General features: G+C 68.0%; 44 protein-coding genes and 18 pseudogenes (2 of these 62 running past the window's edge). 35 read left to right on the top strand and 27 right to left on the bottom strand.

Annotated elements, in window-relative coordinates; translation table 11 throughout:
- Both dnaE and ACIBCU_RS33500 read right to left on the bottom strand, forming a co-directional pair.
- On the bottom strand, positions 1 to 919 hold the 5' portion of the coding sequence (dnaE, locus tag ACIBCU_RS33505; RefSeq protein WP_399236057.1) for a DNA polymerase III subunit alpha. The gene continues 2672 nt to the left of window position 1, outside the view; the window shows 919 of its 3591 coding nt (coding positions 1-919); its start codon is at positions 917 to 919; the stop codon falls past the left edge of the window.
- A gap of 516 nt (positions 920 to 1435) precedes the next feature.
- Positions 1436 to 1614 (bottom strand): annotated as a pseudogene (locus ACIBCU_RS33500) (transposase); the annotation flags it as partial.
- Positions 1615 to 1674: 60 nt separating this feature from the next.
- Here ACIBCU_RS33500 and ACIBCU_RS33495 point away from each other — a divergent pair.
- A complete protein-coding gene (locus tag ACIBCU_RS33495) occupies positions 1675 to 1812 on the top strand; it encodes a hypothetical protein (RefSeq protein WP_362943349.1) in 138 nt (45 codons plus the stop codon).
- Between the two features lie 239 nt (positions 1813 to 2051).
- Here ACIBCU_RS33495 and ACIBCU_RS33490 read toward each other — a convergent pair whose 3' ends face one another.
- Together ACIBCU_RS33490 and ACIBCU_RS33485 are read right to left on the bottom strand one after the other, a co-directional pair.
- Complete coding sequence (locus ACIBCU_RS33490; protein ID WP_399236153.1) at positions 2052 to 2411, bottom strand: phospholipase domain-containing protein; 360 nt, start codon at positions 2409 to 2411, stop codon at positions 2052 to 2054.
- A gap of 18 nt (positions 2412 to 2429) precedes the next feature.
- Positions 2430 to 3140: pseudogene (locus tag ACIBCU_RS33485) on the bottom strand (alkaline phosphatase family protein); the annotation flags it as partial.
- On the opposite strand from ACIBCU_RS33485, the gene ACIBCU_RS33480 reads away from it, so the two are divergent.
- On the top strand, positions 3051 to 3431 hold the full coding sequence (locus tag ACIBCU_RS33480) for a VOC family protein (protein WP_399236055.1): 381 nt from the start codon (positions 3051 to 3053) through the stop codon (positions 3429 to 3431). The pseudogene ACIBCU_RS33485 and the gene ACIBCU_RS33480 sit on opposite strands and share 90 nt — an antisense overlap.
- Before the next feature lie 51 nt (positions 3432 to 3482).
- Here the strand turns inward: ACIBCU_RS33480 and ACIBCU_RS33475 are convergent, their stop codons facing one another.
- A complete protein-coding gene (locus ACIBCU_RS33475) occupies positions 3483 to 3626 on the bottom strand; it encodes a hypothetical protein (RefSeq protein WP_362943340.1) in 144 nt (47 codons plus the stop codon).
- Positions 3627 to 3918: 292 nt separating this feature from the next.
- Here ACIBCU_RS33475 and ACIBCU_RS33470 point away from each other — a divergent pair, with 292 nt between their 5' ends.
- The 3 genes and pseudogenes from ACIBCU_RS33470 to ACIBCU_RS33460 all read left to right on the top strand — a co-directional run.
- Complete coding sequence (locus ACIBCU_RS33470; protein ID WP_399236052.1) at positions 3919 to 4053, top strand: hypothetical protein; 135 nt, start codon at positions 3919 to 3921, stop codon at positions 4051 to 4053.
- A gap of 12 nt (positions 4054 to 4065) precedes the next feature.
- Positions 4066 to 4275 (top strand): annotated as a pseudogene (locus tag ACIBCU_RS33465) (ROK family protein); the annotation flags it as partial.
- Positions 4211 to 4624 (top strand): annotated as a pseudogene (locus ACIBCU_RS33460) (ROK family protein); the annotation flags it as partial. The pseudogenes ACIBCU_RS33465 and ACIBCU_RS33460, both read left to right, overlap by 65 nt.
- A 213-nt stretch (positions 4625 to 4837) precedes the next feature.
- Here ACIBCU_RS33460 and ACIBCU_RS33455 read toward each other — a convergent pair.
- The 4 genes and pseudogenes from ACIBCU_RS33455 to ACIBCU_RS33440 form a co-directional block, all read right to left on the bottom strand.
- Positions 4838 to 6235, bottom strand: coding sequence for an APC family permease (locus ACIBCU_RS33455; RefSeq protein WP_399236050.1), 1398 nt, complete (start codon positions 6233 to 6235; stop codon positions 4838 to 4840).
- A 511-nt stretch (positions 6236 to 6746) separates the two neighbouring features.
- Positions 6747 to 7025, bottom strand: a pseudogene (locus ACIBCU_RS33450) (IS5/IS1182 family transposase); the annotation flags it as partial.
- Between the two features lie 42 nt (positions 7026 to 7067).
- Complete coding sequence (locus ACIBCU_RS33445; protein ID WP_362928531.1) at positions 7068 to 7214, bottom strand: hypothetical protein; 147 nt, start codon at positions 7212 to 7214, stop codon at positions 7068 to 7070.
- Entirely contained in the window at positions 7211 to 7825 is a 615-nt protein-coding gene (locus ACIBCU_RS33440; RefSeq protein WP_362928529.1) for a hypothetical protein, read from the bottom strand. Before ACIBCU_RS33440 ends, ACIBCU_RS33445 begins: the two co-directional genes overlap by 4 nt.
- A 250-nt stretch (positions 7826 to 8075) precedes the next feature.
- Here ACIBCU_RS33440 and ACIBCU_RS33435 point away from each other — a divergent pair.
- Positions 8076 to 9292 (top strand): annotated as a pseudogene (locus ACIBCU_RS33435) (IS701 family transposase).
- A gap of 67 nt (positions 9293 to 9359) precedes the next feature.
- Here the strand turns inward: ACIBCU_RS33435 and ACIBCU_RS33430 are convergent.
- Positions 9360 to 9629: pseudogene (locus ACIBCU_RS33430) on the bottom strand (IS5/IS1182 family transposase); the annotation flags it as partial.
- On the opposite strand from ACIBCU_RS33430, the pseudogene ACIBCU_RS33425 reads away from it, so the two are divergent.
- The 3 genes and pseudogenes from ACIBCU_RS33425 to ACIBCU_RS33415 form a co-directional block, all read left to right on the top strand.
- Positions 9617 to 9971: pseudogene (locus ACIBCU_RS33425) on the top strand (transposase); the annotation flags it as partial. The pseudogenes ACIBCU_RS33430 and ACIBCU_RS33425 overlap by 13 nt on opposite strands.
- 82 nt (positions 9972 to 10053) lie before the next feature.
- Complete coding sequence (locus ACIBCU_RS33420; protein WP_362928527.1) at positions 10054 to 10857, top strand: hypothetical protein; 804 nt, start codon at positions 10054 to 10056, stop codon at positions 10855 to 10857.
- 296 nt (positions 10858 to 11153) lie between these two features.
- Positions 11154 to 11765 (top strand): hypothetical protein, encoded by a 612-nt coding sequence (locus ACIBCU_RS33415; protein WP_399236047.1) that lies wholly within the window; start codon positions 11154 to 11156, stop codon positions 11763 to 11765.
- A 411-nt stretch (positions 11766 to 12176) separates the two neighbouring features.
- Here the strand turns inward: ACIBCU_RS33415 and ACIBCU_RS33410 are convergent, their stop codons facing one another.
- On the bottom strand, positions 12177 to 12467 hold the full coding sequence (locus ACIBCU_RS33410; RefSeq protein WP_362928561.1) for an antibiotic biosynthesis monooxygenase family protein: 291 nt from the start codon (positions 12465 to 12467) through the stop codon (positions 12177 to 12179).
- 86 nt (positions 12468 to 12553) lie between these two features.
- On the opposite strand from ACIBCU_RS33410, the gene ACIBCU_RS33405 reads away from it, so the two are divergent.
- A complete protein-coding gene (locus ACIBCU_RS33405; protein ID WP_399236161.1) occupies positions 12554 to 13351 on the top strand; it encodes a hypothetical protein in 798 nt (265 codons plus the stop codon).
- A gap of 96 nt (positions 13352 to 13447) precedes the next feature.
- On the opposite strand, the pseudogene ACIBCU_RS33400 reads toward ACIBCU_RS33405, so the two are convergent.
- Positions 13448 to 13771: pseudogene (locus ACIBCU_RS33400) on the bottom strand (transposase); the annotation flags it as partial.
- A 203-nt stretch (positions 13772 to 13974) separates the two neighbouring features.
- Here ACIBCU_RS33400 and ACIBCU_RS33395 point away from each other — a divergent pair.
- The gene (locus ACIBCU_RS33395) at positions 13975 to 14544 is read left to right on the top strand and encodes an SMI1/KNR4 family protein (RefSeq protein ID WP_362928523.1); all 570 of its coding nucleotides are present in this window, start codon (positions 13975 to 13977) and stop codon (positions 14542 to 14544) included.
- On the opposite strand, the gene ACIBCU_RS33390 is transcribed toward ACIBCU_RS33395, so the two are convergent.
- Complete coding sequence (locus ACIBCU_RS33390) at positions 14440 to 15051, bottom strand: hypothetical protein (protein WP_362928521.1); 612 nt, start codon at positions 15049 to 15051, stop codon at positions 14440 to 14442. The genes ACIBCU_RS33395 and ACIBCU_RS33390 overlap by 105 nt on opposite strands.
- A gap of 304 nt (positions 15052 to 15355) precedes the next feature.
- Between ACIBCU_RS33390 and ACIBCU_RS33385 the strand changes: the two genes are divergently transcribed.
- The 7 genes from ACIBCU_RS33385 to ACIBCU_RS33355 all read left to right on the top strand — a co-directional run bounded on the left by ACIBCU_RS33385 (position 15356) and on the right by ACIBCU_RS33355 (position 25722).
- Positions 15356 to 18148, top strand: coding sequence for an AAA family ATPase (locus ACIBCU_RS33385; protein ID WP_399236044.1), 2793 nt, complete (start codon positions 15356 to 15358; stop codon positions 18146 to 18148).
- A gap of 1519 nt (positions 18149 to 19667) precedes the next feature.
- Entirely contained in the window at positions 19668 to 20582 is a 915-nt protein-coding gene (locus tag ACIBCU_RS33380; RefSeq protein WP_399236042.1) for an MBL fold metallo-hydrolase, read from the top strand.
- Between the two features lie 21 nt (positions 20583 to 20603).
- Positions 20604 to 22097: a carboxylesterase/lipase family protein gene (locus tag ACIBCU_RS33375; RefSeq protein ID WP_399236041.1), complete on the top strand. Its 1494-nt coding sequence runs from the start codon at positions 20604 to 20606 to the stop codon at positions 22095 to 22097.
- Positions 22098 to 22144: 47 nt separating this feature from the next.
- A complete protein-coding gene (locus ACIBCU_RS33370) occupies positions 22145 to 22525 on the top strand; it encodes a Rid family hydrolase (protein WP_362928513.1) in 381 nt (126 codons plus the stop codon).
- An 84-nt stretch (positions 22526 to 22609) separates the two neighbouring features.
- Positions 22610 to 23530, top strand: coding sequence for a DUF6545 domain-containing protein (locus ACIBCU_RS33365; RefSeq protein ID WP_399236037.1), 921 nt, complete (start codon positions 22610 to 22612; stop codon positions 23528 to 23530).
- A gap of 4 nt (positions 23531 to 23534) precedes the next feature.
- Positions 23535 to 24713 (top strand): cytochrome P450, encoded by a 1179-nt coding sequence (locus tag ACIBCU_RS33360; RefSeq protein WP_399236035.1) that lies wholly within the window; start codon positions 23535 to 23537, stop codon positions 24711 to 24713.
- Positions 24714 to 24981: 268 nt separating this feature from the next.
- Positions 24982 to 25722, top strand: a complete 741-nt coding sequence (locus ACIBCU_RS33355) for an SDR family NAD(P)-dependent oxidoreductase (RefSeq protein ID WP_399236032.1) — start codon at positions 24982 to 24984, stop codon at positions 25720 to 25722.
- Between the two features lie 135 nt (positions 25723 to 25857).
- On the opposite strand, the gene ACIBCU_RS33350 is transcribed toward ACIBCU_RS33355, so the two are convergent.
- On the bottom strand, positions 25858 to 26223 hold the full coding sequence (locus tag ACIBCU_RS33350) for a hypothetical protein (protein WP_399236150.1): 366 nt from the start codon (positions 26221 to 26223) through the stop codon (positions 25858 to 25860).
- A 200-nt stretch (positions 26224 to 26423) separates the two neighbouring features.
- Here ACIBCU_RS33350 and ACIBCU_RS33345 point away from each other — a divergent pair, with 200 nt between their 5' ends.
- Positions 26424 to 27155: an IS6 family transposase gene (locus tag ACIBCU_RS33345; RefSeq protein WP_362928503.1), complete on the top strand. Its 732-nt coding sequence runs from the start codon at positions 26424 to 26426 to the stop codon at positions 27153 to 27155.
- A 506-nt stretch (positions 27156 to 27661) separates the two neighbouring features.
- Here ACIBCU_RS33345 and ACIBCU_RS33340 read toward each other — a convergent pair.
- Together ACIBCU_RS33340 and ACIBCU_RS33335 are read right to left on the bottom strand one after the other, a co-directional pair.
- Positions 27662 to 29110, bottom strand: a complete 1449-nt coding sequence (locus tag ACIBCU_RS33340) for a glycoside hydrolase family 43 protein (RefSeq protein ID WP_399236030.1) — start codon at positions 29108 to 29110, stop codon at positions 27662 to 27664.
- A pseudogene (locus tag ACIBCU_RS33335) lies at positions 29062 to 29745 on the bottom strand (hypothetical protein); the annotation flags it as partial. The gene ACIBCU_RS33340 and the pseudogene ACIBCU_RS33335, both read right to left, overlap by 49 nt.
- A gap of 299 nt (positions 29746 to 30044) precedes the next feature.
- Here ACIBCU_RS33335 and ACIBCU_RS33330 point away from each other — a divergent pair.
- Positions 30045 to 30602: pseudogene (locus ACIBCU_RS33330) on the top strand (IS21 family transposase); the annotation flags it as partial.
- Between the two features lie 240 nt (positions 30603 to 30842).
- On the opposite strand, the gene ACIBCU_RS33325 reads toward ACIBCU_RS33330, so the two are convergent.
- Entirely contained in the window at positions 30843 to 31130 is a 288-nt protein-coding gene (locus tag ACIBCU_RS33325) for a transposase (protein WP_399236028.1), read from the bottom strand.
- Positions 31131 to 31814: 684 nt separating this feature from the next.
- On the opposite strand from ACIBCU_RS33325, the gene ACIBCU_RS33320 reads away from it, so the two are divergent.
- Entirely contained in the window at positions 31815 to 33257 is a 1443-nt protein-coding gene (locus ACIBCU_RS33320; RefSeq protein ID WP_399236148.1) for a non-reducing end alpha-L-arabinofuranosidase family hydrolase, read from the top strand.
- 50 nt (positions 33258 to 33307) lie between these two features.
- Here ACIBCU_RS33320 and ACIBCU_RS33315 read toward each other — a convergent pair.
- A protein-coding gene (locus ACIBCU_RS33315) for an IS3 family transposase (RefSeq protein WP_399236146.1) occupies positions 33308 to 34425 on the bottom strand; the annotation gives its coding sequence in 2 pieces (ribosomal slippage) (positions 33308 to 34176 and positions 34176 to 34425; 1119 coding nt in all).
- Between the two features lie 585 nt (positions 34426 to 35010).
- Here ACIBCU_RS33315 and ACIBCU_RS33310 point away from each other — a divergent pair.
- The 7 genes and pseudogenes from ACIBCU_RS33310 to ACIBCU_RS33280 all read left to right on the top strand — a co-directional run bounded on the left by ACIBCU_RS33310 (position 35011) and on the right by ACIBCU_RS33280 (position 41869).
- Entirely contained in the window at positions 35011 to 36480 is a 1470-nt protein-coding gene (locus ACIBCU_RS33310) for a glycoside hydrolase family 43 protein (RefSeq protein WP_399236026.1), read from the top strand.
- Between the two features lie 348 nt (positions 36481 to 36828).
- The gene (locus tag ACIBCU_RS33305) at positions 36829 to 37377 is read left to right on the top strand and encodes a glycoside hydrolase family 5 protein (RefSeq protein ID WP_399236024.1); all 549 of its coding nucleotides are present in this window, start codon (positions 36829 to 36831) and stop codon (positions 37375 to 37377) included.
- Complete coding sequence (locus ACIBCU_RS33300) at positions 37295 to 37630, top strand: hypothetical protein (protein ID WP_362928493.1); 336 nt, start codon at positions 37295 to 37297, stop codon at positions 37628 to 37630. The genes ACIBCU_RS33305 and ACIBCU_RS33300 overlap by 83 nt, the downstream gene beginning before the upstream one ends.
- A 373-nt stretch (positions 37631 to 38003) precedes the next feature.
- The gene (locus ACIBCU_RS33295; protein ID WP_399236021.1) at positions 38004 to 39110 is read left to right on the top strand and encodes a ricin-type beta-trefoil lectin domain protein; all 1107 of its coding nucleotides are present in this window, start codon (positions 38004 to 38006) and stop codon (positions 39108 to 39110) included.
- A gap of 45 nt (positions 39111 to 39155) precedes the next feature.
- Positions 39156 to 39297 (top strand): annotated as a pseudogene (locus ACIBCU_RS33290) (IS701 family transposase); the annotation flags it as partial.
- A gap of 472 nt (positions 39298 to 39769) precedes the next feature.
- Positions 39770 to 41380, top strand: a pseudogene (locus ACIBCU_RS33285) (glycoside hydrolase 43 family protein); the annotation flags it as partial.
- Positions 41357 to 41869 (top strand): RICIN domain-containing protein, encoded by a 513-nt coding sequence (locus tag ACIBCU_RS33280; RefSeq protein ID WP_399236144.1) that lies wholly within the window; start codon positions 41357 to 41359, stop codon positions 41867 to 41869. The pseudogene ACIBCU_RS33285 and the gene ACIBCU_RS33280, both read left to right, overlap by 24 nt.
- A 185-nt stretch (positions 41870 to 42054) precedes the next feature.
- On the opposite strand, the pseudogene ACIBCU_RS33275 reads toward ACIBCU_RS33280, so the two are convergent.
- Positions 42055 to 42375, bottom strand: a pseudogene (locus ACIBCU_RS33275) (transposase family protein); the annotation flags it as partial.
- 478 nt (positions 42376 to 42853) lie between these two features.
- Between ACIBCU_RS33275 and ACIBCU_RS33270 the strand changes: the two are divergent.
- Positions 42854 to 43334, top strand: a pseudogene (locus ACIBCU_RS33270) (MarR family winged helix-turn-helix transcriptional regulator).
- Between the two features lie 123 nt (positions 43335 to 43457).
- Here ACIBCU_RS33270 and ACIBCU_RS33265 read toward each other — a convergent pair.
- Positions 43458 to 43724, bottom strand: a pseudogene (locus ACIBCU_RS33265) (DDE-type integrase/transposase/recombinase); the annotation flags it as partial.
- A gap of 1187 nt (positions 43725 to 44911) precedes the next feature.
- Here ACIBCU_RS33265 and ACIBCU_RS33260 point away from each other — a divergent pair.
- From ACIBCU_RS33260 to ACIBCU_RS33250, 3 genes and pseudogenes are all read left to right on the top strand, one after another.
- Positions 44912 to 45120 (top strand): annotated as a pseudogene (locus ACIBCU_RS33260) (integrase core domain-containing protein); the annotation flags it as partial.
- A gap of 303 nt (positions 45121 to 45423) precedes the next feature.
- Entirely contained in the window at positions 45424 to 45870 is a 447-nt protein-coding gene (locus ACIBCU_RS33255; protein WP_399236019.1) for a hypothetical protein, read from the top strand.
- A 1245-nt stretch (positions 45871 to 47115) separates the two neighbouring features.
- Positions 47116 to 47859, top strand: a complete 744-nt coding sequence (locus ACIBCU_RS33250) for an IS5 family transposase (protein WP_399236016.1) — start codon at positions 47116 to 47118, stop codon at positions 47857 to 47859.
- On the opposite strand, the gene ACIBCU_RS33245 is transcribed toward ACIBCU_RS33250, so the two are convergent.
- Entirely contained in the window at positions 47809 to 48537 is a 729-nt protein-coding gene (locus ACIBCU_RS33245; protein WP_399236014.1) for a DUF2625 domain-containing protein, read from the bottom strand. The two genes, ACIBCU_RS33250 and ACIBCU_RS33245, sit on opposite strands and share 51 nt — an antisense overlap.
- 71 nt (positions 48538 to 48608) lie before the next feature.
- Here ACIBCU_RS33245 and ACIBCU_RS33240 point away from each other — a divergent pair, with 71 nt between their 5' ends.
- Complete coding sequence (locus ACIBCU_RS33240; protein WP_399236012.1) at positions 48609 to 50858, top strand: glycosyl hydrolase; 2250 nt, start codon at positions 48609 to 48611, stop codon at positions 50856 to 50858.
- A gap of 321 nt (positions 50859 to 51179) precedes the next feature.
- Entirely contained in the window at positions 51180 to 51335 is a 156-nt protein-coding gene (locus ACIBCU_RS33235; protein WP_362928489.1) for a hypothetical protein, read from the top strand.
- Positions 51336 to 51988: 653 nt separating this feature from the next.
- Here the strand turns inward: ACIBCU_RS33235 and ACIBCU_RS33230 are convergent.
- From ACIBCU_RS33230 to ACIBCU_RS33215, 4 genes are read right to left on the bottom strand one after another with little or no spacing between them, the layout of a single operon-like run.
- Positions 51989 to 52399: a hypothetical protein gene (locus ACIBCU_RS33230; RefSeq protein WP_362928487.1), complete on the bottom strand. Its 411-nt coding sequence runs from the start codon at positions 52397 to 52399 to the stop codon at positions 51989 to 51991.
- 46 nt (positions 52400 to 52445) lie between these two features.
- Positions 52446 to 52976 (bottom strand): protease inhibitor I42 family protein, encoded by a 531-nt coding sequence (locus ACIBCU_RS33225; RefSeq protein WP_362928485.1) that lies wholly within the window; start codon positions 52974 to 52976, stop codon positions 52446 to 52448.
- Positions 52948 to 54531, bottom strand: coding sequence for a peptidoglycan-binding protein (locus ACIBCU_RS33220; protein ID WP_399236008.1), 1584 nt, complete (start codon positions 54529 to 54531; stop codon positions 52948 to 52950). Before ACIBCU_RS33220 ends, ACIBCU_RS33225 begins: the two co-directional genes overlap by 29 nt.
- Positions 54532 to 54542: 11 nt before the next feature.
- Positions 54543 to 54914, bottom strand: a complete 372-nt coding sequence (locus tag ACIBCU_RS33215) for a hypothetical protein (RefSeq protein WP_399236006.1) — start codon at positions 54912 to 54914, stop codon at positions 54543 to 54545.
- A gap of 119 nt (positions 54915 to 55033) precedes the next feature.
- On the opposite strand from ACIBCU_RS33215, the pseudogene ACIBCU_RS33210 reads away from it, so the two are divergent.
- Positions 55034 to 55216, top strand: a pseudogene (locus ACIBCU_RS33210) (RNA polymerase subunit sigma-24); the annotation flags it as partial.
- Positions 55217 to 55311: 95 nt separating this feature from the next.
- On the opposite strand, the gene ACIBCU_RS33205 reads toward ACIBCU_RS33210, so the two are convergent.
- Together ACIBCU_RS33205 and ACIBCU_RS33200 are read right to left on the bottom strand one after the other, a co-directional pair.
- A complete protein-coding gene (locus ACIBCU_RS33205; RefSeq protein WP_399236004.1) occupies positions 55312 to 56394 on the bottom strand; it encodes a tartrate dehydrogenase in 1083 nt (360 codons plus the stop codon).
- Positions 56395 to 56550: 156 nt separating this feature from the next.
- Positions 56551 to 57069, bottom strand: the 3' portion of a protein-coding gene (locus ACIBCU_RS33200) for a LysR family transcriptional regulator (protein WP_362928477.1). The gene runs 387 nt beyond the window's last position; only the last 519 of its 906 coding nucleotides appear in the window; its start codon lies beyond the right edge, outside the window; the stop codon is at positions 56551 to 56553.

The raw sequence follows: 57069 nt of genomic DNA, 5'->3' as shown, positions 1-57069 counted from the left end.
CAGGAGCGAACACCTGCTCGTAGGACTCGATGCGCTCGGCGATCAGCAGGGTGTTGTCACACGCCTCGGGGAGCTCCGAGAACAGCTCCCGCATCTCGGCGGCCGTCTTGAGGTAGTAGCCGGTGCCGTTGAACCGGAAGCGCCCAGGATCGGCCTTGTCTTTGCCGACGCCGATGCACAGCAGGTTGTCGTGCGCGTCCGCGTGCTCCTCGAGGACGTAGTGCGCATCGTTCGTGGCGAGCAGCGGAATGCTCAGGTCCTTCGCCAGCCGCAGCAGGTCCCCGCGGACATTGCGCTCCAGGTCCAGGCCGTGATCCATCAGTTCGAGGAAGTAGTTCTCCTTGCCCAGGATGTCCTGGTAAGCGGCCGCTACCTCACGAGCTTCGTCGTACTGGTTCAGCCTCAGCCGGGTCTGGATGGCACCCGAGGGGCACCCGGTCGTACCGATGATCCCCTCGGAGTGCTCAGAGATCAGCTCTATGTCCATGCGCGGCTTGCCGGCCGGGAACTGACCCGTGTAGCTGGCCTCCGTCGAAAGGTAGAACAGGTTCCGCAGGCCCTGCACGTTCTGCGCCCACATCGTCATGTGGGTGAAACGGCCACCGCCCGAGACGTCCTTGGACCCCTCGCCGTCATCCGACATCGCCCGGACACCGCCGGGGCCCCAGAACTCCTGCTTCCGATTCCGCCGACTGGACGGGGCTACGTACGCCTCGATCCCGATGATCGGCTTCACACCCTCGAAGCCCTTGGCCACCTGCTGGAACTCATATGCCCCGAACATGTTCCCGTGGTCGGACATCGCGATGGCCGGCATGCCCTGACGGTCCACCTCAGCGAACATGGGCTTCAGCCGCTGAGCCCCGTCCAGCATCGAGTACTCGGTGTGATTGTGCAGGTGAACGAAGGATCCAGGCACCGGGTACAGACCTCCACAGCTGGACTAAGGGGGCGCTCACCCTATGCCCGGAAGGGCCGCCAGACAGCGTATTGACCCCTCGTTGCGCCGGGTCGCGGACAGCCGAGGCTGTGGCCTCGGGCCTTCACAGAAAGTTCTCCCAGACGGCCAGTCGGTAGCCATCAGCAAGGCCCTCAGGAGCACGGCCAAGCCCTCCCGGAAAGCCTCTGACTCCCACCGACTACGGCCTTGGGGTAGCGCGGAACAGCGACTGGTAGGCCCGCCTGTTGAGGTGTCGCGTATCCTCCGGAGGTGTCCAGCATGGTCACCCTAAGTGGTCGTGGTGCCTGCTGATCACTGTGCGCCGTCGTGACCGGGCGCGTAGGGCGGGATCGTCCAGCGCATCGTTGTCTGGCCTGTGGGGCCAGACTGAAGAGTCACGGGATAGACCTGTCCGAAGCGGCGTTCGCCGTGATGTCTCATCGAATGGTTGCCGCTGTCCCAGCCCCAGAACGGGGCAGCCAGCGACCTCGATGCGGCGCGTCGTTCGTAGCGGGTACGGAGCCGTTTGAACTGGTGCAGCCAGGCGAAGGCGCCCTCGACCACCCCCAGCGCACCTTGCCCAGTCCGGAGCCGTGAGCGACGCCGCGTCGGGCGATCATGGGTGTGATGCCGCGCTTGCGCAGCAGGCGGCGGTACTTGTCGAAGTCGTAGGCGGCTCTGATGGACATCCTTCTGGAGCTGACCCGGCCCGGCTGCGGTTCGAGCGGGCCCGGGTGCTGGTGCGCAGGGGCGACTACCTGGCGGGGGCTCGGGCGATAGAGGAGTACGCGGACGTGGTGGCGGGCGTGAAGCCGGCGTCCGGCGAACAGATCCGCGGCGAAGCCCGCGCGGCCCGCTCCCCGCACAACTGACGCCGTACCCCCTCCCGTCGGCTCCGCCCCTCCCCCGCCCGGTCCGCTCCTCCCGCTGACGCCCCGCTCGTCCTATGCGTCCGCGCCGCCTCCCCACCCGCTCAGCCGAAGCGCCCGCTCAGCCAGAAGCGCCCGGTGACGTGGTCCGCCGTACGGGCGTTGCGGGGCGCGGGGAACACGGCGCGCCGGTGTCGCCGGTGTTCCCCGCCAAGACGAGGTGCGCAATGTGCCCCCGGGCGTCAGCCACTGACGCTGGCCGCGCCGGTCTCCAGATGTCCGGTGAACCGGCGTGACCAGGTGGCGTCGGAGTCCACTGTGACGGTGAAGTCGTACCATCCGTTCTGGAGGGCAACCGCGTTGAAGAAGTCCTCCGTCGACGAGCCGGCCGCGACGGTGTAGCTCCACGGGCCGTCGGCGCGGTACTGCTGGGAGGCGATGGTGAACTTCACCGGGACCGAGCCGGAGTTGCCCAGCTTGAGGTATAGGGCGAGCTTGCCGGTGCCGGGTTCCGTGGCGTACCGGCTGCTCACCTCGACCGATTTGCCGGCCTTGGTACCGTCACCCCGGAAACGACGCAGGAAACGGTTGGGTCCGGTCATGGTGAAGTCGTACTTGCCGTCACCGGATCCCGGGCCGATGTTGAAGAATTCGGCGGCGGTGGAGCCGGCGTCCACCGTGTACTGCCACGGCGCGGTGTCGCGGTAGGCGTTGGGGTGGATGGACAGATGGGCCGCTCGCGTCGCGGGGCCCCCTGGTTGGCCATCGTGAACCAGGCCAGGATCTTCCCGGACGTCCCGAACTCCAGCCGGTCCAGATATCCGTTGGGCTGGTAGGGCAGGGCCCTGGCCGGTCGGGTGCCGGGCTCCTGCGTGGGCAGTGCGTTGGTCGTCGGCACGGGGTTGGGCAGCGGACCGCACGTCGAGGATCCGATGACGCTCGTCGCGGGCAGGGAGACCGCGCCGTAGACCGGGCGGGAGAAGTCGAAGACGCCGGTCAGGTCCCCGCTCACCTTGCGCCGCCAGGCGCTGATGTTGGGACAGGCCGCCGGCTTGCCGAGAGCGGACGTCCAGGTCTCCAGGAAACGCACGACCGACGTGTGCTCGAAGACCTCCGAAGAGACCCAGCCACCGCCGCGTCCAGGGCGAGACGACGGTCATCGGGACACGGAAGCCGAATCCGTACGGCACGCCGTTCAGGAACTCACCGGCGGTACCGGCCGGCGGCGAGGGGGGCGGCACGTGGTCGACGCCGTCATTCTCGTCGTAGTTGAGGAACAGCGCGGTGGAGTCGAAGACGTCCGGGTTCGCCGCGAGGGCCCGGTAGACCAGGTCGACGAAGTGGGCGCCGTCGCCGGGCGGGGCGTAGGGGGCCTCGGCTTGCGCATCGGCGACACCGACCTCGGGCTGGTGGCCAAGACGAACCCGGGGACCGGGGCGGCACCACGAATCCTGCTCAGCATCAGTGTCGACGACGTCGACGAGACCCTCGGCCGGGTGACAGCGCTGGGCGGCTCGGTCCGCAGCGGCCCCAGGAACATGCCGTGGGGACAGCGCGTCGCCCACATCCAGGACCCCGACGGCAACCCGGTGAACCTCACCCAGCCGATCCCGACCCAGTGACGCTGCTCCGGGGTCTGTCCAACAACAGCACGCCACTGGGCTTGCGAGCTTCTACACACGTGCCGTCCGGGTGCTCAACCACTGGACCCGACCCTGGAGTGCTTCACGGACCAGTGCCTGTCCCTGGGGGATCGACTCCAGTGTCTGCCAGCCGAGCTCGTCTACGACGAAGCGCAGCGTCACGTCGTCTGTCACGGCCCGCGGTCACCAGGGCGCTGACGGAAGTGAGGGACTGCGGGCTGGTCGAGTTCACCGCGTCCGCAGGAAGCCCGCAGCTCGGCCGGCCCGCGCAGTACGCGAGATTCCGTGCGGAGGCGGGACATGTGGCCGGCGTCGACATAGGACCGCACAAGGTCCTGGTGGTGATCGCGGACCTGGCAGGGACCGTACTGGCCTGTCACCGCGCGCCGTCCACGAAGGCTCGGCCGGCCCCCAACTCTTCGCCACCGTAGGGACCGCGCTGACGGCCGCGGCGGCCGAGGCCGGGGTGCCGCTGTCCGGCCTGTGGGCCGTCAGTACCGATACGCCCGGCATCGTGGACCGGGAGCGAGGCGAGGTCCTGCTCGCCCCAAGCATCCCCGACTGGGCGGGTCTCCCCGCGGTGTCGATGCTGCGCGCGTGACTGCACTGCCCGGTGTCCATCGATAACGACGTCAATCTCGCGGCGCTCGCCGCGCGCTGTAGCGGCGCGGCGGCCAGCACCGGCCATGACTCCGCAGGCGGTGCGGACACCGACAACGACTGCCTGGTCTTCGTCCAGTGGGGTACGCGGATCGGCACTGGCATCGTCATCAACGGCAGGCTTTACCAGGGGAGTTCGGCCGCCGCAGGGGAGCTGGGGTTCATCGACCTCTTACGCGACCCGGACGCCGCGCCCGGCCCCCGCGCCGCCGCCGGCAGGGGACCATTCGAGCAGTTCGTGGGGGCCGAGGCCATTATCGGCTGGCCGTCGAGGCAGGCGCACCGGTCGGCGCGCCGACCACGACATCGCCCCGCTCTTCGCGGCGGCCGAAGCCGGCGACCGAGCCGCCGTCGAGGTGGCCGACCGGGTGGCAGCCCGGTTCGCCCGGGGGCTGGCGGCCCTTCTGCTCGTGCTCGATCCGGGCCGGGTCGTCATCGGCGGTGGGGTCTCTCGAGCCGGGGACACGCTGCTCGAACCCGTACGGAAGCACCTGCGGGCGCACGCCCTGGTGCCGGTCGCAGTGAGCGCCTCGATGCTCGGCCAGCGGGCCGTCGCGTTGGGCGCGGTGCGCCATGCGCTGGATCTCGCCGAGGAACGAGTGACGGCCATGCGCGTGTGCCGCTGGCCGATGGGCGGTCGTCCGCGGGAGCCGCACCGACGCCCCGGGCGGGGCGCGGCCGCACCCCGCCCGGGGCGTCGGTGCGGCCGCTCCGGAACGTGTCGCTCAGAGCTGAGCGTCTTCAGGAATGCTGACCAGCCAGCGGGTCTCCCTGCGGGGCCGCAGGTACAGGGCCCAGTAGAGTGTGGCGACCGCCGTGATCCCGCCGGTCCACAGCAGGTAATCGGTCTCCTGCTGGACGAGGATGTAAGCGAGCACCGCGATGAGCAGCACGGGGATCGCGGGCCACAGCGGCATCCGCCAGGCCGGCGTCCCCTTGTGCGAGCCGCGTCGGCAGAGGAGCGCGGCGACGGCGACGAGCAGGTACATCCCGGTGACCGAGACACCGGTGACGCCGTACAGAGTGTCGAGGTTGACGAAGCAGAGTGCCGCGCCGGGTACGCCGACGACCAGTGTCGCTACCCAGGGCGAGCCGTAGCCGCCGAGGCGGGACAGGGCCCTGTTGACCGGCTCCGGCCACGCCTTGTCCCGGGCCGACGCGAACAGGACCCGTGAGTTCTGGATGACCATGACGATGCCCGCGTTGACGATCGCGAGGGCGACGCAGAGGCTCACGAAGGTGCCGACGGCCGAATTGGACCACGCGGCGACCATGCTGTTCAGGTCGCCCGATGTCAGGGCGGCGAGGTCGGGGGCGCCCATCGTGATGGCGATGACCGGGACGAGGATGACGGCCGTCGAGATGGCGAGCGTGGCGAGCACGGTGCGGGCCACATTGCGGCGAGGGTTCTCCAGCTCCTCGGAGAGATAGACCGCCGTCGAGAAGCCCTGGGTGATGAAGAGCGCGATCGCGAGCCCGGAGATCACCATCATGGCGGTGACCGTGGAGGTCGTCCCGGATTCCGGGGCGACCGAGCCGTGTACGAGCGCGGAGGGGCCGCGCTCCGCATGGGCGAACCCGAGGACGGCGACCACGCCGGCCGCGATCACTTCGAGCACGAGGAAGATGCCGGTGATCCACGCGTTGGCGCGCAGATCGAGGAGGCCCGCGAGGGTCGCGAGCAGCATGACTCCGGCGCCCGCGAGAGGGGCAGGCACGTCAACGAGGGGGGCGAGATAGTCCGCGGTTCCCATGGCGATGACCGGAGGCACGATCATGACGACGAGCAACGACAGGACGAAGACGAGCCACCCGGCCAGCCGTCCGGCCATCGTCGACACCATGGCGTACTCACCGCCCGCGCTCGGAATGAGGGTACCCAACTCCGAGTAACAGAAGGCGACTCCGATGCAGAGGAGGGAGCCGATGGCGATGGTGAGGGCGGTGAAGGTGCCGAGGGTGGAAAACAGATCCGGTACGACCACGAAGAGGGTCGAGGCGGGCGTGACGCAGGAGAGCGTGAGCAGTGTACCGCCCGCGACGCCGATGGAACGCCTGAGCTTCTGCGGCGTGGGTCCGGTCGCGGGCGCGAGCGCCTGGGGGGCGCTGAGCGTGTCGGTCATTCTGCGGGTTCCGATCAACAGGTGCGGAGTCTGAGCGCGGGAGCGGTATCGCCTCCAGACGAGCGGGTAGTGCGTAGTTCCATCGCCCCCGGCGGCGCCATGCAATCCCTATGTCTTGCACAGGTCAAGAGCTATACATCTTCGGAATTCGTTGCTCAGCGACTTCATTCCTTCGGTTTTAGGTGCTATCGGCCCTGCAGTCAACGGAATCGACGGGTGCGAGAATCGCAGCGGCCCTCATGGAAAGTTTCGGCCAAGTCCGGAATCCGGACGGTGGAGCCGAGTGCCCGACCCACGGGGTTCCGTGCCCGCCGCCGAGGGCGGGGTCATGAATTCCTCATGGAGCGGACCGGGACAGGGCTGATGGTCACCGTTCCCCCGGGCCGGTGACCGCACTATGAGACGGCGGTCGGCAAGGCCCGCAATCGAGAGTCGGTGCCGCGCGAGCCGCGGCCCCCGACTCCCCCACGCCCCGGGGACCGGGGTGCCGGGCGGACGCGGGGCGGCCCACTTCGTAGTCGCGGGCCAGGCGTCGGTGGTGCATGAGCCACCCCAAAGACCGCTGGACGGTCCAGCGGCGGGGCAGAATGGTAAATCCGCTGGTGGTGGGATCGGGGCGGACGATGTGCATGTCGATGCCTAGGGAGGCGGCGTACTCAACGAGGTGCTGGTAGCCGCCGTCGCTTCACGTCTTGCGGACGGTGGGATGCTCGACAGCGATCCGTTGGTTGCGGTTCCGGCCGTCGATCGAGTCCTGCACGCTGGTCGCGGTGACCAGCACCCCTAGTACTCCATCTGTAGATCGTGATCTTGCTGGTGAGGTGAGCCGAAGTCAGGTCCGGGAGGTGCGCACGATCGGGTTAGCGGGGACCAAGCCGTCCCGGACGACGAAGGCGCCCCCGCTGAGCAAGGCGTCGCGTGCAGGTCCGCAGGCCGGCGTCTGCTCACTGAGCGTCGCGGCGAGGTCGTAGCGCGTCATGCCCTGACATCGCCCGTGGGGCCTACTTCGGGAGCCTGGCGGGTCCAGAGTGTGAGGTCGCTGCTGGTGGCGACGGCGAGGGTGCGTCCGGACGGTGAAAAGCCGGCGACCCGCAATTCGGAGTAGTTGGAGTCGAAGATGTGCCACCAGTGTTCACCGTGCGGTCCGCTGTGGGGCATTCCTCCGTCTGTGGAGAGCAGGACACGGTGGTGGGGCCACTCGGGGCTGACGACTTCCAGGCTCCAGCCGTCGAGAGTGGTGGTGTGCAGGCCGCCGCCGAAGAGTCCGGCGATGCGCACTCGGGTCCCGGTGACGGGTCCGAGTCCGGGGCAGGTGAGATCGGGCACGGCGTCGGGGGTGCTGTCGTCGGAATCAGGGTCGCGGTCGCGGGCGATCTTCTCCCCGGTCTCGGTGTCGAAGAGGCCGTGCCCGTCAGCGGAGACCACCATGACGAGGTCGCGACCGGTGTCGGGAGCGACGGCGAAGCCGATGCCGAGCAGGCCGCCTATGGGGGTTCGCCGGTCCAGGACTGGCCGCCAAGGGGCTGGCGGCGGAGCCTCGGGGACGGAGAGGAACTGTTCGCGCAGTCGCTGCTGGTACTCCGAAATCATGGTGTTCTCTCATCGAAATGGCCAGTGATGACAAGTACGGTGCCTCACTGGTGATACCCAACGTGCGTGCGGGCCCGAAAGGCCAGCTCACCCAGTCTCAAGGTGCTTCCGTGCTTCGGCTCATGAGAGCCGGTGCAGACATGGGTGCGGCCACCGTTGATCATCGTGAGTTGTGTGGACTAACGAAGAGACGGTGGCCGCAGGTCACAGCATAGATCTCGGCCGTTGGAGGGATGCGTTCGAGAGGCTGATGGGGCGGGTGGCGGGCCGGTTTATGCGGGTCGAACCCCGGCGCCGGGCAGGCCGGTTGGTGCTCGGCCTCTTGGCGGACCTGCCGCGTAAGAACTGCTGGACGATCGCCGAGTGGGCAGGGGAGGCCACTCCGCACGGAATGCAGCACATGTTGTGCCGGGCTTCCTGGGACGCGGACGCGGTCCGTGACGATGTCCGCGACTACGTGGTCGAGCACCTCCACGACGATGTGGCGGTGCTCGTCGTCGACGAGACCGGCGACGTGAAGAAGGGCACGCACACGGTCGGCGTGCAGCGGCAGTACACCGGTACCGCAGGCCGGATCGAAAATTCCCAGGTCGCCGTCTACCTCGTCTACGCCGGCAGTCGCGGGCACGCCGCGGTGGACCGGGAGCTGTACGTTCCAAGGTCGTGGACCACCGATCCCGACCGCTGCCGGGCCGCGGGCATCCCTGCCGAGCGGGACTTCGCGACCAAGCCGGAGCTGGCCACCGTGATGATCGAACGGTTCCTGGACACCGGGCATCACGCCTCCTGGGCGGCCGGGGACGAGGTCTATGGCGGCAACCCGAAACTGCGGGCCGCACTGGAAAAGCGCGGTCTGGGCTATGTTCTTGCCGTCGCCTGCACCACCGAAATCACCACCCGAGCAGGCAAGTTCCGAGTCGATGCCCTGGTCGGCAAGTTGCCGAAGCGGGCCTGGCAGAAGTTGTCCGCTGGGGCAGGCGCGAAGGGCCACCGCCTCTACGACCGGGCCGTCATCGACATTGCCGACCCCGGCCCTGGGCACCGTCAACTGCTGATCCGCCGCAACCGCTCCACCGGCGAACTCGCCTACTACCGCTGCTATTCGCCCCAGACCGTGCCGCTGACCACCCTCGTCGGGTGGAGGAGACCTTCCAGTCCGCCAAGGGCCTGGCAGGACTCGATGAGCACCAGGTCCGACGGTTCGTGTCTTGGACCCGATGGGTCACCCTGGCGATGCTCGCCCATGCCTTCCTCGCCGTCGTCCGGGCCGACGAACACGCCCGCAACCCCAGCCCCACCGACCTGATCCCGCTGACCTGCAATGAAATCCAGCGACTGCTCATCACTCTCGTCGTCCAGCCCGTCCACAACACGGCCCACCGGCTTGGTTGGTCCGACTGGCGACGCCGCCACCAAGCTCGAGCCCAATCCGGCCACTACCAACGACAAACCGCAGCTCAGACATGAAGATCACGATCTACAGCTGGAGTACTAGGAGGAGCCCGACGGTGTCGATGACGATGCTCCGCTTTCAGCCCACGATCTTCTTGCCTGCGCCAATGCCCTGGCCGGCGGCCCGCACGTTGGTGGAGGTCTTGATGCTCTGGGAGTCGATGACGCACGCGGCTAGTTCGTCGTCTCGGCCTTCCTGCCTGCGGACTTGGCGGCGCAGGAGGCTGTTGAGCTTGTCGAAGACACCCTCTTCCTGCCATCGGGCGAAGTAGCCGCAGACAGTGTTCGCGCGGAATGTAGAGCCATGAGATCCGGTCCGGTTGAAGTAACGGACCGCACGCCAACAAGCACGACAGCCAGGGACTGGAACCGCTTATCCGTGAGATCGCGCCCATTCGCTCCCGCCGTGGGCCGCGCCGCAGGAGGCCTGCAAAGCTGCACGCGGACAAGGGCTACGACTACGACCACCTGCGGCGATGGCTCTGTGGACGCGGCATACGCCACCACATTGCCCGGAGAGGCGTCGAGTCCTCGCAGCGGCTCGGCCGGCCACCGCTGGGTCGCCGAACGAACCGTCTCCTGGCTATCCGGCTGCCGACGCCTCCAACGCCGCTACGAGCGCAAGCCCGAGCACTTTCTCGCCTTCACAGCCATCGCAGCGACGCTCATATGCCATCGCAGGCTCGCTGAATGAACTCAGGTCCACCAACGCTCCAATTGACGTCGGATCCGTCCGAGCACGCCCATTGTCGGTGCGGTGCGCTTCACTGTCCGCCATGAAGCTCACACAGACGACCGTCAACGATCTGCTGGCCCAGCTAGGCCCAGCAGACGGCTACATGTACCTGCCCAGCGACCTGGACCCGCAAGCTCTGACCGGCCTGCTCGCCGACAGGTACGGAGCCCCACGCACCCTCGTCCTCGACGGTTTCACCGATCCGACGGTCGACGATTCCTTGGGTGCGGCTCTCCTCGTCCCCTTCGAGGACCGGGCCGTGAAGATGCGGGCGTGGGCGTACGGGGATCAGTGGGTCGGTACAGGTACGGCGCGAGATGCCGAAGGAGTTGAGCGGCCGGTGCTGGTGGTCGCTCAGAGGCACCTACCAGAACTTGTGTCGGCCGCTCCAGACGAGGACGAGGACGTCGACTGGATGGAACGGCTCATACGGATCACCGGCTGGACACAGCCCGCCCAGCGGGCGGACGTGCACTGGGCGGAGGTGGAGTCGCGCCTGGGCACCGCGCTCCCGAACGACTACAAGCGCATGGTCGAAACGTTCGGCGAAGGCGCCTTCGACGCGTATCTGAGCCTGAACCAGGAGCCGTGGACGGATCTCAGGGAGGACGGGCTACTCATCTGGGCGGGCACGGAGCACGAGGACCTGTACTGCTGGAGAGCCGACGACGACGACCCCGACCGCTGGCCCGTCGTTGTCCGGTCGTTCGACGGCGAGGACGTCCCCTTCGACAGTCAGGCGGCGCAATTCGTCTGTCGCATCCTCATCGACCCGCACCACCCGTTCACGATGGCCCGCTATTTCGACACCCACTGGTTCATGAACTACCAGGAGAGTGACTGACCGAACACGCGCCGCCAACGACACCCCCAGCCAGGTGGGTCAGTGCCGTCAGTAAACAGGACACGCACTCGTCTGCCTCAGCGAACTCCCCCATATGAAAAGCCCTCTGAATAGTGCCCTCGCGCGGCGGCTGTATGACTCCGCGGCACCCTCCTTCCTTCAGCAAGCACCGGGTTCTCCGGTTCGCGTGGAAGGTCTCCGCTGGGGTGAGGTGGTGTCTATTGGGGCGTTGCCTCTGTTGGTATCGGTACCATCAGCGGCCATACGTATGAGCCACCGCGAGAGGCCAGGACTGCATGTCCAAAACCACTGTTACGCCCACCATCGGCGCAGACTACGCACAGAGGATCACAGATGATCTTTCGGCGAACCGGAGCGAGCAGGAGCGGGTACGTGCTGAGCTGACCCGGCTGCAGGGCGAGCTCGTTCTGCTGGAGGAGGGTGAGCAGGTTCTGGTCAAGATGCAGGATGTCCTGGGCGGGAGCGGTAAACCGGCTGCGGGCAAGGGCCGCAAGGCGGCATCCGTTCCCACTGCCCGCCGCCCCCCGGGCAAGACGGCATCGCAGAAGCGGGGCCGCGCGCCCAAGCCTCAGGCGCAGGCCGCCGCGGAGACTCCCGCAAGCGGGACCACAGCAGGCAAGGGATCGGGCGAGCCGACGTGGCGTGAGTTGGTCTCCGGATACCTCGCCGATCAGAGGGAACCGAAGTCCGCAGCTGAGGTAGCCGCGGCCCTGACCGAGTCGAACCCCCAGCGCAAGACCCAGGTCACGGTGGTACGCACCACCCTCGAGCAAGGCGTCGCACATGGACTGCTGGAGCGCTCCAAGCAAGGACGCTCCGTCTATTACAGCCCTGTCTCGACGCCCACCACCGCCAACTCAGTGACCGCTGCGGAGTCGGCCCAGTAATCCAGGCTCAAAGACCTGGCAGGGCATAGTCATCGGGCGCAAACCGCAAGGCCGACGCAGTGATGTTCTGACCGGCGACCTGTGCCGGGTGACAGTTGTCTCGGTACTCGTCGGCGGGCAGATGGTCAGGAAGTTCCAAACCGTCTGCCGATACCGGCGCCCGAGGCGAGCAACGGCCTGGTCACGGTATTCAAGAAGCTACTGATGTCTGTGTCCGAGATCGTGGCGGTGCGGCCCCGCCAGACGAAGCCGATGGCTCCGACCACACCGCCAAGGCGGATCGAAGTGGTGAGCTCCTGCCCTCACCACTTCGATCCGCCGAGCAACGCCTGTTCAACCCCAGAGTCGCAGAATCGCCGTTGAGCTCTGCGCCGTGTGAGTCCGACGGACGTCACTTCGCTGGCGTCGAAATCACTCGACGCAGATGCCTTCCACCGCGACCTTCTGGAGGACGTGCGGGTAGGACACCGATCCGTCGGGGTAGTTGGAACGAGCCTTCTGGAACTCCTCCGCAGAGAAGGCGGCCCGGAGCAGCGCGACCGACTCCCAGACAGCGACGTTCACCAGCATCCGGCTTCCACCGGTGCCGCGGTGCAGCTGGGCTGAGATGTAACCGGGCTGCTTCTGGAAGTACGCGGCGTCCCGCTTCCACGCTTCCAGCACCTCGTCGACTTTCCCGTCCGGGGCTATGAACGTGTTGATCAGGACGATGGGCCCTTCCTCCCCTTGGAGCTGCTTCAGGTACGGAGTGGACTCGTCCAGATGACCGGCATCATGATCTCTGTTCCTTGCCGCTCTGGGCTGACCCGCGCCGGCGCCTGCGCCTCTCGCCCGGGGTGAAGCTGAACGGCATCGACGAGCCCGACCCGCGCCCCGCTTACGAGGCGCTCGTGCAGCAGATCTCCGGACTGGGTCTGGCGTATCTGCATGTGCTGGAGGTCGGCGACCGTGACCTGACGCGCTCCCTGCGCGGCCTGTTCCCCGGCGCCTTCATCCTCAACCCGTACACCGAGGGACGCCCCACCGGCCCCGAGGAACTCGCGTTGGTCGAGGACGGCACCGCGGACCTGATCGCCTTCGGACAGCTCTTCCTCGCCAACCCCGACCTGCCTCGCCGCCTTGAGGCCGGAAGCCCCTTCAACGCCAGCGACTGGAACACCTTTTACGGCGGCGACGCCACCGGCTACACCAACTACCCGGCCTGTCCGCCTGACGCCGCCTGCGCCGCCGGGGGCCGGCCTCCGGCGGCGCAGGGCGAGGGGGCAGCTCAGGCAACAGTCAGAGAACCGATTGGTCGGCCGGCCGAATTCACCCGGGCGCGGGAGCCGGCCCCCGCTGGTTCGCGTGGGGGCCGGCCTCGTGCGTGCCGTCAGTGGCCGTCCTCGCGGGGGCGGCAGTGCGTGAGGGCGGAGGAGCGCGACCTCCCGTTCCCACAGACTGTCGCCGTCCGCGACGTTCACGGCCCGCCACCCGCGCACCACCGGGGTCCGGGAGATGGCGGCGGCGGCCGGCCTGCGCACCGCCTGCCCACCGCCGTGCACCTCCGCCGATTGCCCGGGCCTCCAGCTGTGCAACGAGTTCGGTGAAGGCGTCCGGCCCGCCCTGTGCGGCGGGGGGTGGGTCGTTGGAGCTGTGGTCGGCTCCGGCCGGTACCCCGTGGGGCTGTACCCGCTGCTCACTGCGGTTCCTCTCTTGCCTGCGGACTTGCCGGCGAAGGAGGTTGTTGAGCTGGTCGAGACCCCTTCTTCCTGCCAGCGGGCGAAGTAGGCGTAGACGGTGTTCCAGTGGGGGTAGTAGTGCGGCAGGTAGCGCCACGGGATCCCGGTCCGGTTCACGTAGAGGATCGCGTCCAGAAGGCTTCGCAGGTCGTGATTCGGTGGCCTGCCGATGTCCAGTCCGCGGCCTCGACGCTCTGCCTGCCACGCGGTGAGGACCGGCTCGACCAGCTCCCATCGGGCATCGGAGAGGTCGCTTGGATGGCGACCTCGGCTGGGCCCGCCGGGCACGGCGGCTTAGTTTGTGAGGAGTTGGCGGCTTGTCACCTCGCTGAGCGGCCGGTCCTGCACTTCGGGGCGAAAGGTGGTCGTAGGGGAGGGGCAGGAAGCCTGCCCGGAGTACCATCCCTGCGAGGTCCCTCAGGTCGGCGCTCCGCAACCCCTGCAGTGGCGCAGTCGTATGGGGCATCCATGTAGAGAGGGCACAGAGGGTAATGAGCGTGGCGGAGAGCTGGTCCCGCGTGATGAATCTTCTTCGGCAGCATGCCCCGGCCGATCACGCGGATCTGCCTGGGCCCGCTACGGAGCAGATGCTCGCGGGCGCCGAGGAACGGATGGGTATCTCCCTTCCTCAGGATCTGCGGGCGTGGCTGTTGCAGAACAATCTGGATCTTCCTGAGGAAGATGTGGACGACGAGGTGGCATGTTGCGGCTTCGCCGGGTTCCCGGACGAGGGAAGCTTCTTTCTGGGCATCCGGGCGATGGAGAAGCTCTACGCGAACCGCTTCATGTCCGGTGGATTCGACCCTCCGGACCAGCCGGACAATCCGTTCTGGCGTAATGAGTGGATCCCGTTCCTGTCGGACCAGGACGGCTGGATGGGAAAGTTCATCGACGCGCGGGACGGGCGGATCGGCAGTTGGTTCGTGGGTGATATCACGACCACGGGCGAGTACGAATCACTGGCTCACTATTTCGACTCCGTGGCGGAGATGCTGACGAAGATCGCCGATGGAAACTATCCGGTCTGCGAGGTCGCCGAAGGGCGACTCGTCTGGTCGTGAGACAAAAAACCGGCCGCGTCGGTCCCACTGGATGACCGCCATCGCCAAAGCCGTCCTCCCTGGGGAGGCGACGGTGAAGAGGCTGTCGCCGACGACCCGGATGCTGCCGTCGAACCGAACGTCGATTTGCCGATCGTAGAAGTCCACGTTGCTCTTTTGCGCGTGCAGGTCGAACGACTCGCTGAGCGTGAGCCCCTTGTCCTTCTCGGCACGCACCGTGTCGACCATCTGCCCTATCTGCCGTTGCCACTCGCCCGGCCGCTGCGCGGTGTTGAAGGCGATGGCGGCCACCATGTCTGCGTCACTGCCCGCCAGCGACCGCAGCGATCCCGCGTCGCGGGCGCACCCCATCCGCAACGCCGCCGTGCTCTCCGCGATCGACTGGCTGGCGAAGTTCGATCCAGCGGTGGCACATGCCTCCCCCGCCGCCTCGGCCGGTTCCGCCGTTCCCACCGCCACCAGCGTTACCGCTAAGACGAGCGCGGTCAGCCACCCGGGTCTTCTCATGCACTTCCCCAATCAAGTCGACTGCGTAGCAGTGGCGGACAAGCGACCGCATGCCGTACGGAACCCACACGACACCACCGGCGACGCACGGCCGTTCCTGCCCGCCGCCCTGGAAAGACGTGGCAGTGCCCGCTTGACGATTCTGCGGCTCGACGAACAGTCGGGGTATGCAGTCATGTGACTGCATCGGTGCCCCGGACGACGACTGCGCTCTGAGTGCTGTGAGCGGGTTCGATGCCGCTGTCGGCGCTGTCGCCGTAGCTCCACGCTAGTGTCTGGGGTATTTCGATTCCTTGGAGCATCCGTGCAAAACGATGGAAGGGCTCGTGGGGACCAGCGCTCGACGCGGAATTCCGGTCCGGCGGTGGTGAGCCGAGAAGCCGAGACCGCAGAGATCATCCGGCGTGTGGGCACTGACCGGTCCCGCAGCGACGTTTTGATCGTCACGGGTGACCCGGGTGCCGGAAAAAGCATGCTGCTCGACCTCGCGGCCGATCACGCACGGGGCGCGGGTGGCCGAGTGCTGCGGGCGGTGGGGAGCGGATCCGAGGCGCACCTCGGGTTCGCTGGTCTTCATCAGTTGTTGCGCCCGGTACTCGCTGAAGCGCAGGGACTGCCGTCGCGGCAGCGCGCCGCGCTCCGAGCCGTTCTGGGGCTCGAAGAGTGTGCGCAGACTCCCGACGCAATGCTCGTCGGTCTGGCGGTCCTGACCTTGTTGTCGGACCTGGCGGAAACCGCGCCGCTGGTGGTAGTGGTTGACGATGCCCAGTGGATCGACCGCGGATCACTGGACGTTCTCTCGTTTGTGGCGCGACGCATGGACAGCGAGCCTGTCACGCTGCTGGTCGGAGTCCGCACCGCGGCCGCCCTGCCTGGATTCGACAAGGGATACGAGCGCCTCGAACTCGGCCCGCTGGACGCTGAGGCGGCTAACCTACTGTTGGACCGGCAACCCACACCGCCCACCGGCCGAGCTCGGGTGCGGATCCTTCAGGAGGCGGCCGGCAACCCGCTGGCTCTGGTGGAACTGGCCCACGCCACCGCGATCCGGCACCCCGGGGGTAGTGGCGTGCAGGGCCCGCTGCCGGTCACCGACCGACTGGAGCGGATCTTCGCGGGGCACGCGGCGGATCTTCCGGAACCGACCCGCCGCATCCTGCTGCTGCTCGCGGCCGCCGACGCGGCGGACGCTCCGGCGGCGGCCGTGGGCCTTCCCGAGGCGGACGACGAGGCATGGGTGCCCGCGGACCGGGCCGGTCTCGTGCGCCAGGACGGATCCCGGATCTCCTTCCGTCACCCGCTCGTCCGCTCCGCCGTCTACCATGCCGCGTCGTTCGAGGAACGCCGCCGGGCCCACCTCGCTCTCGCGGAGCTGCTGCGCGAGGAGCCCGACCGCCGCGCCTGGCACCTCGCCGCCGCGACCGTACGCCCCGACCAGGACGTGTCGGCCGCACTGCAGCAGACGGCCGACCGGGCCCGGCGCCGGGGTGGCTTCGCGGCCGCGGCCGCGGCCCAGGAGCGCGCCGCGGAACTCAGCCCGCGCCGCGAGGACCGGGCGCGTCTTCTGACCGAAGCCGCCGCCACCGCCGTCTTCACCGGTCAACTCGGCTGGGTGGAACAACTGGAGGCCGCAGTCCGCGAGTGCACCGACGACCAGGCACTGCTGGGCAAAGCCGCGCTGGCCACCGGACAGCTCATGTCCCTGGGCTCCCATCACACAGCAGCCTTCGCCCTGCTCATGCGTGTTGCCGACGAGGTGACGGTCGCCCGGTCGCCCCTCGTTCTCGACGCGCTGGCTGCGGCGGCGGTGGTCCGTTACTACTCGGGCGAGGAGTCCCAGCAGCGACAGATCCAGAGCCTGCTCTCCCGTATGCCCGACGATGCCGCCGGAGCGGCGCTGCGCGCCTGGGTCCTGGTCGTCTCCGACCCCAGCGGCGCAGGAGCCGTCCTCACACCGGTCCTGCCCGGGCTCATCGCCAAGGCCAAGGGCGACGCCAGTCGCCTGACCGCTCTGGCCATCGTCGCTTGGCTGCTCGACCAGACCACCCTCGCCGCCAGGACCTTCGACGAGGCGTTCGACCAGTGGCAGGCTTGTGGATGGCTCCCGGACGGACTGGGATGCGCGGCCGGCTGGACCCGCCTGGAGCAGGGCCGATGGGCCGAGGCCCGCTCGGTGGCGACTGACATCGCGGCCATGGCATCGTCGGCCGGACTCGACCATGCCGAGGCGTGTGCTCATGCACTCGATGCCACGGTGGTCGCTCTGCTGGGCGACCCGGCCACCGCACGCCGGCTCGTCGAACGAGCTCTGGCTCTCGTCGATCCACTGGAGAGCCGCTCCGTCGCGGTCTTCGCGCGTCGGGCCCTGGGGATGGCGGCCGTGGCCGAGGGCGACTACGGCACCGCGTACACGCAGTTCCGCTCCGCGTTCACCGATGACGGCGATCCGGTCCACTACCACGTCTCCTACACCCTCCTGGCCGAACTGGTGGCGGCGGCCGTCCGCCGAGGACGACAGGAGCACGCCGCAGAGCTACTGGAACGGTCGGCGCGTCGCCTCGGTACAGGCATGTCGGCACGGGTGAGGACACTGATCGACCGGGGCCGCGCCCTGCTGGCGGAACCCGAGCACGCGGAGCCGTTTTTCCGCGCAGCGCTCAAGGAACCCGCAGGTGAGCAGTGGCCGTTCGAACGGGCGCAGACACAGCTCGACTACGGGGAATGGCTTCGGCGGCAGCGCCGTATCGCCGAGGCCCGTCCGCTGCTGAGCGCCGCCCTGGAAACCTTCCAGCGGCTGGGCGCGCGGCCGTGGGGCGAGCGGGCACAGGCAGAACTTCGCGCCGCCGGCATTGCCGGCATCGAGGCCGGCGACGTCATACCCACTGCCTTCGCCGAACTCAGCCCCCAGCAGCAGCAGATCGTCCAGCTGGCGGCCCGTGGCCTGACGAATCGTGAGATCGGGGAAAAGCTGTTCCTCTCACCGCGCACGGTCGGTTCTCACCTCTACCGGGTGTTCCCCAAGCTTGGCATCACCGCCCGCTCACAGCTCCGCGACGTGGTCGAGGGCATCCTGTCGGGTACCGGCGTCCAGGGCTGAGTGCAGTTTCCCCGTAATAGTGGACACTCGATGCTTACGCTGCGAGGGCGTGTTCTTGCTCGTGGCGCTGCCGGGTCTCCAGCGGGGTGAGGTAGCCCAGACTGGATGCCGCCGCAGCCGCTTGCGGTGGTAGAAGGTCTCGATGAAGGTGAGAATCTGAGCGCGGGCCGTGGTCCGGTCGGGCCGGCGGCGGGTGCCGATCTCGGCTTTCAGCGGCGCGAAGAAGCTCCCCTCGGCGAGGCGAGCGCCTCGCCGGGATGCCCGCGGGCCACCGACAAGTCCGAGGAAGGACAGCAACGGTCGATCGGAGTACGGGTCAGGAGGCCGCGAGAGCATCCCAGCACCCGCATCCTGGCGCGTCCATCGCTGTGCGGGTCAAGAGGCTCGGAATATCCGGTACTTCACATTTTCACTGTCCGAGTGCACAATGCAGCCGGGCTGGAGGCCGCTGCGGCCGGTGCCATCGTCAGTGCGTCGACCACGGGGGATGCACGGTGGTGGCCGGCCATCAAGTAGCCGACGATCTCGCCGGTCGTTAGGTCCAGCCACGTCGCCAGATACAGCCAGCCCTCGCGTCGGTGGGGGTGTCGGTGATGACACCGACCAGATTCCGCCCCGGGGCGGCGGCCGTGAACTCACGGCCGATCAGCGAAGCCTTCCTCGTCCCACGCCTCCTCCCACGCCTCGATGTCCCCGGCAGTCTGCCCCGGGGGAGCGTGGCCTGCCGTCGCCGATGCCATGCATCACCGCAGGACCGGCATGGATCTCGGACAGGTGGACAGCGTCGTCGTCCAGCCATCGGCGCAGCAGAGGACGGGGTGTGCGGATCTCAATCATGGTCCCATCCTGCAGACGCGGCGGCGGGAACATGAATCGCGGTGCCGCACAGCTCGTCACTCGGGACTCGGACATTCAGCCCGACTCCCGGGAATCGAATACGCCGGCGCAGATACCTGTCGGCCGACCAGCTCCGCCGACGGGTCCGTACCGGCCACGGCGATGCCCCTGCGACTCCAGAGCTACCTGCGGCTTCGACGCCGGAAAGGGCATCAACGGCCGCAAGAGACACATCGCGGTCGCCACCTCGGGTTCCCGGTGAACCGGCCCCGGCTATAGCGGTGCGCTGCGTCGATCTCGAGGACCAATGCAACGCCCAAGCCGTCTGACACCCGCCAGAACGCATCACGGGGTGACCGCACACCCTTGCATTTCGCTGATTCGCAGGCATCAAAGCCTTCGGCGTGAAGGGCAGGGACAGCCATCGCACACGACACGGCCGACAAGCGGGCATACGGATCCGGCTGTCGTCTCGTGAACGCGGCGAGGTAGCCACGCGCTCATCCACAAGGCATCCGGGAACGGAACTCGAAACGGGGAGCCGCTTCGCCTTTGACCTGGCCTAAAAGAGGAAAAGCCCCTGTTCAGAGCCGTACGCACCGGTGCAGTCACGTGACGGATACCGCGCCCGCTGAAGCCGCTCGTACGGTTGGTTAAACCCTACGGACTCCAAGGAAATCACATGGCACAGATTACGCTCGGCAACGTCTCCATCATCCGCGTTTGGGAATATTACGGGTCCGTCGAAATGGAGCCCCACGCCTTCTTCCCGGAAAGCTCGCAGGAAGTCTGGAAGGACGGCGTCCACTGGCTGGCCCCGCATTTCCTGGACTCCGAGACCAACACCGTGAATTCCGCGATCCAGACCTGGCTGTTGCGCAGCGGAGGCAAGACCATCCTCGTCGACACCGGTGTGGGCAACCACAAGGAGCGCCCGTACGCGCCGGTCTGGAGCCACCTGGAGACGGACTTCCTGGCCAACCTCGCCCGGGCAGGTGTCCAGCCCGAGGACGTGGACATCGTGATCAACACGCATCTGCACATCGATCACGTCGGCTGGAACACGTACCTGGACGGGCGGAGTTGGGTCCCCACCTTTCCCAACGCCACCTATCTGATGCCGAAGGACGACTTCGACTTCTGGAACCCGGCAAACGGCCACCAGCCGCTGCCCGGGCGCGGCAACCAGAACGTCTTCGAGGACAGCGTGGCCCCGGTGCACCAGGCCGGCCAGACGCTGCTGTGGGAGAACAGCCACCAAATCGACGCCGACCTGCGCCTGGACGCGGCTCCCGGACACACCCCCGGCTCGTCCGTGCTGACCCTCAGCTCCGGGACGGACCGCGCGGTGTTCGTCGGTGACCTGCTGCACAACCCGGTGCAGATCGTCGAGCCGGACGCCAACAGCTGCTTCTGCGAGGACCCCGTGGGCGCCCGCGCCACCCGCCGCAAGGTGCTGGGCTGGGCGGCCGACAACAACGCGCTCCTGATCCCCGCGCACCTGGGCGGTCACGGTGCCGCCGAAATCGCGCGTAACGGCAACACGTTCGACATCAAGGGCTGGGCGCCCTTCGCCCCGTACCCCGAGCAGGGCTGACGCCCCCGGAAAGGCATAGCTGTGAGCCACGAACCCGAGCCCGTCGTCACCACCGCACAGGGAGCCGTCCGCGGTCTCCGTCAGGACGACGGCACCGCCACCTTCCTGAACATCCCCTACGCCGCTCCTCCGATGGGCGCCGGCCGGTTCGCCCCGCCGCAGCCGCACGAGCCCTGGGACGGCGTACGGGACGCCACCGTGCCCGGCCCCAACGCCCCGCAGTCCGAGCGGACGCTCGGCAGCATCGACATGGCCCCCTACTTCGGCGCCGGCTGGAGCCGTGGCGAGGACTACCTCACCGTCAACATCTTCCAGCCCACCACCGCAGACAGCGCTCTGCCCGTGATGGTGTTCGTCCACGGCGGCGGGTTCGTCGCCGGATCGACGCGGTCCGCGCTGTACGACGGTTCCGCCTTCGCCCGCGACGGCGTCGTCCTGGTCACACTCAACTACCGGCTGGGCATCGCCGGGTTCCTCGACATCCCCGGGGCGCCCGCTAACCGCGGCCTGCTCGATGTCGTCGCGGCGCTGCGCTGGGTGCGGGAGAACATCGCCGCCTTCGGCGGTGACCCGGACAACGTCACCCTCTTCGGCCAGTCGGCCGGGGCGACCGTCGTCGGCGGCATCCTCGCCACCCCTGAGGTCGCGGGCCTGTTCCGCCGGGCGATCGTGCAGAGCGGCAGCGGTCTGGGGGCGTTTACCCCCGAGCAGGCCGCCCGTGTCACCAAAACCGCGGCCGAGGAACTGGGCATCGAGCCGCACACCGACGCCTTCGCGGACATCTCCGACGAGCGCCTGGTGGAGGCCGCCTCCCGGCTCACGGGCATCGACCTGCGGACCGAGACGCACCACGATCCGCTGATCGGCCTCAGCCCCTTCAGCCTCGTGCTCGACACACAGCCCGCCGTATCCGTCGGCGCCGGTCTGAGCGCCGGTGTCGACCTGCTCATCGGGACCAACACCGAGGAGGGAAACCTCTACCTGGTCCCGGTAGACAAGTACGCAACCTCGACCGCCGACGATGTCGACGATACGGCGGCGCGCTCGCACCCGAAGCCCGCGCAGCTCGTGGAGACGTACCGCAACACCCGCCCCGAGGCGTCCTTCGGTGAGCTGCGGTCGGCCATCATGGGCGACGCGCTGTTCGGCGCGGGCAGCTGGGCCCTGGTCGGCGCACATGCCGCCCACCCCCAGTCCGCCACGTTCAGCTACGAGTTCGCCTGGCGCTCCCAGGCCCTGGGCGGAGACCTCGGCGCCACCCACACGATGGAACTCCCCTTCGTCTTCGACATCGCCGGACTCCCGCAGCTGGCGGGTGAGGGCGTCCTGCTCGGCCCCGACAAGCCCCCCGCGGACCTCGCCACCCGCACACACGAGGCCTGGATCCGCTTCGCCAGGACCGGCAACCCCGGCTGGGACCAGTACGCCACCACACACCGGACCACGATGCACATCGACGCCGAGTGGACCCAGGTCGACGACCCCCGCAGCCAGGAACGACAGGCCTGGGCCTGACCCCCTCGCACAGATCGCTCTGTGCGCCCTTCCGTCAAGGACACACCATGAAAACCGTTATCACCACCGAGAACGCACCCACTCCGGCAGCCCCACTGTCCCAGGGCATCCGCAAGGGCCCGATCCTTCAGGTCTCCGGGCAACTCCCGTTCGACCCGGCCACCGGCGCGGTCGTCGGCACCACGGTCGCCGAGCAGACCACGCAGACCCTGCGCAACGTCACCGCCGTACTCAAGGCGGCCGGCGCCGGACTGAAAGACGTCGTGATGCTCCGCGCCTACCTCGCCGACCCCGCCCACCTGCCCGAGCTGAACGAGGCATACGCGGCGGCCGTCGGCGAGCCCTTCCCCGCCCGCACCACCGTCTACATGCAGCTCCCTCCGGGGCTGCTCGTGGAGATCGACGCCCTGGCAGTCCTGGACGACTGACTCGGCTACAGGGCAAGGCCGGTCTGGCGCGGCCCCCGGGACCGCGCCTGACCGGCCTCCATCCCTGAATAAGGAGGGGACACGATGGATGATCGCCTCTCGAGAGCGGGCGTCAACCTGAGGGTTGCACCGGTGAACCTGCTGGACGCCTTGTGCTCCCTGTCGGGGCGCCCTGCACCGCCCTCCGGTCCTCATCCGGCACGGCGCGTCTACGGGCGCGTACTTCACGCAGCGACCTCGCTGCCGCTGGGCGCGCTGCAACCGGGCGACGTGAGCGCGGCCACCGAGGTGCGCGCCGGCCTTCTGAATGCCCACGTCCCGCCCCTGTCGGACGCGGTCGCCCGTTGCATCCAGCACACGGTCGACGACCTGGGGCCCGCCGACCTGTGGACGCTGGCACGCTGCACCGCCATGACCCGCGACGACCTCGCGTGGGGCGGCCGCCGCATCTCTGGCGCGGGAACGCCTCGAACAGCCGGACTCACTGGACGACATCGCCGCGCAGGTCATCGTGGACGAAATCGCCGAACGGACCCCGTGCCGGTGGGCCGTCACCAGGTTGCCGGTCCTGGCGAGGCTCTCGGTTCCCTCTGGCAGGACCTTTCAGCGGCGATGCCGCAGATCGTCCTGACCACCACTGACGACGCCCAGGACTCTTCGAACGACTCGGACTTCTTGCTTCAGCGGCGGGTCATCGAGATCAGCGACGGCAGCCTCGCCCTTCGGGCGTATCGACCCCGCGCGGTACAAGAGGCGGCTCAGGACGCCTTCGGCACTGGGACGGAGGAACGTGCCGCAGCAGTCGAGGCGGCCGTCTTGAAGGCAGCCCTGGCCGGCTTGAGGACGGGCCGGGTCGCCGACGATATCGCTCCGCCGCCTGCGGGAGTTGCCTCCCGGAAGGACCTGCGGGCTGCCACGGAGTGGCTTCTTCTAGTAACTGACGCTTACGCCAACCGTGTCGGGCGTGTCAGAGACGATGGCCGGCCGGAACTGGTTGGAGGCTGAGCGCATGACCGACCCGACTCAGGATCCTCGCTTCCTCCAGGACCCCTATCCCACCTACGCGGCCATGCGCTCCAAGTGTCCGGTGCAGCCCGTGCCTGCCGGCTCCGGTGGACGCATCAGTTACCTGGTAACCGGTTACGCGAAGGCCCGGGAGGCCCTAGGCGACTCTCGGCTCTCGAAGGACACGTCCGTCTTCTTCGCCGGCAAGGAGTCACAGCGTCGCCTGCACCCTGCGGTAGCTCACACCATGCTGGCCAGCGACCCACCGCAGCACACCCGGCTGCGCAAGCTGGTGACCAAGGCGTTCACGACCGGAGCCGTAACGGAGCTCCGTCCCTTCATTGCCCAGGTCACCGAAGAGCTGCTGGATCAGTGGCCTGCCGGCGAGCAGTTCGACTTCGTGGCCGGCCTCGCGGTGCCCCTACCGGTCCTGGTGATCTGCGAGCTACTCGGAGTTCCGGAGGGGGACCGGCCCGATGTCCAACGTTGGTCCGCAGAGTTGTTCGCGGCGGGAAGGCCTGAGGCCGTCGACGCGGCCTCGCATTCGATGGCCGACTACATGACCAGCCTTATCGCCGCCAAACGCCTGTCCCCCGGTAGCTCTCTACTTGACCGGCTCATCTCGGCTCGTGATGGAGATGAGCGCCTGAGCGAGGAAGAACTGGTCTCTCTTGCGGTGCTGCTGCTCGTAGCCGGGCACGAGACCACCACCAACTTCCTCGGCAACGCCGTACTGGCGCTACTTCAGCACCCGGCGCAGCTGGATCGCCTTCGGGAGAATCCGGACGGCGTCCCTGCCGTGCTGGACGAGCTGCTTCGGTTCGATTCCCCTGTCAGTACAGGCACCTTCCGATTCACCACGGAAGAGATCACGCTCGGCGGCACAGACATCCCGGCCGATATTCCAGTGCTGGTCAGTCTCGGAGCAGCCAACCGAGACCCGGAACGATTCCCGTCGCCGGACGTGCTCGACCTGGATCGAGACGCAGCCGCTCATCTCAGCTTCGGCCACGGCATCCACCGCTGCGTCGGCGCGCCCCTCGCCAGGGCCGAGGCGGAGATCGCCCTGCGAGCTGTGCTGGTTCGTTTTCCAGGAGCCCGGCTCGCCGCATCTCCTGATCAGCTGGAGTGGCGGCGTACCCGCCTCGTTCGCGGGCTCGCATCGCTGCCTGTCCTGGCGTAGCAGGCCCTGAGTTCCCTCTGGTGGACATACGGCCGCGATTTCGCAGCCGCCGGGGCCTCGCGACACGCCTCGTCCCAAACCCGGCAAGGCGCCAGACTTCCTGAAGTAGGCCGAGCACCGCTGGCGCACCCGACCTACTCACGTGCGTGGACAAGCGCGGCCTGCACGATAGTCGTCAGTCCAGCGAAGGGCAGTGACCTTCGCTGCGTTCGCCCGAGTGCGCGCCAAGCGCAAACGTCCGGGCTGGCCTCAGGTGTCATGAGAGTTCATGGAACGATTCGAGAACAAGATCGCGCTGGTCACCGGAGCCGGCTCGGGCATCTGGCGGGCGATCGCCACACGCCTGGTCGCCGACGGCGCGCGCGTCATCGTCACCGACGTGAGCGGCCGGCAGGACGAGCTGGCCACCGAACTCGGCGACCGGGCCACGGCCCGGCACCTCGACGTCGCCGACGAGGCCGATGTGCGTGCCACCGAGGACTGGATCCGCACCGAGTTCGGCGGCTTGGACCTCCTGGCCAACAATGCGGGGATCGGCGGCGCGACGCAGCCGCTGCACGAGTACCCCGTCCAGACCTTCGACAGGGTCCTGGCCATCAACGTCCGTGGCGCCTACCTGGTCCTCCAGGCCGGAGTGCGGCTCATGCTGGAAGGTGGAGGCGGCGCCGTGGTCAACACCGCCTCCATCGGCGGCTTCCGCGCCACACCGCCGAATTCCGCCTACATCGTCTCCAAGGGCGCGTCGGTGATGATGACCCGCGTCGCCGCCCTCGAGTACGCGACCCAGGACATCCGCGTCAACGCCGTCGCCCCGGGCGTGACCCACACGCCCATCCTGGACAACGCCCCAGCCGACCAGCGCGAGATGCTCGCCGGCAAGGTCCCCCAGGGCCGGCTCGGAACCCCGCAGGAGATCGCCAACGTTGCCGCCTTTCTCCTCGACGACGCCGAGGCCGGCCATGTCACCGGTCAGATCTGGGTCATCGACGGCGGCCGCTCCGCCGGCTGAACCTCGAGAGCCATGGGGGCGAGCCGGTGCCAGACGTGGTGAGTGAGCGTCCTGAGAGCCAGGGCGCAGAGAAAGGGAGTGCAACTGTCGCCGTACGTGTGAACGCGGTTCTGGCAAGATTTTCGTAGGCGGAGATCATCTGGCCGCCGCTGCGCGCCGGTCCGCGTAACGGCGGCGGAGGTGGGCGATCAGGAAGACGCGGTGGCGCAGGAGCGGAACGCCGGCGCGTCCTGCCATCAGGCGTTTTTGGAGTTTGACGTCGGTGATGCGGCCTTCGTTGACGCCGGAGTTGTGGGTGGTGGAGATCCCCTGGGCGACGGCGTGCTGGTCTTCGCGCAGGGCTGCGGCGATGCCGGCAAGTGGTGGCAGTTCGCTGCGGGAGAGTTCGTCGAGCCAGGACGGCAGGGGTGCGGTCTCACGGTTGTCGAGCATGGCGGCGAACCGGCGGACCAGGTCGTGGGCGTGCTTGAGTTCCGGACAGTGATCGAGGAGCCGGTGCAGGCGGTGGGCGACGTGTAGGCCGCCGCGGTCCGGGTGGGTGGCGATCCAGCGGGGGTCTCGCGTGGGGACGGCGGCCGCTCGCGGGGCTTATCCAGCGGCAGCCCGCGTCGAAGGGGCGCGATGGCCATCTTCTCGCGCTGGTAGGGCATTGCCACGTTGACTGAGCGGGGTGGGATGATCTCGTGGTTGATCGCGTCTGGATGGGATCGCCCGTGTCGTCCGCGTCGCCGTCGTACAAGGGGCACCGGTGCCCGGTCGAGATCATCTCGCACTGCGTGTGGCTGTACTTCCGGTTCCCGCCCAGCTTCCGCGAGGTCGAGGAGCTCATGCTGGAGCGCGGCGTCGTCGTGTCCAACGAGACCATCCGCCGCTGGTGCTTGAAGTTCGGGCAGCCCTACGCCAACTCCCTGCGCCGCCGGCGCCCTCGCCCCGGCGACAAGTGGCACCTCGACGAGGTCTTCATCAAGATCAACGGCGAGCAGAAATACCTGAGGCGGGCCGTCGACCAGGACGGCAACGCGCTGGACATCCTCGTGCAGAACCGACGTGGCAAGGCCGCGGCCAGGCGATTCTTCCGTGGCCTTCTCACAAAGACGGGTACGGTGCCCCGGGTAGTCGTCACCGACAAGCTCCGCTCCTACGGAGCCGCCCACCGCGAGGTCATGCCCTCCGTCGAGCACCGCTCCCACAAAGGCCTGAACAACCGGGCCGAGAACTCCCACCAACCGACCCGGCAGCGCGAACATGCCATGAAAGGCTTCCGCAGCACCGGCGGAGCGCAGAGATCCCTCGCCGCGTTCAGCGGGATCGCACCCCACTTCCGACCCCACCGCCACAGCCTGTCCGCTACCCACTACCGAGCCGAGATGATCATCCGCTTCGCCATCTGGGACCACATCACCGGCTTCGCCGGCCTGCCCGCAACAGCCTGACCCAGGCCGACACCCGGGCAGGCCACATCCAGCACGCTGTCAGGCACTCACACACCCAACAACGTGACAGCACTCACCGAAATCCGCCCAGGTCGCCACCGGCGTATGGCGTGGTCGGGCTGCTGACATCCCCGTTGCGACCCCTTCGACTATGCCCTGGCTGGAGTTGAGGATGTGGGAGGGCGGGATGGGCGGCGCGGACGCAGCCGGGGCTCGGGGCGCGCTCACTGGTGTTGCGCGTCGGCGGGGCCTCCGCGCCGCGCCGCCGTCAGGGCGGCGGTGATGTCAGGCGGGGGACGTCGGCGGGGGGACGTGAAGACGGCCGCCGGACTGGCGGTTACAGCCTGTGGAGCGCAGGTCAGACCAGGACTCGTCCCGGCACAGCGCGACGAAGCAGGAAGCCACGGATTCCCGTCCGAAGACCGTGCCGCTACGCGGCACGGTCTTCGGACGGGAAGGCCGGAACCCTCGGGCTTCAGCCCGAGGAGCAAGTCGACGCGGTGCGGTTACGCGGCGCGGGTGAACTGCCACCAGTTCATGTTGAACAGGTAGCCGCTGCCGCCGGTGAACCGCAGGTAGAGGTCCTGGGTTCCCGTCACGCCGCTCACCGGGCAGGTCACCGTGGTCCAGGCCTGCCAGCCGCCGGTGTTCGGCACACTGCACCGGCCCACGACCGTCCCGCTCGGACTGCCCAGGCGCAGCTCGACGGTGCCGCCGCCGGCGGCGGAGGCCACGCGCGCAGTGTAGGAGGAGGCGCCGGCCCCGAAGGCCACGCCCTTGACCTTGATGGAGTCGCCGTTTTCGATCCAGCCGACGTCCATTCCGCCGTCACTGGTCCATTCGGTCTCGATCCCGGAACCCCAGGTGATCGTCTCGGCCTCCTGGCGTACGTACGGGTCAAGCGCACCGAGCTGGGGTGCACCGGTGTTCGTCATGTTGATCGTCGGGATCGTTCCGTCAGCGTTGTAGGAGAACTTCTCCACTGCGACCGAGCGGGTGAAACCGCCGCCGCCCGGCAGGGCGCCGTTGTGGTAGAAGAAATACGAGTTGCCCTGAAAGTCCACGATGCCCGCGTGGTTGGTGAAGGCGTTGCCCTGGGCGGGCATGACTGTTCCACGGTAGGTCCACGGCCCGGTCGGGCTGGGTGCCGTGGAGTAGGCGATGAACTCCGAGCAGCACCTGGCCGCGTACACCATGTAGTACAGGCCGTTCCGCTTGTAGACCCAGGGTGCTTCTTCGTACAGCGTGGGACGGTCCGGGTTGTCGGTGCGGGTACCGAAGCCCGCGGTGGTGAGCGGAATTTGGACGGGGCTGCCTGCGTAGGACGTCATGTCCGCGTTCAGCTTGATATACCACAGGTTCGGATTGCCCCAGTACAGGTAGGCCTGGCCGTCGTCGTCGATGAAGACGGTCGGGTCGATCTCACTGTTCTCCACCAGGGGGTGGCCGAGGGCGTCCCGGAACGGGCCGGTGGGGCTGTCCGACACCGCCACGCCGATGGCCATCCGGCCGGTCGCCCGGGCCGTCACCGGCACGTACCAGTAGAACTTGCCGTCTCGTTCGACGGCCTGGCCCGCCCACGCGTCGGAGGACGCCCAGCTGAAGGTGGCCAGGCTGAGTGGTGAGCCGTGGTCGGTCCAGTTGACCATGTCGGCGGAGGACCACACCCGCCAGTCCTTCATCACGAAGGAGGAGTTGGAGCCGTCCTCATCGTGCCCGGTGTAGAGGTAGACCCGTCCGTTGTACACCAGCGGGGCCGGGTCAGCGGTGTAGACGTGCTGCACGATCGGGTTGTCGGCCCTGGCCGCCGTGGGCTGCACAGCGGCGGGAACGACGGCGAACACCAGCAGGAGGCCCACCACCCAGGCGGCTGCCCGGGTGAGTCTCGTACCGGTGGCGGGTGATCTCACTGCGGTCGGGTGAGCCGTTGGCCCGTGGACGGCGGTACTGGCCATGGTGTGGTCCTTCCTGGTGCTGCGGGTCGGGGACTGAGCAGCTGGTCAGATGCGAGGGAGGAACGTTGCTGCGCTCGGGGTGTGGTCAGCGCGAACCGTGCGATGCGGACGGAGATGCCGAGCGTCTGCGCGGCGTGGTTGGAAAGGGCGAAGCGGTAGCCCGTGAAGAACTGCCAGGTGTGGCCCATGGTGAACGCGGGCCCCATGCGGGTGAAGCTGGTGCCATCGGTGCTGTGGGAGAAGGTTCCCGGACGGGAGGCGCCGGGGCGGATGTCGGCGGCCGCGCGCAGCCGGATGCGACCGCCGTGACGTTGGCGCTCGCGACTTCGGCGCCGGTGGTGCTCCAGTTGCTGTCCGTCGCGGATCGTCGCGTAGTCCAGCTGGATGGTCGCGGTGGAGGCGGGTCCCTGAACCCGGTGGGTGAGGGGATTGTGGGCCCAGTACAGGTGGTTGGTGGGCCGTCGCGGTGCGCAGGGTCAGGCCGTTGTTGGCGGACCACTTGTCGTGGTCCGGATTGTGGTTCCCTTCCAGTCAGTGGGGTGACCTGGCGGGGTGGGGGGCGGCAGGGCGGGGCTGGGATACGACGTGCCCCAGGCACGGCCTACGAGTTGGACCACCGGCCGACCGCGCCAGGTCTAATAGGAGGACCACGGCCGCGCGGCACAGGCGCGGGCGTGGTGCGGGTGACGTCACACGATGCTCCAGGAGGCGATCGGGGCTCGCCGCACGAATGCCAGGTGCACCCTTCCAAGTCCGGCACTTGACGTGTGGGGGAGAGCCTTACTGGTACGGATGATGCGAGTGCTGTCATGCCCGGCATGTGCGCCATGCGCAAGCCGCTTCGGCCGGGGCCGTGTTCGATACTGCGAACGTGAACCGATCCTTCGGACGGCATGGATCCTAGGAGTTGAGAGCGGACAGCACAAGATCCTTGATCGACCCATTCATGCCGAAGATTGAGGAGTGGGTCGACCGGTCGCAGCGCACGGTGCGAGCCGACAAGCTCCACGAACGCCTCCAGCTACTGGGGTTCACCGGGGACGAGCGGACGACGCGGCGGGCGGTCGCGCGGGCGAAGGGAACAGTGGCGGGCCGGCCACCGTCGTACTTCCGGACGTGGATCGCCGAGCCCGGTCTCTGGTTGCAGTTCGACTGGGGATGGGGCCCGAAAGTACCTGGTCCGGGCGGTGGAAGCGAGCGCGAGACGCTGTTGTTCTGCGCGTGGCTGGCGTGGTCCCGCTTCCGGGTGGTGATCCCGGTCTGGGACCGGACCCTGCCCACGGTGATCTCGTGCATCGACTCCACTTTGCGGGCGATCGGCGGGGCACCGACCTGTCTACTCACCGACAACGAGAAGACGATGACCATCGACCGGGTCGCCGGGATCGCGGTCCGTCATCCTCAAGTCGTGGCAGGACGCCACTACGGCCTGCAAGTGCATACCTGCATCCCGTTCGATCCCGAGTCCAAAGGGGGCAGCGAGGCCACCGTCTGAAGTTCCCCCCGCGAACTGGACTGCGGGTGTTTACGCGGCCGAGACGAGGTTCTGCCTGAGCAAGGATCTCGTTTCGAGCGGGGTGACGTACCCGTAGGCGGGGTGCCGACGGAGCCGGTTGCGGGTAGGTGGAACGGGGCACCCCCAGCACACGGCACAGAAACACAACGCTTTGACCTGCAGGATTACCCTCCGATGCCTTCTCCGCATCGATGAAACGACACCGTGCCGCAGTGTCTACCTCATCTTGTCCCGAGCGAAGAAGGCGGTCGCTTTTCCCAGAACCTCGATCGTGGCCTCCTGCTCGCGAACTTTCCGCCGCAGCCGGACCAACTCCTCACGCTCCGCAGTGGTCAAAGCCCCGGCGGGCCCCTCACCGCGGTCGACCTTCGCCTGCTTCACCCACCCGCGCACCCCTTCCGGACCCACGCCCAGATCCTGCGCGACCTCGGTGACCGTCTTCTCCGAGGACAACGCCAAGGCGACCGCATCCCGCTTGAACTCGGCCGTGTACCGCTTGTTCATGTTACTCACTACCTGTGACTGCTTCCTCCGGGACCATCCGGCCCAGTATCAAGCTGTCCGGCCGACAGGGGGAACCTCAGTCGCCTTGCAGGTGGGTGAGCATGTGGGCGAAGGAGCGGACGTCGCTCGGCGAGTCCTGTCAGTTCGGGGCAGTTGGCCAAGGCGGCTTTGAGGTGGAGCCGATCGCCTTCGGGTAGAGCGTCGGGGTGCGTGAGGATCCAGCGCGTGACGGTGCGGGCCGATGGCGGCCGGGGGTCGACGCCCACCGAAACGCCCCCTGCCCGCTGGGCACGGCAGGGGGCGTTTCGGTGGGCGCGCGCCCGAGGTCGCACGGCCGGCAGCGAGTCCGAAAAAACTTGGGCGGGCGGCAACCTTTTCGGGAGCGGCGGCAACCAGTACGGCAACGGTGCCTGTCCAAGCCCGCGCCCGCACCGCTACCTGACCCTCAGCCAAAGGCCCGTACAACAACGGGACTTGAAGCCGCCTGGTTTCAGCCTGCGAACGTTTCTGCCCGCGGATTGTGTGAGAAGTATTGACGCTGATCACCAGGTCTTTACCATCCAATTGCTCGACACTTCGACCCTTGTTCGATATATCGGACAGCCAGGGCCGCACCACACCGGCATCCGGACAGCCTCTGACGGGGAAGACCGGAGCCGCTTGCTCAAGGATGACGAGGTCCTTATGCACAGACGTAGTTTCAGCCTCAGACGCCCGTCCGCGGTGCTCGCCGCTGCGGTCGCGGCCCTGGCCGCGCTGGCGGCGCTGCTCGTCGCCGGCCCGGCTCAGGCGGCCACCACCAGCGACATGCGCGGTGTTGATTCCGGCCGGTGTCTCGATGTGTCGGGCTTCAGCCAGACCGACGGCGCCAACGTGCACATCTGGGACTGCCACGGTGGAACCAATCAGCAGTGGACGCTGACGGACAGCAACCAGCTGACCGTGTACGGCAACAAGTGCCTGGATGTCCGGGGCGGCGCCACCACGTCCGGGACCCCGGTGCAGATCTGGACGTGCAACGGCAGTGACAACCAGCAGTGGCGGGTGAACCCCGACGGCACGATCGTCGGCGTGCGGTCCGGGCTGTGCCTGGAGGTCTCGGGCTGGGGCAAGGCCAACGGCACGGGAGCGCAGATCTGGTCGTGCACCGGTGGCGACAACCAGAAGTGGACCGGCCTGTCCGGGGGGAGCAACGCGTGTGCTCTTCCGTCGACGTACCGGTGGACATCGACCGGCCCGCTGGCGCAGCCGAAGGCGGGGTGGGCCTCGCTCAAGGACTTCACCACCGTGAAGCACAACGGCAAGCACATCGTCTATGCCACGACGCACAACACCCTCGCCGGTGACGATGGGCGCTGGGGATTGACGGCCTTCAGCCCCTTCACGAACTGGTCCGACATGGCCACCGCCACCCAGAACACGATCCCCTTCGACGGCATCGCGCCGACGCTGTTCTACTTCGCCCCGAAGAACCTCTGGGTGCTCGCCTATAACGGGGCTTGGCCATACAGCTTCGGATACCGCACCTCGAGCGACCCCACCAACCCCAACGGCTGGAGCCCGCAGCAGGAGCTGTTCACGGGCACCCTCCCGAAGGGGGGCCCCCTCGATGTAACCCTCATCGGCGACGACACGAACATGTACATGTTCTTCGCCGACGATGAGGGCGGCATCTACCGCGCCAGCATGCCCATCGGCAACTTCCCGGGCACCTTCGGTTCGTTCTCGAAGATCATGAGCGACACGCCGCAAAACCTGTTCGAGGCGGTCGAGGTCTACAAGGTTCAGGGTCAGAACCAGTACCTCATGATCGTCGAGGCCCAGAATTACACAGGGCATGGTCGCTACTTCCGCTCGTTCACGGCCACCAGCCTGGGCGGCACGTGGACACCGCAGGCCGGGGCCGACACCGTGACCAACCCCTTCGCCGGCAGTGCCAACAGCGGCGCGACGGCCTGGACAAGGGACATCAGCCACGGCGATCTGGTTCGCACCAACCCCGACCAGACCAAGACCATTGACCCTTGCAATCTGCAGTTCCTCTACCAGGGGCGCGACCCCAGCACCGACGGCGGGGACTACGGTCTCCTGCCGTACCGGCCGGGCGTGCTGACACTGCAGCGCTAGTCGGTGGCGTGACGCAGGTGAGGCGTCCCCCGGAGTGTGGACACAGGGGCTCATGCCGCGATTGAGAGTTTAGCTGCTCGCAGATGCTGCTGTTCGAACTCCACCGGTGAGAGGTATTTGAGGGCACTGTGACGTCTGCGGGCGTTGTAGTAGGTCAGCCACTGGAAGATCTCCAGCCTCGCCTGACGCATCGTCGAGAACAGCCTCTGGTGCATCGCCTCCCTCTTGAGGCCCTGCCAGAACGACTCGGCGAGGGCGTTGTCGTAACTCGAGCCGACCCGGCCCATGCTCCTGTGGATCCCGAAACCGTCGCAGACCTGCGCGAACGCGGCAGCGGTGTACTGCGAGCCCCTGTCCGCATGAAAGATCACGCCGTCCACGTGGCCACCGCGGGCCGCCACCGCCATCTTGAGGGCGTCGATGACCAGCTCGGCCCGCATATGGGTGGCCATCGAGTAGCCGAGCACCCGGCGTGAGCAGATGTCCAGGACGCAGGCGAGATACAGCCACGACCCGCCGACCTGCACATATGTGACGTCACCGCACCACTTCTCGTCCAGCTGCCCGGCGGAGAAGTCACGTTGGACGAGGTCCGCGGTAGGCGGTGCGAGGCGGTCCGGGACCGTGGTGCGTTTTACGGCGCCGCAGATGGAGGCCCTCCAGGCCGTGCTTGTGTGGATCTCGCGGATTTCCGCGGCCAGGGCGTCGTCGGCGGCTTGGCGCACCTCGCGGGCCTTCGCGCCGGCGATCCACCGGTAGAAGCCCGAGCGCGAGACCTGAAGCACCCGGCATATCCGCTGCACGCCGAAGTCGGCCCGGTTGTCGGAGATGAAGTCCCAGCGGAGGGTCATGCCCTCATCTCCTTCGCGAAATACTGGGCCGCCCGGCGCAGGATCTCCCGCTCGAGTTCCCATTCCTTCTCCGCCCTGCGCAGCCGGCCGTTCTCCGCCCGTAGCCGGGCCAGTTCCTCATCCCTGCCCTCGGCGACCGGCTCGTCGCAATTGCCGCGGCCCACCTGCTCATCGGCCTGGGGCACCCAACTGCGCAGCGTCTCGCCGGTCACCCCGACATCCGCCGCCACCGCATACGCGCGCTTCCCACCCGCCGCGCGGTACAACGCGACGGCATCATTCCTGAACTCCGCCGGATACGGAGACTTCCGTCCCACCAGGACACCCTTCCTCGGATCTGCAAGATCCATTGTCAGAGTGTCCACACCGCCGGGATCACCTCAGTCGAGCGCGGCACCCCGGTACGTGAACGGACCGAGCGGGCTGGTCGTTCCTGAACCGCGTCGCCCCTGAGAGGCGAAAAACGAACCGAACGACTTCTATCGTCGTCACGATTTCCGGTTCACGAAAATCATCGGCCGTCGCCATCGGCCAGCTGGCTGGCCGCAGCGCTTCCGGCGCCCCCACTGTTGCCCGACGTTGAAGTTGGGGGGCACGAGTGACGCCCACCAACACAGGTGGACGTCGCTGTGCGTTGAACTGACCTGGCGGTAACGCCAGTTGTCGAAGCGCATCGACAGTTTCACTCCCCGCACGAGGGCGTCAACACCCAGGGAGGAAGAAAGTTTCCCCTTGCTCAACTACTTGTTTCGCGCAAAACATAAGGTTAACTTCCCACCCGAGGTGAAGCGCTTCGACAGATGTGGTCAATGCCTTCCCCTCGACCGGGGGCGCCCCCCGTATTCCGTCCCGCTTGCGTGCGGGGCCGCTCCCCACCCCGCCCTTCTGTGAAAGGCCGCACGGTGTCCGACCAGAGTCCGGTGATCCCCGGTTTCCACCCCGACCCCAGCATCTGCCGGGTCGGCGAGGACTACTACGTCGTCTGCTCCAGCTTCGAGTACTTCCCGGGCATCCCGGTCTTCCACAGCCGCGACCTGCTGCACTGGACCCAGATCGGCAACGCCCTGACCCGGCCTGAGCAGTTGCGGCTGCCCTTCGACATGCCGTCCTCGGCCGGCATCTACGCACCGACCCTTCGCCACCGCAACGGCCGCTTCTGGCTGATCGTCACCAACTGCGCCGAGGGCGCCGGCAACATGATCTTCACCGCGACCGATCCGGCCGGCCCCTGGTCGGACCCGATCCCGGCGCCCGGCGTCCCCGGCATCGACCCCGACCTGGTCTGGGACGAGGACGGCACCTGCTGGTGCACCGTGGCAGGGGTCTCCCAGGTCCGGATCGACCCGGCCACCGGGGAGACCTTCGGCACCCCGCACCGCATGTGGTCCGGCGCGCCCGGCGCCCAGGCACCCGAGGCACCGCACCTCTACCGGATCGGCGACCACTGGTATCTCCTGATCGCCGAGGGCGGCACCGAGCGCGGACACTCCGTCTCCATCGCCCGCGGCCCCTCCCCCGCTGGCCCCTTCGAGCCGTGCCTGGCGAACCCGGTCCTCACCCACCGCTCCACCCACCACCCCGTCCAGAACACCGGCCACGCCGATCTCGTCCAGGCCGCCGACGGCACCTGGTGGATGGTCTTCCTCGCGGTCCGTCCCGGCGGCGGCACCCCCGGCTGGCACGTCCTCGGCCGCGAGACCTTCCTCGCCCCGGTCACCTGGGAGAACGGCTGGCCGGTCGTCGGAGAGATCACCGCCCCGGAGAAGTCCCCTGCCGGCGAACCGTTCCACGACGACTTCGACGCCTCCGCACTCCATCCCTCCTGGATCTCCCTCCGCGACCGCGCCCCCGCCCACTGCACCACCACCGAACGCCCCGGCTCACTGACCCTGCACGCCCGCGGCACCTCCCTGGACGCACCGGACGCGGTCTTCACCGGCCGCCGCCAGCTCCATCTCAACTGCCGGGCCCGTACGTCCGTCGACGTGTCACAGGGCTGCGGGGGTCTCGCGGTCCGGCTCGACGAACAGCACCACTACGACATCGAGTCGGACGGGAACGAGGTCCGCGTGATCTCCCGCGTCGGAACGGTGCGCGCCGTCGTCGCCACCCGCCCCGGCCCCGCAAACCCCCTCGTCCTCGGCGTACAGGTCACCCCGCCGCCCGCACCGCACGACGCCCGCACCGGCCCCGACGTGATCGCCCTCGGCACCGAGGAACCCGACGGCACCTTCACCGCCCTCGCCACCCTGGACGGCCGCTACCTCTCCACCGAGGTCGCCGGCGGCTTCACCGGGCGCGTCATCGGCCTGTACGCAGCCGCCGGAACCGTCCACTTCGACCGGTTCACCTACGAGCCGCTCACCCCCTGACCCGGCGCCGGCACCTCGTCGCCGTATCACCACACCCAAAGGAACCGACCATGCAGGACATACGCCGCCGAAGAGCGCCGGGCCGCCTGGCCACCCTGCTCCTGGCGCTGGCCGTGATGCTCGGCCTCACCACCGTCTCCGCACACGCCGCCCCTGACCCGGCAACCCCGGCGGCTCTCAAGGTGCCGGCCTCCGCGAAGGCCGCCGTCGCCGCGATGCAGCCCAGCTGGAACCTGGGCAACACCCTGGACGCGATCCCCGAGGAGACCTCCTGGGGCAACCCGAAGGCCACCCCGCGAGCTGCTCGACAAGGTCCGCGCGGAGGGCTATCGCAGCGTCCGTATCCCGGTGACCTGGTCCGACCACCAGGCCGCCACCGCCCCCTACACCATCGACGCCACCTACCTGGACCGTGTCGAACAGGTCGTCCAGTATGCCCTGGACGAGGGCCCGTACGTGGTCCTCAACGTGCACCACGACTCCTCGCAGTGGGTCAGCAAGATCGCCACCGAGCACGACACCGTGCGTGCCCGCTTCGACGCCACCTGGACGCAGATCGCCGAGCGGTTCAAGGACGCCCCGCGCACCCTGCTGTTCGAGGCCATCAACGAGCCCACTTTCGAAGGCGCCACCGCCGAGCAGAAGGCGAAGCTCCTGGACGAACTCCAGGTCTCCTTCCACCGAATCGTCCGCGACGCGGGCGGCAACAACGACGACCGGCTGCTCGTCCTGACCAGCCAGGTCGGCACCCCGTCCCAGGAGCTGATGGACGACCTCCACCGGACGATCACCTCGCTCGACGACGCCAGACGTGGTGACGGTCGACCGTCCGACGCCGGAGGCGGAGTCCAAGGGCACCACCGACGAGTTCTACGTCACCACCCACTTCCGGGGTGACGAGATCGCGGCGATGGAGTCCACGTACGCGAGCGGCGGCAATGCCGGACTGATCGACTGGAACCCGTACCAGGAGTTCAACAAGGCGTTCCGGCCGGACTACGCCAACAGTAAGATCACGCTGATGCCCGACTACCTGAAGGCCCTGCGGGACGGCGAGAAGGTCAATCTGACCTTCCACTTCTACAGCGGTGCCACCGTGAAGTACCAGGTGACGAGGGACGGTTCGAAGGTCACCGGTTCGACCGTCTGACCGATCCCAGATACGTCCCGGCTGCCCGGGTCACGTCCCGACCTCGGCAGCCGAGGCTCTTCCGTGTCCCACAGGAGATACCGATGACCGCTCTGCCTCCGCGCGTCCTGTTCGGCGCCGCCTATTACCACGAGTACCAGCCCTACGAGCGTCTGAAGGACGACCTCCATGCTCACCGGAGCGATCAAGGGCTGCGGCCCTTCGGCACGGGAGTCCCTTCCTCACTCACCTCGCAAGCGGTTCCCCACCACGCCGTTCCGCCAGTACATGTGCCCGCCGATGCCAACGGGACGACACAGCAGCCGAGTTGCCGACACGAACGGCGAGCAGCCCGCGCCAGATTCAGTACTCACTCGCAGAAGAGGACGACTGTATGAGAAAGCCTTGGATCCTGCCCCTCATCACGCTGGTCACTGCCGCGCTCGGGGTGATGGCAGCAGGTGTGGCACCTGCCTCCGCCGCCTCGACCACGCCTTTGCGGGTCATGCCGTTGGGCGACTCGATAACCTGGGGTGTGGGAAGCAGCACGGGCAACGGCTACCGGGCTCCGTTGTGGGACAAGCTCGCGACGGACGGCCATCCGCTGGACTTCGTCGGCACGTTGCGGGGCGGTTCGATGTCCGACCCCGACAATGAAGGTTACCAGGGATACAGGATCCACCAGATCGCCGAACTCGCCGACGTCTCGCTGACCCGCTACCGGCCCAACGTCGTGACGCTGATGATCGGCACCAACGACCTGGCCGGGAGCTATCAGGTCTCCACCGCCGCCGACCGGCTGAAGTCGCTGGTCAACCAGATCACCGCCGACGTCCCTGACGCGACCGTCCTCGTGGCCTCCCTGGTGGTGTCCACCAGCGGCTCGGAGGAGCAGTACCGTGCCGCGTACAACCAGGCCATCCCCCAGATCGTGAGCGAGGCACAGTCCGCGGGCAAGCGCGTCGCATACGTGGACATGAGCAGCCTGACCACGGCCGACCTGGCCGACGCCCTGCACCCCAACGACGTGGGCTACCAGAAGATGGCCGACGCCTTCCACCGCGGCATCCAGTCCGCGGACAGCGCCGGGTGGCTGAGGAACCCCGCCCCGGCCCCCGCACGGGTGCAGTCAGACCTGGGCGGCAAGTGCATGGATGTCAGCGGCTTCGGCACCGCCGACGGGACCGCCGTCCAGATCTGGAGCTGCGGCGACAGCATCAACCAGTTCTGGTCCGCCTACACCGACGGCACCCTGCGCTCCATGGGTAAGTGCCTCGACGCCGCCGGCTTCGGCACGGCCAACGGCACCAAGGTGCAGCTCTGGGCTTGCCACGGCGGCTCCAACCAGGTCTGGCAGCCCTACAACGGCGGCTACCGCAACCCCGCCTCCGGCCGCTGCCTCGACGTTCCGGGCTTCTCCACGGCCGACGGCACGCAGCTCCAACTGTGGGACTGCCACGGCGGCTCCAACCAGAAGTGGACCACTCTGGCCGCCGGATGACCCCCGCACCCGGGACCTGGGCCCCTCCCCGCCCCGGTCCCGGGATTCGAGGGCCGCTCCTGGACCGGCTGTCGTCACCCTGGTCACCGCCGCCCACGCGTTCCTGACCGAGCAGCGCTTGGCCCCAAAGGCCGATACAGCGGGCTCACCCTCTACCAGATCCTCGACACCATCCAAGACGTGCTGAACTGCTGGACCGGCACCTGCACCACTGCCATCGCCCCCTGCCCAGAACATCCGCCACCAACCAGAACCCCAGAGCCAGAGCGACCTAACGGAGTCCTCCTAGTACTCCAGCAGCGTTTCGCTATCTGGCCTGGTCACGGACGTCGTGCGGAGTGCAGTTGGCTGATGGTGTGTCAGGGGTGGACTTGCGCAACCGCCCCTCCAACGAGTGGGGTCGGGACTTGGCCGGGCTCCGACGGGGACAGCCTCCCGGCATGACCACGAGGAGTTGGCCCGGACGACTGCGAGAGCCCCGAAGCGCGCACGATCACCGAACGACGACTGCTGTGGGCGAGCCGGTAACCACCCGTTGATCGCCCGGCGTTGACACTCCCTCCTGCCCCCTCCTATATTCCCGTTCGACACTCAGAATCATGTCCGACATTTCGAACTTCGGCTCTCGGTCCCCTTACCCGTGAGGAAGCTGATCTCGCATGTCCTGGCTCCAACACCCCCACAGCCGCCGGAGAGTCATGGCGGCCACCGCCGGCCTGGTCGCGGGCGCCACGCTGCCGGCAATGGGCGCGATGCGCGCGGCGGCGGCCACGACGGCCCAGCAGGAGCGGTTCACCAACCCGGTGATCTGGCAGGACTTCGCCGACCTCGAGGTCATCCGCGTCGGCGACACGTACTACTACACCGGCTCGACCATGCACTTCTCGCCGGGCGCGCCCGTCCTGCGCTCCTACGACCTGGTCAACTGGGAGTTCATCGGCCACTCGGTGCCGGTCCTCGACTTCGGCGACGCGTACGACCTCAAGGGCGGACGGGCGTACGTCGCGGGCATCTACGCGTCCTCGATGCGCTACCGCCCCAGCGACAAGACCTTTTACTGGGTGGGCCAGATCGGCTGGCAGCGGTCGTACGTATACAGGGCCACCGACGCGGCGGGCCCCTGGACCCGGCACGCCGAGATCGGCAGCATCTACTACGACGCGGGGCTGCTCTTCGACGACGACGGCACCCCGTACGTGGCGTACGGCGCCAACGAGATCCGCGTCGCGCAGCTCTCCCCGGACATGCGCACCGAGGTCAGGTCCGAACACGTGCTCACCAAGCCCGACGACATGCACCTGATGGAGGGCTCCCGCTTCTACAAGATCAACGGGAACTACTACATCTTCTCCACCCTCCCGCCCAACGGCCAGTACATCTGGAAGTCCACCTCAGGCCCCTTCGGCCCGTACGAAATGCGGGAGGTGCTGTTGAACCTGCCCGGCCCGATCCCCGGCGGCGGCATACCGCACCAGGGCTCACTGGTCGACACCCCGAACGGCGACTGGTACTACATGGGCTTCATCGATGCCTATCCCGGCGGCCGCGTCCCCGCCCTGGCCCCGGTCACCTGGAACGCCGAGGGCTGGCCCGAGCTCCAGACCGTCGACGGCACGTGGGGCGAGACATACCCCTACCCGGTCACCCCGCACCCGCTCCCACCGATGACAGGCGCCGACACCTTCGAGGGAACCGCGCTGGCGCCGTACTGGGAGTGGAACCACAATCCCGACACCGCCGCGTTCACCGTCAACAACGGTCTCACCCTCAGGACCGCCACCGTCACCGACGACCTCTACACCGCCCGGAATACCCTCACCCGCCGCATCCAGGGCCCCGCCTCCACCGCGACCGTGGTACTCGACTACTCCGGGATGGCGGACGGCGACCGGGCCGGGCTGGCGATGCTGCGCGACTCCTCCGCCTGGATCGGCGTCACACGGCAGAACGGCATCAGCAGGCTGGTGATGTTCGACGGCCTGACCATGGACACCAACTGGAACACCAGCAGCACCGGCACCGAGCAGGCCCGCGCCGACCTCCCCGCCTCCGGCAACCGCGTCTGGCTGCGCGCCACCGCCGACATCAGCCCGGGGCCGGGCCGCCAGGCGACGTTCTCCTGCAGCACCGACGGCACCACCTTCACCCCGCTCGGCCCGGCCTTCACCATGAACGAGAAACCTAACTTCTTTATGGGCTACCGCTTCGCCGTCTTCAACCACGCCACCAAGACCCTCGGCGGCAAAGTGCGGGTGGAACGCTTCGACTTGCGCGCGTGCGCGCCGACGGTGCAAGCGGGCACTGTGGACACGAACGCCTGGTACGTCGTGGTCAACCGCAACAGCGGCAAGGCACTGGACGTGGCGGGCGCGAGCTCCGCGGACGGCGCCGCGATCACGCAGTGGGGCCGGTATGACGGGACCAACCAGCAGTTCCAGTTCGTGGACTCCGGTGACGGCTACTACCGGTTGAAGGCGAGGCACTCGGGCAAGCTGCTGGACGTCTCCGGCTGGTCGACGGCCGACAACGCCGCCATCAACCAGTGGAGCGACCACGATGGCGCGAACCAGCAGTTCCGGTTGGCGGACTCACCGGACGGATACGTCCGGTTGATCAACCGCAACAGCGGGAAGGCCGTCGAGGTACCGGGCTTCTCCTCCACAGACGGGACCGGCATCGTCCAGTACTCGGACTGGGGTGGCGCGAACCAGCAGTGGAAGCTCGTCCGCGTCGGCTTCGTGGGCTCGCGCTCCTGCTGACACCGGTATCCGGATCAAGCCCACCGAAACTCCCCCTTGCCCGCTGGGCAAGGGGGGTTTCCGTCTGCGCGCCCGAGGCCGCACGGCCGACAGCGAGGTCCGAAAGGAGTGCTTTCTGCGGTGACCGACAGATCAATAGAAAGGCACCAAAGCCAGTCTTTGCACGAGTCAGGCCACCGCTCGCCCCGGTCGCACTCGGCGAGCGTGCCGTCCACGAGAACGTAGTCGGGGTCTGTCTCGCACAGTACCTTCAGCAAGCCCGGCGCCTTGTCGGCCAGGTGGTCGACGACGGTGGTGACGTAGGCATGGGCGGTGCCGACGGATATACGGAAACCCGCGGCGAGTTGGGCCAGGGGGTCGTGCCGGCGCAGGTATGCCAGAGCGATCACGGCACGCTCGGACGGCCGGAGTTTGCAGCGTCGGCCACCCTCACGGGTGACGATCAGCATCGTCACCCACTCCACGAGTGCGTGCGGCAGGTCGAGTACGGCGGGGTACGGGGCCAACAGGGCTTCTGAGCTGGAGAGTTGAGACCTAGACACCTCTCTCAACGGCACGGGAGCCCTGTCCGTTGCCTACGGCCCGCCGTCACCCGTCCGGGGCCCAGCTTGAAAATCCTCAGTCAGCAGGCGGCCGAGGACATCCAGGCGTTCGACTTCGCTCAGCGCGGCTCGTCGGGTGGCCTTCATCGCGGGTATGGAGAGTGAGCGTCGGCAATGGCGGCTCTGCATAGCCCAGTTGAGGAAGGACTTCGAACAGTTGTGGCCGTGCTCGCTGTTTTCGGCCACCAGGCGTCAACGTCGATCTGCCGCAGGAGGCAAGGGCGGTGTTCCGCTCGCCGAGCCATTGAAGGAAGGCAGTCGCGTACTTGATCTGCTCGGCGGCGAAGCCTGGCGCACGGCGAGTCGGTCGTGCAGATCCAGCCCGACCTGATCATCCCGACCGTGACCGGGCGAAAGGAACGGCGGAACCGTGGATGAGCGGATGGAGATCGCGACGGCGAAGGACGCCGCCGACCATCAGCTGGTGCTGGCCTTCGGGCGACTGCAGGGGGCGGCGAACCGGCTGGAGTACATCCTGGGGCGTGCCCTGGAGCGGGGGTACGGCATCAGTCATGTGGCGTATGAGGCGCTGCTCATTCTGGGGCGGGTCGGCGATCCGGGCCTGTCGATGCCCACGATCGCCCAGGAGCAGGTACTGACCACCGGAGGCGTGACCCGGTTGGTGGACCGGATGGAGGAGGCCGGACTGGTCCGGCGCGTGGAGGATCGCGAGGACCGGCTCGGACGACTGGTACGCCTGATCGCCGAGGGCGCGGAGAAGGCGGTGGCCGTCTCCCGCGTACATGTGGAGAACATCCTCCGCTACTTCCTGGAGCCGCTGCCTGCCGTGGACCGCGAGCGGTTCGCCGAGTCTGCGGATCTTGAGTCACTCGGCCTGGGACATGCTGCCCCGCCTGCCCTGAGCCGAGGGCGCGGCCGGACGGCGCCGAGGCTGTCATGGGCACAGAAGGGCACTGTCACGTTGTTGAGGGCGTCGGTGTCCAACGGTGTGTCAGGGCGTGCCGGGGTGGGTTGTCGGCGCTGGGTCAGGCTGCTGTGAGCAGGGCGGTGCCGGTGATCTGGTCCCAGATTACGAAGCGGATGGTCATCTCGATGCGGTGCGCGGTGGCGGTCATGAGGTGGCGTCGGGGTCGGAAGTGGGATGAGATGCCGCTGAAGGCGGCCAGGAATCTCTGTGCGCCGCCGACGGTCCGGAAGCCCTTCATGGCTCGTTCGCGTTGCCTTGTGGGCTGGTGGGAGTTCTCGGCGCGGTTGTTGAGGCTCTTGTGGGCGCGGTGCTCGAGCGACTTGAGGGCGAGCAGAAGAACGGCGAGATCGCTGCCGCGCCGCGGTGAGCGTGCGGTCGGCGGAGCGGTGGCGGCGGGCCTGGCGCGAGCAGGTCCAGAGCGCGGCGGTCTCGGGCTAGGACATAGAGGCCCCACACGCACAGCGTCCCCGTCAGCGAACTGATGAGAACTCATGAGCGATTGAGGCTAACCTCCGTTCCATGCAGTTCACCCTCGATGGCGAATCCTTCGAGCTGACACCCACGCTTGTTCGTAGGCGTCTCGCTGGTCACGTGCCCGAGGAGATCACTCTGCAACGCCGACCGCCTCTTGCAGCATTGAGCATCGTGTGGCTTCGACGCGGCGAACCGACCAAGGCCGCCGCCCTGGCCAAGCGGGGTGCTGAAGCTGCGGCCTCAGCCGGCGTCCCGATGCGTGCAGCGGACGCCAGGCTCCGCTCTGGTGCGGCAGATTCCGTGCGGAGAACGTGCGAGCCGCCCTACGGGGCCTGGACGGTGTCATCGACACCCGCCGCCCATGAACGGCACAGCAACGAATCCGAGGCCCGCCCACTCCGAGGCAAGGTACTTATCCGGCTGGACCCTTCTCGATCAGGCACTCGTCGACTTACGTGCTGGGGTGGCGCTGGGGCCCCTCCTTGCCGTGCATGCGCATGCCTTCCTCGGGATGGTCCTGCACAAGCTGCGCACACCCCCGGCAGGGGCGAGAAGTGCCAGGGATCGCCTCTGGCCGAGGACGCGGTACGCCGGGCCGCAGCCCGGGGCCGTGGGCGTTAGCCAGAGTCAGTTGCTCAGGCGCAGCGACGTGCAATGGCCACGGGACCTATCACGGCGTGATAGGTGGAGATCCTTGCGACTGCCAGTCATTGGGTGAGGCACCGTCGGGATGGAGGCACCCGCCGCCACCTTTCGCCGCGCATCGACAGGCCTGCGGTGCGGGTTATCACGGCGTGATAGGCGGAGGGGCCTGGGCGAACTGCCACCCCGTGAAGGCCGTCCAGGCACGGTACTTATCACGCCGTGATAGGCGGGAGCTTTGAACCCGGAAATGACATCTCGCAGCCGGCGCTGGTCGTCGACACCAGGTACGAAGTGGCGAGGAAGACCTGCCCTCTCCTGGGCCAGTCTGGGCCTCGGTTCAGACTGCCTAGTGAGATGTGCAGAAGGGAGGCCCGAGAGAGTAGCCGTGGTCGTCACCGACCCCAGACCAACGGCAAGGTCGAACGCTTCAACCGCACCCTCGCTGACGAATGGGCCTACCTCCGGCCCTGCACCTCCAACGACGAGCGGACAGCACCCCTGGCGGACTTCCTCCACACCTACAACCACCACCGCTGCCACACCGCACTCGGCGGCCAGCCCCGATCAGCCGCGTCAACGACCCTGCGGGTCAATACACCTAGGGCTGCTGGGCGAGGCTGGCCGTTTGAAGTGGCGCTCGCCTACAACAGGCTGGCCGCGTCGGAGAACCATCGTCCTGTTTGGCGCTGCCGTCGGCTTCGAGGCATGCGTGGGGTGCGCGAGTATCGCGCCTGCCTGCGGTCCGGTGCCCAGCTCGCGCAGGGCTGCGATGCGCCCATGGCGCGTGAAGAGTCCGGCGTACGCGCTCAGGGTGTTCTAAGTCAGGAAGCGGCGTGCAGCTATGTCCGCGCGTTTACGACCTGGTGCGCGATTGGGGTCGGCCGTCCGTAGCGGAGGATGGCCCAATGCATGCTCTCTTCGATAATCCCGGGCTCCGTCGCGTCTCGCTGGGCGAGTACCCCTTGTGGGACGAGGCTCTTGCGCTCCTCAACCGGGACTTGGCAGTGACTCTTCCTGAGCAAGGGCCCCTGCAACTGGTGGCCCAGCCTTCCTACGAGGCGGGCGAGCCGGAGTATGTCTACGTTGCGCTGGCCAATGGCGAGTGGCACGGCGGTCACCTGTACCCAAAGGTGGCGGAAGACCTTGCTCATGCCTTGGCGATCGTCGCCGACGCCGCGCAGGATACCGTCGCTGAGCGTCTGTGGCAGGCGTGGCCCCTGTGCATCGAACACAACCTGGGCATGCATGCGTGCGAGGTGGAGGGGCAGCTCTCCTGGTGGTGCGCCGGAGAGCGGCCGCGTCTCGGGCCGGCTCACATCCGTGCGGCCGTGGGCACGCTCGACACATTCTGAGCCGCCCGCATTGCCGCAACCCCAAGCGATGGAGAGCAGATCGACATCATGTTGCGCGGCAGTCGCAGCGGGTGCGCCGTGACGTTAAGGGGGCCGTGCGGGTTGGGTGTTCATGGGACGCAATACCTTGGCCGCACGGTCTTGCCCCATCCCGTTTTCACCGAACTTCAGCGCCGTCGACTCGGCGCGCTGATCGCACCCACCAGACAACCCGCCAGGCCAACACGCCCCGACCTCAAGCGCGCACAACGTCGTTAGGTCCGCGGTTGCCTCATATAAACGACCCGCTCGTTCGAGGACTTGGGTCTGCAGTACCTGCGCAATGTGACAGGGGTGTTCCCACTAGCCAGCAGCGTTGGCCGCCGGGCACTCTCAGCCAGCGGACGGAGCAGCTCCAGCACCTGCTCGTCACGGTCTTGCCCTTCGGTGATCTCAACAAGACGTGAGGTCAGCTACCAGCCGCCAAGGTGGGCAAGGACGTCGATCGCCTCGTCCATGTCCGGCCTTCGCCAGGAGGCCGGCGATCCTTCGGCTGACAAGCGCCGATTCCCCGTCGTGCTCGCTCGGGCGCGCCGTCTCGGTATTGCTTGGTACTCCCCCAGTCGAGCAGGATCTCAGCCTTGCCCAGACGATGGGCTGCCTTCCTGCGGTAACAAAAGGCTCTATTGCACTGCGGGCATGCTCGAACTGTCTCCCTGCATGGCTCGGGCCTGCAGCCTTGACGCCGAACCACTCAGCCCGCTCGGTCGCAGCCCTGATCATCAGATCAAGGTGCTCGTGCCCTAGAGGGAGAGTTGCCAGCCTCAGGGGTAGCCCACCAGGGGACTTCGTCTGCCAGTCGAGATCGTAAAGGTGCATGTCCGGTGCGGAGAGGCAGTCTCTGGCACGACGGCCAAGGCTGGGTCCGGGAGGGTGTCATCGGGGCTCATGAAGAGGGCATCAAACTCGATCGACGGGCATGGGGTTCCGAGTTATGACGCCGTGATAGGTCCCTTTGGACTCTGGCGGCTTATCACGGCGTGATAGGCCGGGGGAGATCGAACACCTCGCGCCGCTGAGTCAGAAGCCCGGCCGTGTGCCTTCTTAAGAGATCGTCTCAACAGGCTCGCTTACTAGGCTGGCGGTCGTGATGACGATGGTGGAACGGCTGGTGCCGGACGGGCTGTGGGAGTTGTTTCAGCGGGTGGTCCCGGCTCCTCCGGTACGGCCCCAGGGTGGCGGCCGGCGTAGGTATGGGGCCGGCAGGTGCTGGCGGCCATCGTGTTCGTGGCCACGACGGGCTGCACGTGGCGGCAACTGCCGCCGGGCTTCGGACCGTCTGGGCCGACTGCGCACCGGCGGTTCACCGAGTGGAGCCGAGCCAGGGTATGGGGGCAAGCTCCACCGCCTGGTCCTGGACGAGCTCGGCGCCCGCGGCTCCCTGGACTGGTCGCGGTGCGCGATCGACTCGGTAAACATGCGGGCAGCCAAAGGGGGGACCTGACGGGTCCGAATCCCGTAGATCGCGGTAAGAAGGGATCAAAAATCCATTTGCTCACCGAGCGGACCGGTCTGCCCCTGTCTATCGGCACCTCCGCCGCTAACACCCACGACAGTCAGGGCCTGGAGCCTCTGGTGCGGGGCATCCCGCCGATCCGATCCCGGCGCGGGCACCGTCGGCGGCGGCCCGCCAAGCTCCACGGCGACAAGGGCTACGACTACGACCACCTCCGCAGGTGGCTCCGCGCCCGGAACATCACCCCGCGCATCGCCCGCAGGGGTATCGAGTCCTCCCAGCGGCTGGGTCGCCATCGGTGGACCGTCGAGCGAACGGTGGCATGGCTGGCCGGCTGCCGCCGCCTGCATCGTCGCTACGAATGCAAGGCGGAACACTTCCTGGCCTTCGCAGGGATCGCCGCCGCCTTGATCTGCTACCGCCGGCTGGACCGGCTGACCGGTTCACACGGCGCCGAGAAAGCCCGGATCAACCCCATCGAACTGTCGGCATGAGTCCCGGGCGACGCTGAGCAGCTCCGTCATGGGCACGGCGCGACGACTGGTCGCGGAGAGATCTTGGCGCGCCTCGGCAGACCACAACGGCGGAAACAGCGACAAGCCCTGATCGCTGTTCAATGGGCGGACCTCTTCCTGCCAGCCGGGCCAGCGAAGATCCGCGTAGAACTCATCAAGCGCCCCGGACACCAGCCAGGCCATCCACGCCGAGTGGCCGACGCCCAGAGCCTCCCAGCGAAGCGAATCCGCAGCGAAGTAGACCATCTCTCCCGGAGCTCCGGGGCGGCCAGCGCTGGCGGGAGCTCCGCCGTTGACAGCGAAGACCCCGCCCAGCACGTCCTGGCCCACCACCAGGCCCGTATCCGCTCGCCAATCGGAGTCGAACGCTCCCGGGAACTGATTGACCCGAGCCAGGCCCGGCACCCCATGCGCCGCCCCTTCCACGGGGCTGCCAAAGACCCGCAACCATCCGCCGTCCACGAGCAGACCGCCGCAGTGCAGTACCACCGCGCCCAGGTACGACCTGGCCGTGACCTGCAACTGGAGAAGTGACGCTCTACCCAGGTCGCTGTCGGCAGGAAGCACTTCGACGGCCACGGGCCCGGCACCGAGTGCCTGCCTGAGTTCCGGCCAGGCCGGTTCCTCAACGTCGATCAGCTGACTCAACTCACGCATGCCCGCATCGTCGCACCCGCACCTTGCACCCCAATCGGCAGGGCACTTCGATAAGCCCACCGCCTATCGAGATGTACGCCAAGGGCTCCGGCGGTGACGCCCGCATCACCACGGCCGGCACCCCCACGGTCTTCGCGGACAACGGCAACGTCCTCGGCGTCACGGTCGCCGGCCATCACTACGCCCTGTTCGCCCCGACCGGCAGCGACTGGGCCGTCTCCGGTTCCACGATCACCGCGGGCCTCGGCGGCAAGGACTACTTCTCGCTCGCGGTACTGCCGTCCACGGACGCGCTCGCGACCTACCGGAAGTACGCCTTCAGCTTCGTCACCGGCTCCAAGGTGGCCTGGGAATCCACCGGAGGCACGGTCAGGGCGATCTACAGCCTGACCACGGAGGCCGAGGAGGGCACCGAACGCGGCACGCTCCAGGCGCTGTACCGCCACCAGTGGCTGCACACCACGGACGCCCTCACGCCGTACGCGTACGTCTCCCCGCGCGGCACCATGAAGGTGCGGGAGTCGGCGTCCTTCACCACCAGCCAGAAGAACCAGGGCGTGCTGCCCGCCCTGCCCGCGTCCGGCGGAGTCGACAAGGCGCGGCTGACCGGCTACCTCAACGAGGTGGCGAACGCCTCGGACCCGTTCTCCGGCGCGAGTGACACGTACTGGACCGGCAAGGCGCTCGGCCGACTCGCCCAGTTGGTGCCCGTCGCGGACCAGGTCGGCCAGACCGGCATCCGGGACAAGCTGCTCGGCCTGATGAAGGGCCGCCTCCAGGAGTGGTTCACGGCAGGCGGCGCGGCTGAGTTCAGCTACGACAAGAGCTGGAAGACCCTCACCGGCTACCCGGCCTCGTACGGCAGTGACACCGAGCTGAACGACCACCACTTCCACTACAGCTACTACGTGTACGCGGCGGCGATCGTCGCCCAGTACGACCAGGCGTGGGCCGCCGACTCCGCCTGGGGCACCATGGTCAAGACCCTGGTGCGGGACGCTGCCAACCCCAGCCGGACGGATGCCGCGTACCCGTTCCTGCGCGGCTTCGACGTGTACGCGGGCCACAGCTGGGCCTCCGGCCACCAGGGCTTCGCGGCGGGCAACAACCAGGAGTCCTCCTCGGAGTCCGTCAACCTCAGCGCGGGGCTGGTCCTGTGGGGCGCGGCGACGGGTGACACCGGGCTGCGCGACCTCGGCAGCTACCTGCTGACCACCGAGTCGGAAGCGATCACGCAGTACTGGTTCGACGCCGACCAGCAGGTTTTCCCGGGCTCCTTCGGGCACGACACGGTCGGCATGGTCTGGGGCAGCGGCGGCGCGTACTCCACCTGGTGGACCGCGAACCCGGAGGAGATCCACGGCATCAACGTCCTACCCGTCACCGGTGGTTCACTGCACCTGGCCCGCGAGAAGGCAGCCATCAAGCGGAACATCGCCGAGATGGAGCGGGAGAACAGCGGTCCCGCCGTCGAGTGGCGGGACCTCCTGTGGGAGTTCGAGTCGCTGGCCGATCCGGCGGCGGCCAAGGCCAAGTGGGACGCGGGGAACGCGGGTTACACCCCGGAGCAGGGTGAGTCCAAGGCCCACACATACCACTGGATCACCACGCTCGACAGCCTGGGCGCGCCCGATCCGACCGTCAGCGGGGACATCCCGACGTCGGCGGTCTTCGCCAAGAACGGCGTCCGTACGTACAGCGCCCACAACCACGGTCCCACCGCCCGCACAGTCACCTTCTCCGACGGCGCGACCCTCGCGGTTCCGGCCCGTTCCACGGCCACCGGCACGGGCACCGGCGGCGGGGACCCCGACCCGGATCCCGAGGAGCCGGGCCCGTCCACCGGCAACACCTTCCGGCTGAAGTCCGGCGGAACCCTCACCACCGCCACGGACGGCGCGGCGGGAGCCGACACGCTGGCCTCGGCGGACGGCGTCAACCGGGACGGTACGCCGTACAAGCCGACGGTCTACGAGATCAAGAAGGTCGACGGGACACTCGCGGCGGGTGCGTCCACTGCGTTCCGCCTCCGGGTCGACGGGGGTACGAAGGTCGGGCTCGCCCCGCAGGTCAGGATCAGTTACGACCTCACCGGTGACGGCACGTTCGACCGGACCGAGACCTTCCGCTACTTCGCGACCGACCCGGTCACGGGGTGGGAGGAGTACACCCAGGCCGTGGGCACCACCGCGGTGACCGGAAGCCTGGCCAACCTCAGGGGCGGAACGGTCCGCCTGGAGATCTGGAACGCGCTGGGCAACGGCACGTCCCAGGTGCAGACCGGCACGGACGCGGCGGTCGTGAAGATCCCGTACGTCTAGACCTCGTCGCGCGGCGGGTCCCGAGCATCTCAGGCCGGGCCCGCCGCTGCGGTCGGCCCAGCTCGTGCGCGCCGCGAGGCCGCCGGGGCTCGATGCCCACGCCGTCGCCGCTGCTCGCCAAAGGGCAATCGTGAAGCTCACGGATCTCGTTGTGACCGTGATGTGTGCATGAACGTGATGTCGCGGGGCACCAGGATGAGCGCAGCAGAGACCTAACCGCTGTCGATTCGAAGTCAGCCAGTTCGTACCGGTCGGGCGCGACGAGACCGCTGCGAAGCGGATTTTCGTACACGCCCGCAAAACTCGAGGATGGGAACTGCCATGATTCTGCTCGGTGCAATTCTGCTCATAATCGGCCTACTGGTCGGCATTTCTTTGCTGACGACCATCGGAGGTGTGCTCGTCGTGGTGGGCGCCATCCTGTGGCTCCTTGGTGCAAGCGGGCGCAAGGTCGGCGGGCGTAAGCACTACTTCTAGCCCGACGCCGTTGCACCCGCACTTCCCGGCCATCTCCGCGAGAGACTCTGCGGGAGGACTGGCCATCGGCTGTGTTATTCGGGGGAACCGGAGAAGGTGGCTGGGGACTCCGTTCACGAACCATGACCTCCAAGGACGGGGCCTCCGGCCACTCCAGCAGGTGCCGGCAACGAGCTGGGCGTCTCTGCCCGCGTGGGAGTCGGGCTGGAAGACGAACTCTTCGCCGGCCTGAACCTTGGCACCACCGCCCTCAAGCTCGACGTGGGCGGTGAATGGCTGGGCATCTACCAAGCCGGCCGCTCCGGGGTCAGCGTCGACGCGGGCGACGTCCTCCCAGAAGGAACGCGCTTCGTGGGCCAGCCACCGCCCGGCATTCCTCGACACGGACCGCGTCCTGCCAGCCGTGTGCCGAGGAGCAGTGGTCCGACGACGCCCGACTCCGTCCGCCGCTGGCGGCCTTCGTGAGCGGCAATCCCCAAGGCGTGAGACTCCGGCGTCACGCAGGGACCACCGAAGCCACGCTGACGGCCTCACGGTCGGCGTGGCTTCGCTCGACGCGAAGCCTGACTCGACGTCCAGGCCCCAGGTCCAGGGACTTTCCCTGATCGGGACGTTCAAGGAGAAGGTTCACGCCGTCGGATCAACCGCTCAGATCACGTACTTCGGCCCCGCGCCCGGGTCAGCTGCTTCAGTTCGACGATGGTCGCGACAGCGCGCAGCCACGTTGCCGCGGTGTCGTCGGCCGCGATCCCGCCCACGAGTTCGGTGCCGGCCAGCAGCCATTCCCGTACGAGAACGGCCGCGTCCCGGCCGGGCAGGGGCTCGGGCAGCTCCGCGGCGCGGGCGAGTCCGCCGGCGCGCACGGTGTCGGCGAGGAAGGCGACCGAGCGCGGCTCGGTGCCGAGGCGGTCGAGGACGACGGCCGCGGCCGCGGCGCCGTCGCCGAACAGAGCGGTGCGCCGGGGGCCGGGATCGGCGGTGAGGCCGTAACGCAGCAGGACGGTGATGTCGAGCCGGGCCAGCTCGTCGTCCGTGCGGTCCGGCGGGTGCGGGGCGTCGTTCATGGCGGGGCCTCGGGTATCTCGTCTTCGCTGACTGATCCGCTGCGGTTCAGTCGACGGTGACGGTGTAGGTGATGCGCTCGGGAGCCTGGGAGGGGGAGGTCGCCCCCGTGGTCGGGGTGGCGGAGGGCCCGGTCGTCTCGGGGGGCAGCTCGGAGGTGTTGCCCTGGCACGTGGTGAAGGTGCAGTGCAGCAGTGTGAAGTGGGTGGTCCCCTTGCCCTTGGCCTCGAAGGTGAAGGCGAGCCTGCTGCCGGCACCGGCCACCGGCTCGCCGCCGGAGTCCGACGCGTGGTCCCGGCCATGGCTGACGAGCACCGAGCTGTCGGGCTCGGGGTCGACCAGGTACCAGTACTCGCGGGTGGAGGCGTTCTGGTCGACGGTGAGCGTGAAGCGCTCGCCCGGCTCGGCTGTGATGTCGGTGTCCTTCACCGTGTAGCTCGTGGGGCGGTTCGAGGCGCTCGTGGAGCCGCCGGCCGGTTCGTCGGTGCCCGAGCCGCAGCCCGTGGCGAGAGCGAGGAGCGCGACCGCCGCGATCGCGGCACCGCCCCTGCTACCGCGGAAGATAGACGCTGTACGCATGAGGGAGATCACTGTCGGAAGCCTTGCTCATGTGGCCGTTGATGAAGTCGTCCTCGCTGACCCAGGTGGTCGAGCCCCAGGGGTTGTACACCTGGAGCATGTCACCCTCCTGGGCGATGATGGTCATCGCGTGTGCGCCGTCCTTGCCCGAGACGTCGACCGGCACCGGATGCCCCTGCGCCACCGACTTCTCGACTTCGGTGAGGACCGCCCTGCGGTCGGCGGCGCTGTCGAGATCCTGGCGCTCGTAGTCGCTGCCGGTGGCACCGCCGACGGCGGAGTCATTGATCCGCTCCTGCCCCTCGGGCCCCATGCCGGTCCATTTCTCGCCGCCTTCGCCTTCGGTGTGCAGCCGGTGCTGTTCGGCCACCAGTCGCTGCTTGAAGGCGTCGGGGTCGTCCTCCTGCCCGTCGGGACCACCGGTGAGTTCGAGCGCGTACAGGGGGTCGACCATCGCGCGGGACGTGACGGTGGACGAGGCTACGCAGGTGCCCTCGGAGCCGTCGCCGCCCTGGATCCACCGCTGTCCGTCGAATGTGACGTAGTCCGTATTGTTGTTCGAACCGTTCGCCGCCAGCCCCTCGTCGTTCATGCTGTCCGCGGCGGTGACCACCGGAGTGAGGTGCCGGCGCATCCAGTCGGGGTCCTTGCCATGGATCTTGTCCTGGAAGGTGCCGATCTCGGCGACGCTGTGGCCGGCCGCCAGGGCCTTCATCAGGTAGGCCCGCTCCTGTGGGGTCTGCGACTTCGCGAGCATCCGCTCCATGGCCATCTCGTCGTCAAGGCTCAGCAGGTCCATACGCGCCGACGTGCGCTCCAGCTCCCCGGCGGTGAGGATCTCGTTCAGCTCGGCGTCGGCGCCCGCGACGCCGGTGTCGGCGAGCATCAGCTTGTCGACGGCAGTCAGTTCGCTGGTGTCCATCTTCCCGGCCCGCGCCTCTGCGGCCAGCTTGTTCAGGTCCCTGGCCGCGACGCGGGTGGCCTCCTGCGCGTCGGAGACGGCGGTGTGCATCAGATCGACCGCGTAGGAGCTGAAGTGGGCGGCGTTCTTACGGTCCCACTCCTCTTCGTCGTTCTCGTGCATGCCGTCGAAGAAGCCGTCCCTGCCGCCGAGCGTGTTCTTCTGCTCCAACAGCTGTCCACGGCCCCGCTCGTCCTGGCGCTGCGCGGCGCCGATCGCGTCGGCCAGCGTCAGCAGCACCGAGGCGCCTTCATGGAACGCCTCGCTCATCTGGGTCACGGCCCGCCCGGCGGCTTTCACCGCGTCGGAGGCGAGGACGCTCGTGTCGCCGACCCATACCTCCGGAAGGCCTTTGCGGCCCACCCGGTCGACCTGGTCGAAGACGGTGCCGACGTTGCCGACCTGGCCTCGGTAGAGGGTTGCCAGGCTCTCGAGGACGCCTTGGTCCCCGCCCGGTGCGGGCACCGAGAGGGCGTCGTCTATCAGGTCGAGAACCTCGTTCTTGCTCCCGGCACCGAGCAGTTTCTTGGACAGCCCGGCGAGCCACGCGAGGCGGATGGAAGGGGAGTCGAAGGGAGAGGGGAAGAACGACACCGGCGCACTCCTCAGTAGCTCGACAGGGCCGAGCTGCGCCCGCCCTGCGTCGGTGCGACGGTGGGGCTGCTCGCGTCATCGACGGAGACACCGGACACGCTTGTTCTCACCAGACCGTCGGTACCGCCGTAGGCCTTCTTGGCCAACTGCACCTTGCCACCGAGCTCGTGCAACGCCGATGCCAGTGTCTTGGCCTCCGCCTCCCATGCCTTGACGAACGCGTTGAGCGCAGACGCGGCGTCATCGCCGCCGGCATCGTCGTACGAGTAACTGGTGCGGGTCCTGACGGCCGAGCTGACGCCGTCCATATCCGTACCGGCGTCGTCGAGTTGCAGGGCCTGGCCGGTCATACCTGCCTTGGCCTGGTAGCCGTCGAAGCCCACCGCGCCTCCCCCGTATGCATTCGATCATGACCGCAGGCAGGCTAACACCCACTTCATATAAGAAGGTCACATACCATCCGCCGCACACACTTCCTCGACATCACCCACCCCACGGTACGGGCGCGATCTTCCGCAACCGGGACGGCCAGGTACTCAGCGCCTGGACACTCGACGTGCTCGACGGGCAGATCCGGACCATCCACACGGTGAACAACCCCGACAAGCTCGGGCACGTCGGTCCTGTGGCGGACGCCTGGGCGGCTCTCCGCGAAGCGAACCCGGCGCACCGGCCCACCGATTGATCCGAGGCCGGACCCGGTCTGCCGGCGCGACGTGAGGCAGACCGGGGGTTCAGTGGGTCACCGGGCCGACATACCGACGTCCGGCCCAGGGGGCCTCAGACGTCCAGCGCGTCGATGAGGGCCTTGGTCACGTCCTCGGTGGAGGCGGTGCCGCCGATGTCGCGTGTGAGGATGCCCGCCCCGGTGGTCGCCTCGATGGCCTTGTTGAGGCGGGCCGCCTGGTCGGGAAGGCCGAAGTGCTCCAGCATCAGGGCGGCGCTGCCGACGGCCCCGATCGGGTTGGCCAGGCCCTGACCGGCGATGTCGGGCGCCGACCCGTGCACCGGCTCGAACATGCTGGGAAAGCGGCGCTCGGGGTTGAGGTTGGCGCTGGCGGCCAGGCCGAGGCTGCCTGCCAGCGCGCTGCCGAGGTCGGAGAGGATGTCGGCGTTGAGGTTGGAGGCGACGACGACGGAGAGGTCCTCCGGCTGCAGCACGAACTTCGCCGACATCGCGTCGACCAGGACGCTCTCCGTTTCCACGTCCGGGTAGTCGGCGGCGACGCGCTTGAACACGTCGTCCCACAGAACCATGCCGTACTGCTGAGCATTGCTCTTGGTGACGGAGGAGACCTTGCGCCGGTCGCGGGTGCGGGCGAGGTCGAAGGCGAAGCGCATGATGCGCTCGCATCCGACTTCGGTGAACAGGGCCGACTGGACGGCCACTTCACCGCCCGGGCCACGGCCGGCGAGGTTGCGACCGCCCAGACCGGCGTATTCGCCTTCGCTGTTCTCACGGACGACGACCCAGTCGAGCTCGGTGTCGTCGGCCTTGCGCAGCGGGCTGGTGACTCCGGGCAGGAAGTGGACGGGCCGGATGTTGGCCCACTGGTCGAAGCTCTGGCAGATCTTCAGCCGCAGTCCCCAGAGACTGATGTGGTCGGGGACGGTGGGCCAGCCGACGGCACCGAAGTAAATGGCGTCGAAGTCCTTGAGGCGGTCGAGGCCGTCGTCGTCGATCATCTTCCCGGTCCGTGCGTAGTAGTCGCAGCCCCAGGGGAACTCCTGCCAGTCGAAGGCGAAGGCCCCCTCGGAGTCGGCGGCCAGGGCGTCCAGCACGGTGCGGCCCGCGGAGACGACTTCGGCGCCGACACCGTCGGCGGGGATGGCGGCGATTCGGAAGGTGCGGGTTGCGGTCACAAGGGCCTCCGGTGATGGGATCCCGCTCGTACGGAGCCAGGAGCCGGTGGTGGTTCGTCGTGTTCGAGTCAACCCAGTGCGGCCGGGGACGTCCAAGACGAGCTTCCGATACGACCGATAGGCTCAGCCGATCGGTGAGGCGACAGCCCTGCGGCGCTACGGCGTCCGAAGGGCCTTCTGACGGGCATAGGTTCGGGTGAGTTCGAGGAAAGCCCGGGCGCCGGGGGTCAGATGAGCGGGCAAGCTGAGCATGGCGACGTGAAGATGCGCCGTGGGCTCGATCGACGCCACGGCGGCACCGCATCGGCGGGCGAGGCGGGTCCAGGACGCGGGCAGGACGGCTATGCCGACCCCCGTGAGGACGAGGGGAAGGATGGAGGCGCGGTGGTCTACGACCGCGACGATCTCGGTGCCGGTGGTGTGCGCGGTGATGTCGTCCACGATCGCGCGCATCAGGCTGCCGCTCCGTGAAGCGATGAGTTTGTGCCCGCCGAGTTCTTCGGGGCGCAGGGTCGCGCCGTCCCTCACCGCCGCTTCCGGGCCGGCCACCACGACGAACGGCTGCTCCTCGACCGGCAGTATGTCGAGTCCTGACACGGCCACGGACTTGGCGGCACCGAGGAGCCCCAGTTCGCAGGCGCCGCTACGCACGAGATCGACGACTTCCTCGGGTGT

The sequence above is a fragment of the Streptomyces sp. NPDC051064 genome (assembly GCF_044455985.1).
GTDB lineage: Bacteria > Actinomycetota > Actinomycetes > Streptomycetales > Streptomycetaceae > Streptomyces.
This window is presented reverse-complemented; position numbering and strand designations above follow the sequence as displayed.

Coding starts and splice junctions, on each gene's coding strand:
- ACIBCU_RS33490 (WP_399236153.1), bottom strand. CDS start 2,411: ATGACCGGACCCAACCGTTTCCTGCGTCGTTTCCGGGGTGACGGTACC.
- ACIBCU_RS33455 (WP_399236050.1), bottom strand. CDS start 6,235: ATGACCGACACGCTCAGCGCCCCCCAGGCGCTCGCGCCCGCGACCGGA.
- ACIBCU_RS33445 (WP_362928531.1), bottom strand. CDS start 7,214: ATGACGCGCTACGACCTCGCCGCGACGCTCAGTGAGCAGACGCCGGCC.
- ACIBCU_RS33440 (WP_362928529.1), bottom strand. CDS start 7,825: ATGATTTCGGAGTACCAGCAGCGACTGCGCGAACAGTTCCTCTCCGTC.
- ACIBCU_RS33420 (WP_362928527.1), top strand. CDS start 10,054: ATGAAGCTCACACAGACGACCGTCAACGATCTGCTGGCCCAGCTAGGC.
- ACIBCU_RS33415 (WP_399236047.1), top strand. CDS start 11,154: ATGTCCAAAACCACTGTTACGCCCACCATCGGCGCAGACTACGCACAG.
- ACIBCU_RS33395 (WP_362928523.1), top strand. CDS start 13,975: ATGAGCGTGGCGGAGAGCTGGTCCCGCGTGATGAATCTTCTTCGGCAG.
- ACIBCU_RS33390 (WP_362928521.1), bottom strand. CDS start 15,051: ATGAGAAGACCCGGGTGGCTGACCGCGCTCGTCTTAGCGGTAACGCTG.
- ACIBCU_RS33380 (WP_399236042.1), top strand. CDS start 19,668: ATGGCACAGATTACGCTCGGCAACGTCTCCATCATCCGCGTTTGGGAA.
- ACIBCU_RS33370 (WP_362928513.1), top strand. CDS start 22,145: ATGAAAACCGTTATCACCACCGAGAACGCACCCACTCCGGCAGCCCCA.
- ACIBCU_RS33365 (WP_399236037.1), top strand. CDS start 22,610: ATGGATGATCGCCTCTCGAGAGCGGGCGTCAACCTGAGGGTTGCACCG.
- ACIBCU_RS33360 (WP_399236035.1), top strand. CDS start 23,535: ATGACCGACCCGACTCAGGATCCTCGCTTCCTCCAGGACCCCTATCCC.
- ACIBCU_RS33355 (WP_399236032.1), top strand. CDS start 24,982: ATGGAACGATTCGAGAACAAGATCGCGCTGGTCACCGGAGCCGGCTCG.
- ACIBCU_RS33345 (WP_362928503.1), top strand. CDS start 26,424: ATGGGATCGCCCGTGTCGTCCGCGTCGCCGTCGTACAAGGGGCACCGG.
- ACIBCU_RS33340 (WP_399236030.1), bottom strand. CDS start 29,110: ATGGCCAGTACCGCCGTCCACGGGCCAACGGCTCACCCGACCGCAGTG.
- ACIBCU_RS33325 (WP_399236028.1), bottom strand. CDS start 31,130: ATGAACAAGCGGTACACGGCCGAGTTCAAGCGGGATGCGGTCGCCTTG.
- ACIBCU_RS33320 (WP_399236148.1), top strand. CDS start 31,815: ATGCACAGACGTAGTTTCAGCCTCAGACGCCCGTCCGCGGTGCTCGCC.
- ACIBCU_RS33295 (WP_399236021.1), top strand. CDS start 38,004: ATGAGAAAGCCTTGGATCCTGCCCCTCATCACGCTGGTCACTGCCGCG.
- ACIBCU_RS33255 (WP_399236019.1), top strand. CDS start 45,424: ATGCATGCTCTCTTCGATAATCCCGGGCTCCGTCGCGTCTCGCTGGGC.
- ACIBCU_RS33245 (WP_399236014.1), bottom strand. CDS start 48,537: ATGCGTGAGTTGAGTCAGCTGATCGACGTTGAGGAACCGGCCTGGCCG.
- ACIBCU_RS33240 (WP_399236012.1), top strand. CDS start 48,609: ATGTACGCCAAGGGCTCCGGCGGTGACGCCCGCATCACCACGGCCGGC.
- ACIBCU_RS33235 (WP_362928489.1), top strand. CDS start 51,180: ATGATTCTGCTCGGTGCAATTCTGCTCATAATCGGCCTACTGGTCGGC.
- ACIBCU_RS33230 (WP_362928487.1), bottom strand. CDS start 52,399: ATGAACGACGCCCCGCACCCGCCGGACCGCACGGACGACGAGCTGGCC.
- ACIBCU_RS33225 (WP_362928485.1), bottom strand. CDS start 52,976: ATGCGTACAGCGTCTATCTTCCGCGGTAGCAGGGGCGGTGCCGCGATC.